This window comes from Aeromicrobium sp. Root472D3, from assembly GCF_001426485.1.
Lineage (GTDB): Bacteria > Actinomycetota > Actinomycetes > Propionibacteriales > Nocardioidaceae > Aeromicrobium.
In genome coordinates, this window is sequence record NZ_LMET01000001.1 from 79,517 (window position 1) to 133,793 (window position 54,277).

The 54,277-nt window shown below is 72.0% G+C and carries 60 protein-coding genes and 2 tRNA genes (1 of these 62 only partly in view); 28 read left to right on the plus strand and 34 right to left on the minus strand.

The annotated features are described in order from the left end of the window. Window positions 1-83: 83 nt before the first annotated feature. Genes ASD10_RS00400 through gluQRS form a run of 3 tightly spaced genes read left to right on the plus strand, consistent with a single transcriptional unit; the run spans window position 84 to window position 2,191 of the window. Window positions 84-779 (plus strand): SGNH/GDSL hydrolase family protein, encoded by a 696-nt coding sequence (locus tag ASD10_RS00400; protein WP_056603039.1) that lies wholly within the window; start codon window positions 84-86, stop codon window positions 777-779. 31 nt (window positions 780-810) lie between these two features. Next, window positions 811-1,311, plus strand: a complete 501-nt coding sequence (locus ASD10_RS00405; protein ID WP_056603041.1) for a GNAT family N-acetyltransferase — start codon at window positions 811-813, stop codon at window positions 1,309-1,311. 4 nt (window positions 1,312-1,315) lie between these two features. Further along, complete coding sequence (gene gluQRS, locus ASD10_RS00410; protein ID WP_056603045.1) at window positions 1,316-2,191, plus strand: tRNA glutamyl-Q(34) synthetase GluQRS; 876 nt, start codon at window positions 1,316-1,318, stop codon at window positions 2,189-2,191. Here the strand turns inward: gluQRS and ASD10_RS00415 are convergent. Then, the gene (locus tag ASD10_RS00415) at window positions 2,172-2,819 is read right to left on the minus strand and encodes a response regulator transcription factor (RefSeq protein ID WP_056603047.1); all 648 of its coding nucleotides are present in this window, start codon (window positions 2,817-2,819) and stop codon (window positions 2,172-2,174) included. The genes gluQRS and ASD10_RS00415 overlap by 20 nt on opposite strands. Then, entirely contained in the window at window positions 2,771-4,084 is a 1,314-nt protein-coding gene (locus ASD10_RS00420) for a histidine kinase (protein WP_082555930.1), read from the minus strand. Before ASD10_RS00420 ends, ASD10_RS00415 begins: the two co-directional genes overlap by 49 nt. A 160-nt stretch (window positions 4,085-4,244) precedes the next feature. Between ASD10_RS00420 and ASD10_RS00425 the strand changes: the two genes are divergently transcribed. Next, on the plus strand, window positions 4,245-6,374 hold the full coding sequence (locus ASD10_RS00425; RefSeq protein ID WP_056603050.1) for an MMPL family transporter: 2,130 nt from the start codon (window positions 4,245-4,247) through the stop codon (window positions 6,372-6,374). An 84-nt stretch (window positions 6,375-6,458) separates the two neighbouring features. Here the strand turns inward: ASD10_RS00425 and ASD10_RS00430 are convergent, their stop codons facing one another. The 6 genes from ASD10_RS00430 to ASD10_RS00455 all read right to left on the minus strand — a co-directional run bounded on the left by ASD10_RS00430 (window position 6,459) and on the right by ASD10_RS00455 (window position 10,692). Then, on the minus strand, window positions 6,459-7,391 hold the full coding sequence (locus ASD10_RS00430; RefSeq protein WP_056603053.1) for an ABC transporter substrate-binding protein: 933 nt from the start codon (window positions 7,389-7,391) through the stop codon (window positions 6,459-6,461). Window positions 7,392-7,458: 67 nt separating this feature from the next. Further along, window positions 7,459-8,136, minus strand: a complete 678-nt coding sequence (locus ASD10_RS00435; protein WP_056603055.1) for an ABC transporter permease — start codon at window positions 8,134-8,136, stop codon at window positions 7,459-7,461. Then, window positions 8,133-8,813, minus strand: coding sequence for an ABC transporter permease (locus ASD10_RS00440; protein ID WP_056603058.1), 681 nt, complete (start codon window positions 8,811-8,813; stop codon window positions 8,133-8,135). Before ASD10_RS00440 ends, ASD10_RS00435 begins: the two co-directional genes overlap by 4 nt. After that, window positions 8,810-9,625 (minus strand): ABC transporter ATP-binding protein, encoded by an 816-nt coding sequence (locus ASD10_RS00445; RefSeq protein WP_056609735.1) that lies wholly within the window; start codon window positions 9,623-9,625, stop codon window positions 8,810-8,812. Before ASD10_RS00445 ends, ASD10_RS00440 begins: the two co-directional genes overlap by 4 nt. 135 nt (window positions 9,626-9,760) lie before the next feature. Then, window positions 9,761-10,183 (minus strand): rhodanese-like domain-containing protein, encoded by a 423-nt coding sequence (locus tag ASD10_RS00450; RefSeq protein ID WP_056603061.1) that lies wholly within the window; start codon window positions 10,181-10,183, stop codon window positions 9,761-9,763. Continuing rightward, a complete protein-coding gene (locus ASD10_RS00455; RefSeq protein ID WP_056603064.1) occupies window positions 10,180-10,692 on the minus strand; it encodes a cysteine dioxygenase family protein in 513 nt (170 codons plus the stop codon). Before ASD10_RS00455 ends, ASD10_RS00450 begins: the two co-directional genes overlap by 4 nt. Window positions 10,693-10,824: 132 nt before the next feature. Between ASD10_RS00455 and ASD10_RS00460 the strand changes: the two genes are divergently transcribed. The 6 genes from ASD10_RS00460 to ASD10_RS00485 all read left to right on the plus strand — a co-directional run bounded on the left by ASD10_RS00460 (window position 10,825) and on the right by ASD10_RS00485 (window position 13,998). Then, entirely contained in the window at window positions 10,825-11,034 is a 210-nt protein-coding gene (locus tag ASD10_RS00460; protein ID WP_056603066.1) for a hypothetical protein, read from the plus strand. Between the two features lie 69 nt (window positions 11,035-11,103). Next, window positions 11,104-11,180, plus strand: a tRNA-Asp gene (locus ASD10_RS00465). Between the two features lie 71 nt (window positions 11,181-11,251). Next, entirely contained in the window at window positions 11,252-11,866 is a 615-nt protein-coding gene (locus tag ASD10_RS00470) for a malonic semialdehyde reductase (protein ID WP_056603068.1), read from the plus strand. A gap of 26 nt (window positions 11,867-11,892) precedes the next feature. After that, a complete protein-coding gene (locus ASD10_RS00475; protein WP_056603071.1) occupies window positions 11,893-13,230 on the plus strand; it encodes a dipeptidase in 1,338 nt (445 codons plus the stop codon). A 64-nt stretch (window positions 13,231-13,294) separates the two neighbouring features. After that, window positions 13,295-13,368, plus strand: a tRNA-Phe gene (locus tag ASD10_RS00480). A gap of 267 nt (window positions 13,369-13,635) precedes the next feature. Then, window positions 13,636-13,998 (plus strand): hypothetical protein, encoded by a 363-nt coding sequence (locus tag ASD10_RS00485; RefSeq protein WP_056603074.1) that lies wholly within the window; start codon window positions 13,636-13,638, stop codon window positions 13,996-13,998. 237 nt (window positions 13,999-14,235) lie between these two features. Here the strand turns inward: ASD10_RS00485 and ASD10_RS00490 are convergent, their stop codons facing one another. After that, the gene (locus ASD10_RS00490; protein ID WP_056603077.1) at window positions 14,236-14,571 is read right to left on the minus strand and encodes a YnfA family protein; all 336 of its coding nucleotides are present in this window, start codon (window positions 14,569-14,571) and stop codon (window positions 14,236-14,238) included. 123 nt (window positions 14,572-14,694) lie between these two features. On the opposite strand from ASD10_RS00490, the gene ASD10_RS00495 reads away from it, so the two are divergent. Then, entirely contained in the window at window positions 14,695-16,188 is a 1,494-nt protein-coding gene (locus tag ASD10_RS00495) for a serine/threonine-protein kinase (protein ID WP_056603078.1), read from the plus strand. 16 nt (window positions 16,189-16,204) lie between these two features. Here ASD10_RS00495 and ASD10_RS00500 read toward each other — a convergent pair whose 3' ends face one another. Next, window positions 16,205-16,408 (minus strand): DUF6458 family protein, encoded by a 204-nt coding sequence (locus ASD10_RS00500; RefSeq protein WP_056603081.1) that lies wholly within the window; start codon window positions 16,406-16,408, stop codon window positions 16,205-16,207. Window positions 16,409-16,504: 96 nt separating this feature from the next. Between ASD10_RS00500 and ASD10_RS00505 the strand changes: the two genes are divergently transcribed. After that, a complete protein-coding gene (locus ASD10_RS00505) occupies window positions 16,505-17,260 on the plus strand; it encodes an SDR family oxidoreductase (RefSeq protein ID WP_056603084.1) in 756 nt (251 codons plus the stop codon). Here the strand turns inward: ASD10_RS00505 and ASD10_RS00510 are convergent. Further along, complete coding sequence (locus ASD10_RS00510; RefSeq protein ID WP_056603087.1) at window positions 17,244-18,143, minus strand: sterol desaturase family protein; 900 nt, start codon at window positions 18,141-18,143, stop codon at window positions 17,244-17,246. The genes ASD10_RS00505 and ASD10_RS00510 overlap by 17 nt on opposite strands. An 80-nt stretch (window positions 18,144-18,223) precedes the next feature. Between ASD10_RS00510 and ASD10_RS19470 the strand changes: the two genes are divergently transcribed. From ASD10_RS19470 to ASD10_RS00525, 3 genes are read left to right on the plus strand one after another with little or no spacing between them, the layout of a single operon-like run. After that, complete coding sequence (locus ASD10_RS19470) at window positions 18,224-18,838, plus strand: TetR/AcrR family transcriptional regulator (protein ID WP_056603090.1); 615 nt, start codon at window positions 18,224-18,226, stop codon at window positions 18,836-18,838. Continuing rightward, a complete protein-coding gene (locus ASD10_RS00520) occupies window positions 18,835-19,656 on the plus strand; it encodes an SDR family NAD(P)-dependent oxidoreductase (RefSeq protein ID WP_056603093.1) in 822 nt (273 codons plus the stop codon). Before ASD10_RS19470 ends, ASD10_RS00520 begins: the two co-directional genes overlap by 4 nt. Then, on the plus strand, window positions 19,653-20,678 hold the full coding sequence (locus ASD10_RS00525) for a zinc-binding dehydrogenase (RefSeq protein ID WP_056603096.1): 1,026 nt from the start codon (window positions 19,653-19,655) through the stop codon (window positions 20,676-20,678). The genes ASD10_RS00520 and ASD10_RS00525 overlap by 4 nt, the downstream gene beginning before the upstream one ends. Here the strand turns inward: ASD10_RS00525 and ASD10_RS00530 are convergent. From ASD10_RS00530 to ASD10_RS00540, 3 genes are all read right to left on the minus strand, one after another. Then, window positions 20,666-21,625, minus strand: coding sequence for a phosphotriesterase (locus tag ASD10_RS00530; protein ID WP_056603097.1), 960 nt, complete (start codon window positions 21,623-21,625; stop codon window positions 20,666-20,668). The two genes, ASD10_RS00525 and ASD10_RS00530, sit on opposite strands and share 13 nt — an antisense overlap. A gap of 82 nt (window positions 21,626-21,707) precedes the next feature. Continuing rightward, a complete protein-coding gene (locus tag ASD10_RS00535; RefSeq protein ID WP_056603100.1) occupies window positions 21,708-22,499 on the minus strand; it encodes an alpha/beta fold hydrolase in 792 nt (263 codons plus the stop codon). Further along, window positions 22,496-23,311: an alpha/beta fold hydrolase gene (locus ASD10_RS00540; RefSeq protein WP_056603103.1), complete on the minus strand. Its 816-nt coding sequence runs from the start codon at window positions 23,309-23,311 to the stop codon at window positions 22,496-22,498. Before ASD10_RS00540 ends, ASD10_RS00535 begins: the two co-directional genes overlap by 4 nt. Before the next feature lie 102 nt (window positions 23,312-23,413). Between ASD10_RS00540 and ASD10_RS00545 the strand changes: the two genes are divergently transcribed. Next, a complete protein-coding gene (locus ASD10_RS00545) occupies window positions 23,414-23,902 on the plus strand; it encodes a MaoC family dehydratase (protein WP_056603106.1) in 489 nt (162 codons plus the stop codon). 5 nt (window positions 23,903-23,907) lie between these two features. Beyond that, on the plus strand, window positions 23,908-24,909 hold the full coding sequence (locus ASD10_RS00550; RefSeq protein ID WP_235501724.1) for an NADP-dependent oxidoreductase: 1,002 nt from the start codon (window positions 23,908-23,910) through the stop codon (window positions 24,907-24,909). Between the two features lie 13 nt (window positions 24,910-24,922). Here the strand turns inward: ASD10_RS00550 and ASD10_RS00555 are convergent, their stop codons facing one another. The 13 genes from ASD10_RS00555 to ASD10_RS00615 all read right to left on the minus strand — a co-directional run bounded on the left by ASD10_RS00555 (window position 24,923) and on the right by ASD10_RS00615 (window position 37,559). After that, entirely contained in the window at window positions 24,923-25,585 is a 663-nt protein-coding gene (locus ASD10_RS00555; protein WP_056603112.1) for a TetR/AcrR family transcriptional regulator, read from the minus strand. A gap of 24 nt (window positions 25,586-25,609) precedes the next feature. After that, the gene (locus ASD10_RS00560) at window positions 25,610-25,918 is read right to left on the minus strand and encodes a putative quinol monooxygenase (RefSeq protein WP_056603114.1); all 309 of its coding nucleotides are present in this window, start codon (window positions 25,916-25,918) and stop codon (window positions 25,610-25,612) included. Then, window positions 25,915-26,871 (minus strand): cyclase family protein, encoded by a 957-nt coding sequence (locus tag ASD10_RS00565; RefSeq protein WP_056603117.1) that lies wholly within the window; start codon window positions 26,869-26,871, stop codon window positions 25,915-25,917. The genes ASD10_RS00560 and ASD10_RS00565 overlap by 4 nt, the downstream gene beginning before the upstream one ends. Before the next feature lie 46 nt (window positions 26,872-26,917). Beyond that, entirely contained in the window at window positions 26,918-27,967 is a 1,050-nt protein-coding gene (locus tag ASD10_RS00570; protein WP_200938106.1) for a phosphotransferase family protein, read from the minus strand. 3 nt (window positions 27,968-27,970) lie between these two features. Next, window positions 27,971-28,762 carry an SDR family oxidoreductase gene (locus ASD10_RS00575; protein ID WP_056603119.1) on the minus strand — a complete coding sequence of 264 codons (792 nt, stop codon included), beginning with the start codon at window positions 28,760-28,762 and terminating at the stop codon, window positions 27,971-27,973. Then, window positions 28,759-29,994 carry an acyl-CoA dehydrogenase family protein gene (locus tag ASD10_RS00580; RefSeq protein WP_056603122.1) on the minus strand — a complete coding sequence of 412 codons (1,236 nt, stop codon included), beginning with the start codon at window positions 29,992-29,994 and terminating at the stop codon, window positions 28,759-28,761. The genes ASD10_RS00575 and ASD10_RS00580 overlap by 4 nt, the downstream gene beginning before the upstream one ends. Continuing rightward, window positions 29,994-30,809 (minus strand): enoyl-CoA hydratase-related protein, encoded by an 816-nt coding sequence (locus ASD10_RS00585; protein ID WP_056603125.1) that lies wholly within the window; start codon window positions 30,807-30,809, stop codon window positions 29,994-29,996. Before ASD10_RS00585 ends, ASD10_RS00580 begins: the two co-directional genes overlap by 1 nt. Window positions 30,810-30,852: 43 nt before the next feature. Then, on the minus strand, window positions 30,853-31,857 hold the full coding sequence (locus ASD10_RS00590) for an ABC transporter permease (RefSeq protein ID WP_056603128.1): 1,005 nt from the start codon (window positions 31,855-31,857) through the stop codon (window positions 30,853-30,855). Beyond that, window positions 31,854-33,464: a sugar ABC transporter ATP-binding protein gene (locus ASD10_RS00595; RefSeq protein ID WP_056603132.1), complete on the minus strand. Its 1,611-nt coding sequence runs from the start codon at window positions 33,462-33,464 to the stop codon at window positions 31,854-31,856. Before ASD10_RS00595 ends, ASD10_RS00590 begins: the two co-directional genes overlap by 4 nt. 58 nt (window positions 33,465-33,522) lie before the next feature. Then, on the minus strand, window positions 33,523-34,506 hold the full coding sequence (locus ASD10_RS00600) for a sugar ABC transporter substrate-binding protein (protein WP_082555932.1): 984 nt from the start codon (window positions 34,504-34,506) through the stop codon (window positions 33,523-33,525). Between the two features lie 103 nt (window positions 34,507-34,609). Beyond that, window positions 34,610-35,251, minus strand: a complete 642-nt coding sequence (locus ASD10_RS00605) for an HAD family phosphatase (protein WP_056603138.1) — start codon at window positions 35,249-35,251, stop codon at window positions 34,610-34,612. Further along, window positions 35,248-36,057 carry an SDR family oxidoreductase gene (locus ASD10_RS00610; protein WP_056603141.1) on the minus strand — a complete coding sequence of 270 codons (810 nt, stop codon included), beginning with the start codon at window positions 36,055-36,057 and terminating at the stop codon, window positions 35,248-35,250. The genes ASD10_RS00605 and ASD10_RS00610 overlap by 4 nt, the downstream gene beginning before the upstream one ends. Further along, window positions 36,054-37,559 carry an AMP-binding protein gene (locus ASD10_RS00615; protein ID WP_200938107.1) on the minus strand — a complete coding sequence of 502 codons (1,506 nt, stop codon included), beginning with the start codon at window positions 37,557-37,559 and terminating at the stop codon, window positions 36,054-36,056. Before ASD10_RS00615 ends, ASD10_RS00610 begins: the two co-directional genes overlap by 4 nt. Window positions 37,560-37,706: 147 nt before the next feature. Between ASD10_RS00615 and ASD10_RS00620 the strand changes: the two genes are divergently transcribed. The 5 genes from ASD10_RS00620 to ASD10_RS00640 all read left to right on the plus strand — a co-directional run bounded on the left by ASD10_RS00620 (window position 37,707) and on the right by ASD10_RS00640 (window position 41,223). Beyond that, on the plus strand, window positions 37,707-38,909 hold the full coding sequence (locus ASD10_RS00620) for an acetyl-CoA C-acyltransferase (RefSeq protein WP_056603148.1): 1,203 nt from the start codon (window positions 37,707-37,709) through the stop codon (window positions 38,907-38,909). Beyond that, window positions 38,906-39,895: an NADPH:quinone oxidoreductase family protein gene (locus tag ASD10_RS00625; RefSeq protein WP_056603151.1), complete on the plus strand. Its 990-nt coding sequence runs from the start codon at window positions 38,906-38,908 to the stop codon at window positions 39,893-39,895. The genes ASD10_RS00620 and ASD10_RS00625 overlap by 4 nt, the downstream gene beginning before the upstream one ends. Window positions 39,896-39,954: 59 nt before the next feature. After that, a complete protein-coding gene (locus tag ASD10_RS19575) occupies window positions 39,955-40,434 on the plus strand; it encodes a heme-degrading domain-containing protein (protein WP_056603154.1) in 480 nt (159 codons plus the stop codon). Between the two features lie 31 nt (window positions 40,435-40,465). Next, entirely contained in the window at window positions 40,466-40,927 is a 462-nt protein-coding gene (locus ASD10_RS00635; protein ID WP_056603158.1) for a MarR family winged helix-turn-helix transcriptional regulator, read from the plus strand. Next, window positions 40,924-41,223, plus strand: a complete 300-nt coding sequence (locus ASD10_RS00640; protein ID WP_056603161.1) for a hypothetical protein — start codon at window positions 40,924-40,926, stop codon at window positions 41,221-41,223. Before ASD10_RS00635 ends, ASD10_RS00640 begins: the two co-directional genes overlap by 4 nt. Here ASD10_RS00640 and ASD10_RS00645 read toward each other — a convergent pair. Further along, window positions 41,182-42,624: an NAD-dependent malic enzyme gene (locus tag ASD10_RS00645; protein WP_056603163.1), complete on the minus strand. Its 1,443-nt coding sequence runs from the start codon at window positions 42,622-42,624 to the stop codon at window positions 41,182-41,184. The two genes, ASD10_RS00640 and ASD10_RS00645, sit on opposite strands and share 42 nt — an antisense overlap. Before the next feature lie 158 nt (window positions 42,625-42,782). On the opposite strand from ASD10_RS00645, the gene ASD10_RS00650 reads away from it, so the two are divergent. Further along, complete coding sequence (locus tag ASD10_RS00650) at window positions 42,783-43,880, plus strand: Glu/Leu/Phe/Val dehydrogenase dimerization domain-containing protein (protein ID WP_056603167.1); 1,098 nt, start codon at window positions 42,783-42,785, stop codon at window positions 43,878-43,880. Window positions 43,881-44,016: 136 nt separating this feature from the next. Here ASD10_RS00650 and ASD10_RS00655 read toward each other — a convergent pair whose 3' ends face one another. The 4 genes from ASD10_RS00655 to purF form a co-directional block, all read right to left on the minus strand. Then, window positions 44,017-44,529 carry a hypothetical protein gene (locus ASD10_RS00655; RefSeq protein WP_200938108.1) on the minus strand — a complete coding sequence of 171 codons (513 nt, stop codon included), beginning with the start codon at window positions 44,527-44,529 and terminating at the stop codon, window positions 44,017-44,019. Between the two features lie 95 nt (window positions 44,530-44,624). Continuing rightward, entirely contained in the window at window positions 44,625-44,795 is a 171-nt protein-coding gene (locus ASD10_RS18175) for a DUF3073 domain-containing protein (RefSeq protein ID WP_082555933.1), read from the minus strand. A 125-nt stretch (window positions 44,796-44,920) separates the two neighbouring features. After that, a complete protein-coding gene (gene purM, locus ASD10_RS00660; RefSeq protein ID WP_056603173.1) occupies window positions 44,921-45,982 on the minus strand; it encodes a phosphoribosylformylglycinamidine cyclo-ligase in 1,062 nt (353 codons plus the stop codon). Next, entirely contained in the window at window positions 45,979-47,472 is a 1,494-nt protein-coding gene (gene purF, locus ASD10_RS00665) for an amidophosphoribosyltransferase (protein ID WP_056603176.1), read from the minus strand. Before purF ends, purM begins: the two co-directional genes overlap by 4 nt. A gap of 100 nt (window positions 47,473-47,572) precedes the next feature. Here purF and ASD10_RS00670 point away from each other — a divergent pair, with 100 nt between their 5' ends. From ASD10_RS00670 to ASD10_RS19100, 5 genes are all read left to right on the plus strand, one after another. Then, a complete protein-coding gene (locus ASD10_RS00670) occupies window positions 47,573-48,022 on the plus strand; it encodes an SRPBCC family protein (RefSeq protein ID WP_056603179.1) in 450 nt (149 codons plus the stop codon). A gap of 73 nt (window positions 48,023-48,095) precedes the next feature. Beyond that, entirely contained in the window at window positions 48,096-49,661 is a 1,566-nt protein-coding gene (locus tag ASD10_RS00675; protein WP_056603182.1) for an AMP-binding protein, read from the plus strand. Between the two features lie 143 nt (window positions 49,662-49,804). Next, on the plus strand, window positions 49,805-51,103 hold the full coding sequence (locus ASD10_RS00680) for a glycoside hydrolase domain-containing protein (RefSeq protein WP_056603185.1): 1,299 nt from the start codon (window positions 49,805-49,807) through the stop codon (window positions 51,101-51,103). A 64-nt stretch (window positions 51,104-51,167) separates the two neighbouring features. Next, window positions 51,168-52,487 (plus strand): glycoside hydrolase domain-containing protein, encoded by a 1,320-nt coding sequence (locus ASD10_RS00685; RefSeq protein ID WP_056603188.1) that lies wholly within the window; start codon window positions 51,168-51,170, stop codon window positions 52,485-52,487. A gap of 37 nt (window positions 52,488-52,524) precedes the next feature. Beyond that, a complete protein-coding gene (locus ASD10_RS19100; RefSeq protein WP_056603191.1) occupies window positions 52,525-53,196 on the plus strand; it encodes a glycerophosphodiester phosphodiesterase in 672 nt (223 codons plus the stop codon). Window positions 53,197-53,308: 112 nt separating this feature from the next. Here ASD10_RS19100 and ASD10_RS00695 read toward each other — a convergent pair whose 3' ends face one another. Together ASD10_RS00695 and purL are read right to left on the minus strand one after the other, a co-directional pair. Next, complete coding sequence (locus ASD10_RS00695; protein WP_162248806.1) at window positions 53,309-53,671, minus strand: sterol carrier family protein; 363 nt, start codon at window positions 53,669-53,671, stop codon at window positions 53,309-53,311. 1 nt (window position 53,672) lies between these two features. Continuing rightward, on the minus strand, window positions 53,673-54,277 hold the 3' portion of the coding sequence (gene purL / locus ASD10_RS00700) for a phosphoribosylformylglycinamidine synthase subunit PurL (RefSeq protein WP_056603194.1). It continues 1,681 nt past the right edge of the window; only the last 605 of its 2,286 coding nucleotides appear in the window; its start codon lies off the right edge, out of view; it ends in the stop codon at window positions 53,673-53,675.

Here is a 54,277-nt window from a genome sequence, read left to right on the forward strand (position 1 = left end):
GCGGCCTCTCTGGCGACCGTGAGGGCGGGGGCGCCCGGACGACGTACGATGTGCCGACCCTCCCTCCGAACCAGAGGCACCTCATGCTCCGCGCCCTCGCCCTGTCCGTCGCCGCCCTCCTGACGTCGACCCTCGCGCTCGCCGCGCCCGCCTCGGCGGACGACACCGTCCCGACCCCCGCCCCCGCCGCCGCGCCGACCATCACGGTGGTCGGCGACTCGATCACGTCGTGGTTCCGCGACGAGCCCGGCAGCGTCTCGCAGGGCTGGTGGTCGATGCTGGCCCGCGAGATGGGCGCGAGCGTCACGACCCTCGCCGAGGGCGGATCCGGCATGAACGTGCGCGGCAACAACTGCCACGGGACGACGTTCGGGCAACGGCTGGGCGCCCTGCAGAAGGTCGACTACCTGATCATCCAGGGCGGCCGCAACGACATGTACACGTGCACCAGCAAGGGCGTGAAGAAGTCGCTGCCGCAGCTGCAGCGCAAGAAGGGCATCGCGAGCTACCTGTCCCGCCTCGGCCGTCGCGTCGACGCGCTGGGCATCCCCCGCGAGCGGGTGCTGGTCATGTCGCCGTGGGGCAAGGCCGACCGCCGTCGCGGCTACCAGATCCAGTCGTACCTGCGCCTGTACTCCAACCGCAAGCACGAGGGCTTCACCTACGTCGAGACCAAGACGCTCCCGAACAGCCTGACGCTCGACGGCAAGCACCCCAACCGTGCCGGGAGCACCTACCTCTCGGACACGGTGCGTCGCGTCATCGCCTCGCTGCCCTGACGACCGTGGCAGTTCGTGGGAGGCTGGCGGGGTGACCGTCATCCGCGCAGAGCTCGCCGACGTCCTCGAGGCGGGTCAGCTGTTCGCCCTGTACCGGGAGTTCTACGGCGCCCCCTACGACGCGTCGGCCGCCGCGAGCTTCCTCGCCTCGCGCATCGTGCGCGACGAGTCGATCGTGCTGCTGGGCCTGGACGACGACGAGGTCGTGGGGTTCGCCCAGATCTACCCCTCGTTCTCGTCGACGCGCCTGTCGCGCATCTGGGTGCTCAACGACCTGTTCGTGGTCGAGCACGCCCGCGGCACGGGTGTCGTGGACGAGCTGCTCAACACCGTCGCGAGCATGGCCGCGGCCGCCGGTGCCGACGCGGTCGAGCTCAGCACCGCCCACACCAACACGCGGGCCCAGGCCGTCTACGAGCGCCACGGCTACCAGCTCGACGAGACCTACCGGTCGTACGAGAAGTCGACCCAGACCCTGCGGTTCGTGTGGGAGGGCCAGGTCGACGAGAGCTCCCGCCGAAGCCTCGGGTGACGCGGTGAGCGCGGGCCGGTTCGCGCCCTCGCCGTCCGGCGACCTGCACGTCGGCAACCTGCGGACGGCCCTGCTCGCGTGGCTGTGCGCCCGCTCGTCGGGGCGCGATCTGCTGATGAGGATCGACGACCTCGACCGCGTCCGGCCCGGCGCCGAGCAGCGCCAGCTCGACGACCTCGCCGCGCTGGGCCTCGACTGGGACGGTCCGGTCGTCCGCCAGTCGCAGCGCGCCCGCTACTACGATGCCGCGCTGGCCTCGCTGGGCGGCCGAGGGCTGCTGTACGAGTGCTTCTGCACCCGCCGCGAGATCCAGGAGGCCCCCTCGGCCCCGCACGCGCCGCCCGGGGCGTACCCCGGCACGTGCCGGGACCTCACGGCGGCCGAGCGCGACGAACGACGGCGCGAGCGTCCGGCCGCGCTGCGGCTGCGGGCCGACGTCGCCGAGTTCACGGTCGAGGACGTCCTCCACGGCACCGTGACGGGCGTCGTCGACGACGTCGTCCTGCGCCGCGGCGACGGTGTCGTCGCCTACAACCTGGCCACCGTCGTGGACGACGCGCAGCAGGGCGTCGACCAGGTCGTCCGCGGCGACGACCTGCTCAGCTCGGCCCCCCGCCAGGCCCACCTGGCCACGGTGCTGGGGGTTGCTCCCCCGACCTACGTGCACGTGCCGCTGGCCCTCAACCCCGACGGCGCCCGGCTCGCCAAGCGCGACGGACCCGTCACGCGTGCCGAGCTGGCCGAGCGGGGCGTCGACGTGCTGGCGATGATCGCCGACTCGCTGGGCCTGTCCGGCGCGACCCCGGCCGAGATGCTGCGCGGCTTCGACGTCACCCGCATCCCCCGCGAGCCGTGGGTCGTCAGGCCTGCAGGTACGTGATGACGGCCATGACGCGCCGGTTGCTGCCGTCGTCGTCGGGGTCGAGGTCGAGCTTCATGAAGATGTTGCTGGTGTGCTTGCTGATGGCCTTCTCGGTCACGAAGAGGGCCGCCGCGATCGCGGCGTTCGACCGGCCCTCCGCCATCAGGCCGAGCACCTCGCGCTCGCGGGGCGTCAGCCGGGCGACGGGCCCGTCGCCGGGCGCCCTGGCGATCAGCGCCGACACGACCTCGGGGTCGAGCACCGTCCCGCCGGCCGCGACCGACCGCACCGCCTCGACGAACGTCACGACGTCGGCGACCCGGTCCTTCAGCAGGTACCCGACCGCACCGTCGCCGCTGCCCAGCAGCTCGCGGGCGTAGAGCTGCTCGACGTACTGCGAGAGCACCAGCACCGGCAGGCCCGGCCGCTCCTCCCTCGCCGTGATCGCGGCCCGCAGCCCCTCGTCGGTGAACGTCGGCGGCATGCGGACGTCGACGACCGCGACGTCGGGCTCGTGCGCGCGAAGCGCCGAGGCGAGCGCGTCGGCGTCGGCGACCGCCGCGACGACGTCGAAGCCGTACGCCTCGAGCAGGCGGGTCAGTCCGTCGCGGAGGAGGGCGAGGTCCTCGGCGATGACAACGCGCACGGCACCTCCAGGCTGACGGTCGTCGGCCCCCCGGCGGGGCTGACGACGTCCATCGTGCCGTCGAAGGCGGCCAGCCGGCGCGCCACCCCCGTCAGGCCCGACCCGGCCCCCACGGCCGCACCACCCACGCCGTCGTCCGTGACGACGACGCGGAGCGCCCGGCCGTCGTGCCCGACGTCGATCGCGACCCGGCGGGCCGAGGCGTGCCTGACCGCGTTGGCCAGCAGCTCGCTGGTCGCGAAGTAGACCGCCGACTCGACCGGCGCAGGCGGACGGCCGGGCAGCACGATCGTGACCGAGACCGGCAGCGACATGTCGAGCGCGAGCGCCTGGATCGCACCGGCCAGGCCCCGGTCGGCCAGCACCGGCGGGTGGATGCCGCGCACGACCGACCTGAGGTCGCCCAGGGCGGACGTCGTGACGGTGCGCGCCTCGGCGAGCAGTCGGGCCGCGGCGTCGGGGTCGTTCTCGAGCAGCTCGGCCGCCAGGCCCAGGTTCATGCCCAGCGCCACCAACCGGGCCTGTGCCCCGTCGTGCAGGTCGCGCTCGATGCGCCGCAGCTCGGCGGCCGAGTGGTCGATCGACTCGGCACGCGACTGCGACACCTCGGCGACGCGACGCTCCAACGAGGCCCGCGACGGGGCGAGCACGGCCCGGTCGAGCTGCGCGATCCACCGGACGAGCAGGGGCTCGAGCCACCACCAGGCGGCGAGGGCGACGGGGACCAGGACCCACTGGAGGAACGACTCGGACTGCGTGTCGAGGGTGACGAACCCGTAGTCGTTGGCGAGCGTGCCGTCGGGCGTGAGCGCGAAGACGGCCGGGAAGGCCGCGTACCAGACGACCGCCAGGCCGAGCCCCAGCCCCAGCCACGCGAGCGTCCAGCCGAGCGTCACCGACACGTACGTCCAGGCCAGGTCGCGCCACCGGGCCGGGTCGGCCGCCCACCCGCGCAGCCGCGACCACCACGAGCCCCGGCGGTCCGGGGCGTACGGCGTCGGCACCGTGACGCCGAGCAGCCGGCCCGCGATCCGCCGGTGCAGACCGGCCAGCTGCGCCGTCAGCGGCACGAGCGCCAGCAGGAGCACGAGACCCACGCCGACGGGCACCAGGCTCACGGACGTCGTGACCAGGCACAGCACGACCAGCGCGAGGGGGGCCAGGAGCACGTACCCCAGCGAGACGCCGGTCAGCGCGACGCGACGACGGAGGCCGGCGGTCAGACGCTCCTTCCGCGGCACGGCGAGGGCGGGGGTGGCGGTCATGGGAGGAGCCTTCCAGACGGGGACGGTGACCTCGATCCTCGCCGCCCCACCGGGTCCGGCGCAGTGGGGCTGGACCCACCCCGTGGACGGGTCGTGGCCCCCTCGCCCCGGGGGTCGCCGATCACGAGGCTGGAGCCACCTCCTCCCGAAAGGCCACACCATGTCCCGCACCTCCCTCACCGTCGGGGTCGCCCGCTGGAGCGCGACCCACCCCTGGCGGGCGATCGGCCTGTGGGCCGCGCTCGTCACCACCGCGGTCGTCCTGATGGGCACCGTGCCGACGCAGCAGACCACCGACGCCGACTTCCGCGTCGGCGAGTCGGGCGCGGCCGCGGCGATGCTGGACGACGCGGGGCTCGCCCCGACGCCCGCCGAGTCGGTGCTGGTCACGGCACGCTCGGGAGCCCTCGACGTGCCCGCAGCGACCGCCGTCGCGACGCAGATCGGCGACCGCGCGGCCGACGTCGCGGGCGTCGCCGACGTCGGCGCGCCCGTCGTGTCGGGTTCGCGCGACGCCGTCCTCGTGCCGATCTCGATGACGGGCGGCCTCGACGACGCGCTCGCCCACGTCGCGGACCTCGAGGCCGTGACCGCTGCGGCGCAGGCCGACCACCCCGGGCTCCGCGTGCAGCAGGCCGGTGACGCGTCGCTGCAGTCGGCGCTCGACGAGAAGGTCGCGGGCGACCTCGCGGCGGCCGAGGCGCTGAGCCTGCCCATCACGTTCCTGATCCTGCTCGTCGCGTTCGGCGCCTTCGTCGCGGCCGGCATCCCGGTGCTGCTGGCCGTCACGTCGGTCGTCACGGCCCTGGGCCTGTACGCCCCGCTCTCGCACCTCGTGCCCGACTCCGGGTCGGTCGCCAACGTCGTGCTGCTGATCGGCATGGCCGTGGGCGTCGACTACTCGCTGTTCTACCTGCGCCGCGAGCGCGAGGAGCGAGCGCGCGGACGGTCGACGATCGACGCGATCGAGATCGCCGCCGCCACGGCCGGCCGGGCCGTCGTGGTGTCGGGGCTCGCCGTGACGGTCGCGATGTCGGGCCTGTTCCTGTCGGGCGAGCCGGTGTTCGACGCACTGGCCGTCGGCTCGATCCTCGTCGTGCTGGTCGCCGTGATCGGCTCGCTCACGGTGCTGCCCGCGATGCTCGCGACGCTCGGCCGCTGGGTCGACCGTCCCCGCATCCCCCTGCTGTGGCGGCTCAACCGCCGCATCGGGACCGGCGGCATCAGCGGACGTCTGGTGCGGCCGGTCGTCCGCCGCCCCGTCGTGTCGGCCCTCCTCGCCGGTGGCGCACTCGTCGCCCTGGCCGTCCCGGCACTGGGCATGTCGACGCACCAGTCGACGATCGCCTCGCTGCCGCAGGACATCCCCGCGGTGCAGACGTACCTGCGGGCGCAGGAGAGCTTCCCGTCGCAGCGACCGGTCGTCGGCGTCGTGCTCCACACCTCGGTCGACGGATCGGACGCAGCGCGGGCCGCCGCGACCGCGATCGGTCGCGACGCCGCTCGGGCCGGCCTCGTCGAGGCGGACGGGCAGGACGTCCGGGTGTCCCCGGACGGTCGCACGGTGGCCGTCTCGCTGGCCGCGCTGCACCCCGAGGGCGACAGCCGCAACGGCGCCGCGGTCGACGCGCTGCGCGACTCGATCGTGCCGTCCGCGACCCGTGACCTCGCGGGCACGACGTCCGCGGTCGGCGGCCCCGTCGCCGAGGCGCTCGACGTCGACCGGCAGACGTCCCGCCTGCCCCTCGTGATCGCGTTCGTCCTGCTGCTGACGATGCTGATGATCGTGTGGACGTTCCGCAGCTTGACGCTCGCGCTGCTGACGACGGTGCTCAACCTGCTGTCCGTCGGCGCGGCGTTCGGCGTGCTCACGATGGTCTTCCAGGGCGGCTCGGGCTTCGTCATCGACTGGATCCCGCTGTTCTGCTTCGTGGTGCTCGTCGGGCTGTCGATGGACTACCACGTGTTCGTGCTGAGCCGCGTGCGCGAGGGGCTCCGTCGCGGGCTGCCGTACCCCCTCGCGGTCGAGGCGGGCATCCGCGAGACGGCCGGTGTCGTCACGAGTGCCGCGGCCGTCATGGTGTCGGTGTTCGCGGTCTTCGGGACGCTCGACCTGATGGAGATGCGGCAGATGGGCGTGGGCCTGTCGGTCGCGATCCTGGTCGACGCGACGCTCGTGCGGCTCGTGCTGCTGCCCGCGCTGCTGCTGGTCCTCGAGCGCCCCCTGCGCCACCTGGGCCGCGTGCGCACCTCGGCGGAGGCTCCCGAGGCCGAGCTCGTCCCCGCCTAGGGCCTGGGTAGAGCAAGAATCGGGGTCTGTCCGCGCCGGCGCGGACAGACCCCGATTCTTTCGTTCACGGGAGGGGCGTGGAGCCTAGATCAGGCCCTTGTCCGTCAGCCACTGCTTGGCCAGGACGTCCGGGGCGGTCTTGTCGTCGCCCTGGTTCTTGCCGTTCAGGTCGAGCAGGTCCTGCGTCGTCAGCTGCGCCGAGATCGCGTCGAGCGCCTCCTCGACCGTGTCGGACGACTTCTTGTCGCTGATGAGCGGCAGGACGTTCTGCGCGGCGATCATGCTCTCGGGGTCCTCGAGCGTGACGAGGTCGTTCTCGACGATCGACGGCGTCGTCGAGTAGATGTCGGCGACGTCGACCTTGCCGTCGAGCAGCGCCTTCAGCGTCGCGGGTCCGCCGCCGTCGCTGAGCGACGTGAACTCGACGCCCGTGATGCCGTAGACCTTCTCGAGGCCCGGGATGCCGTACGAGCGGGTCTTGAACTCGGGGTTGGCGCCCAGCTTCAGGTTGTCGACGTTCTTCAGGTCGGCGATCGTCTTCAGGTTGTTGGCCTGCGCGAACTCGGACGTCACGTTGAGCGAGTCCTTGTCCTCGGCGGCGGACGCGTCGAGCACCTCGAGTCCCTCGGGCAGCGCCTCGTCGAGGGCGTCGTCGACGTCCTCGGACGACGTGGCGGTCGCCTCGGGGTCGAAGTACGTCAGCAGGTTGCCGGAGTACTCGGGGACGAGGTCGATCTCGCCGTTCTGCAGGGCCTTGATGTAGACCTCGCGGGCGCCGATGTTGAGCTTCTTCTCGACCTTGACGCCCTTGGCCTCGAGACCCTGGGCGTAGATCTCGGCGAGGATCTCGTTCTCGGGGAACGCCGCCGAGCCGATCGTGATGGTGTCGGACGCCGAGCTGCTGTCGGAGCCGCCCGACGACGACGAGGAGTCGGTGGGGTCGCCGCTGCCGCACGCGGCGAGCGAGAGCCCCAGGGTCGTGGCCGCGGCGAGGGCGGCGATCTTGCGGATGGTCATGATTCGTCCTTCGGTGGGTGGGGCTGTGTCGTGCGGGGTGGGAAGTCTGGGGGCGGGGCCGGGATGGTCAGGCGGTCGTGGGCTGCTTCTTCGGACGTCGTCCCGTCGCGGCGCCCTGCAGGCCGGCGAACAGGCCGTCGAGCACGAGCGCCAGCAGGATCACGAGCACCGACCCACCGGCCATCTGGGCGTAGTCGCTGATCGCCTGGCCGTCGATCAGGTAGCGGCCGAGGCCGCCGAGACCGACGTAGGCGGCGACCGTGGCGGTCGCCACCACCTGCAGGACGGCCGAGCGGAGGCCGCCGACGATGATCGGCAGCGCGAGGGGCACCTCGACCTTGCGCAGGATCTGCATCTCGGTCATGCCCATGGCGCGGGCGGCGTCGATCGTCTGGCGGTCGACCGACTCGAGGCCCGAGTAGGCCCCGGCCAGCAGCGGGGGGATCGCGAGCACGGTCAGGGCGATCAGGGTCGGGGTCAGGCCGATGCCGAGGAACAGGACGATCAGGATCAGCAGGCCGAGCGTCGGAAGGGCGCGGAACGCGCCCGTGATCGCGACGGCCGCGCTGCGGAACCGGCCGGTGTGGCCGATCCACAACCCGATCGGGATCGCGATGACGGCGGCGATCGCGATCGTCTCGGCGGTGTAGCCCAGGTGCTCGACCGTGCGGTTCACGAAGCCGTCGGGGCCCGTGCGGTTGATCGGGTCGGTCAGCCAGTCGATCGTGTCGGAGACGACGCTCATGCGCGGGACCCCCGAGCCAGGGAGATGCGGGCCCGCGGCGTCTGCTGGGCCGAGGCCCACGGCATGAGCAGGCGTCCGACCAGGTTGATCAGCAGGTCGAGGGCGACCGCGAGCACCACGATCGCGACGATGCCGACGACGATCTCGGTCAGGAAGTCGCGCCGGAAGCCGTCGGTGAACAGCGACCCGAGGTTGCTGACGCCGATCAGGCTGGCGACGCTCAGCATGCTGACGGTGCTGACCGACACGACCCGCAGGCCGGCGAGCAGCACGGGCCCCGCGAGCGGCAGCTCGACGCGGAAGACGCGCTGCGCCCTCGAGAACCCGGCGGCCGATGCTGCGTCGAGCACCGCCGGCGACACCGAGCCGAACGCGTCGGTCACCGAGCGCACCATGACCGCGGCGGCGTAGATCGCGAGGGCGACGACGACGTTCGAGACGCTCAGGATGGGCGTGCCCAGCAGGCCGGGCAGCAGGATGAACATCGCGATCGACGGGATCGTGTAGAGGATCGCGACGATGAACACCGAGGCGCCGCGCAGCCGCGGGTGCTCGTTGGCGAACCACCCGACGGGCAGCGCGAACGCGAAGCCGATCAGCGTCGAGAGCACGCTGATCCACGCGTGCCGCACGAACAGCTCGCGCACGTAGTCGAAGTTGTCGAGGAACCAGCTCATCGCGCCTCGAGCACCCCGGTGGCCTTGCCCGTGCCGTCGACGACGACGTCGACGCCGTCGCGCTGCTCGACGTGCAGCGTGCGGCTGCCCTTGTCGATGCCGACGAAGCTGCGGACGAAGTCGTCGGCGGGCGCGGCCAGGATGTCGGCGGGCGAGCCCACCTGCGCGACCTCGCCGCCCTTCTTGAGGATCACGACCTGGTCACCGAGGAGGAAGGCCTCGTCGATGTCGTGCGTCACGAAGACGATGGTCTTGTCGAGGTCGCGCTGCAGGCGCAGCAGCTCGGCCTGCAGCTCCTCGCGGACGATCGGGTCGACGGCACCGAACGGCTCGTCCATCAGCAGGATGTTGGGGTCGGAGACGAGCCCGCGCGCCACGCCGACGCGCTGCTGCTGGCCGCCCGACAGCTGGCTGGGGTACTTGGTCGCCAGCGAGCTGTCGAGGCCGACGGTCTCGAGGACGGCGTACGACCGGTCGCGCGCCTCCTTCTTGTCGACGCCGTTGAGGCGCAGCACGGTCGCGACGTTGTCGATGACCTTGCGGTGCGGCAGCAGGCCCGCGTGCTGCATGACGTAGCCGATGCTGCGCCGCAGCTCGACCTTGTTGCGCGTCGCGATGTCGACGTCGTCGACCAGCACCTGGCCCTTGGACGGGTCGACCATCCGGTTGACCATGCGCAGCAGCGTCGTCTTGCCGCAGCCGGAGGAGCCGACGAAGACCGTCGTGGTGCGGGACGGCAGGACGAGGCTGAAGTCACCCACGGCCTCCGTCCCGTCGGCGAAGGTCTTGCCGATGGAGCGGTACTCGATCATGCGGTCCTCCGCGCTCGACGCCATCGCGTCGGGACAGTAGGTAGGCAAGGAAGGGTCGTGCCGTGACGGCAGTCGGACCAGTCTTGCGTGCTCACCGGCTTGCGGCAATCGGAACGGTGCGGCCTGTCACGTGCGTCACGACGGCTCGGGCACCCGGTGCTCGACCGGCGTGGGGCCCGCGACGACCGGCAGGCCCTCGGCGCGCCACGCGTGGATGCCCCCGACGATGTCGCGCGCGGGCAGTCCCAGCGAGACCAGTGCGGCGGCGGCCAGCGACGAGGTGTAGCCCTCGGTGCAGACGACGATCCACTCCTGGCCCTCGGTCGCGACGGCGAGGTTCGCCCCCGAGCGCGGGTGCAGGCGCCACTCGAGGTGGTTGCGCTCGACGACGACCGAGCCGGGGATCTCGCCGTCCAGCTCGCGCTGCCAGGCCGGCCGGATGTCGACGATGATCGCGCCGGCCGCGACGCGCGCGTGGGCGTCGCGTGGCGAGATGCGGTCGAGGCCACCGCGCGCCGACCGCAGCAGCTCGTCGACCGAGGCGTAGGTGACGGTCATGACACGGCCTCCAGGTCGGGTGCGGGCGCCTCGGGGTCGTCGGTCCACACCGACGCGAGGCGGGTCAGCTGGTGGCCGTCGACGTCGTAGTAGTTCATCTGCGACAGCGGGGGCGAGTAGGCGTGGACGCTGACGGCCGTCCGGGGGTGCACGTTGCGGACGTCGTGCACGTAGTGCTCGCCGAACAGCACCGAGTCGCCCTCGACCCGCTCGGTCTCGGTCAGCACCTCGGCGCCCGGCGTCCACACGGCCTCGCTCAGCGCGCCGCTGACGACCGTGAAGGCGCCCGACGAGCCGCCGTGGTCGTGCAGCTGCGTGCCCTGCTCCTGCGTCCAGCTGATGAGCCAGACGTCGACCTCGTCGTCACACCGCAGTCGCACGTGCCAGCGGCTCTCCGAGTCGGCGTGAACCTCGTGGAGGCCCGCGCGGACGTCGTCGGCGACCGAGCTCGTCAGGGATGCGAGCTCGGCCAGCGACAGGGGCGCGACGGTGGTGGGACGTGCGGTCATGACTCCATGCAAGCCGAGATCGCAGCACTTCCTCGCGGTGCTCACCAGTCGGACACCGCCCACCAGCGTGTCGGGATGCGGTAGGGGGCGGTCGAACTATCGTGACGAGGACACTCCCGGAAGGTCTGTCGCATGAAGTGGATCCTGCTCGTCGTCGTCATCGTCGTGATCGTCGCCGTCGTCCTCGCCCGTTCGTCCCGCACCGGGTCCGGTGCCGCGGCGGCGGGTCGGTCGCACCGGCTCGACGACTCCTCGTCGCCGTCCGCACGGCCTGCCGAGAACCGGTCCGAGCCCCGTGATCCCGGGGACGACGACCCCCTCACGCCCGGCGGGACGACGTAGGGCCCCACCCGTTTTGGAGACCACGCGGACCATGCGATAGAGTCACGTTCGCGGTTCGCCGCACAGCATGGCCCCGTGGCGCAGTTGGTTAGCGCGCCGCCCTGTCACGGCGGAGGTCGCCGGTTCGAGTCCGGTCGGGGTCGCCATGTGAGAGAGCCCACGTCCCTCCTCGGAGGGACGTGGGATTTTTCTTGTCCGCCAAGTGGTTGAATGTTCTATGACTTCTTCGACGGAAACCAGCCCCTTCGTCCTCGGCGACGACACCCTCGACGTCCTGTTCCGCGAGGCCCGCTCGGTCAACGCGTTCAGCGACGAGCCGGTCTCGGCCGAGCAGGTCCGCGAGGTGTTCGAGCTTGTCAAGCTCGGGCCCACGATGATGAACATCCAGCCGATGCGCCTGCTGCTGGTCGAGCAGGGCGAGGGCCGCGACCGCCTCGTGCCGCACATGGCCGAGGGCAACCGCACCAAGGCGCAGACGGCGCCGCTCGTCGCGGTCGTCGCCGCCGACACCGACTTCCACACCTCGATGGACGTGCACTTCCCGCACAAGCCCGGCATCGGCGACATGTTCGCGGGCGACGACGCCAACCGCTACGAGGTCGCCCGGTACAACACGGCCCTGCAGACGGGCTACTTCATCATCGGCATCCGGGCGGCCGGCCTGCACGCGGGTCCCGTCGGCGGCTTCGACGCCGCGGGCATCGACGGCGAGTTCTTCGGCGGCACGACGTGGCGCACGCAGCTCGTGATCAACATCGGCCACCCCGGTGAGAACCCGTGGTTCGACCGTCTGCCCCGCATCTCGGCGGACGACGCGGTGCGCACGGTCTGACGGACGGGGTCTGACAGGCTGAGGTCATGGCCGACCTCACCGCGCGCGTCCACGACGTGCTCCCCTCCGTCCTGGACGATCTCGAGACGCTCGTCCGCATCCCGTCGATCTGGGCCCAGCCCGAGCACCACGACGACGTCCACCGCAGCGCGGCCGAGGTGCGACGGCTGCTGACCGAGGCGGGCTTCGCGGATGCGCGCGTCGTCGAGGCCGGAGGGGCGCCGGCGGTCATCGCGCACCACCCCGCCCCGCCGGGCGCCCCCACCGTCCTGCTGTACGCCCACCACGACGTGCAGCCGACCGGCGACCCCGACCGGTGGACGTCGCCGCCGTTCGAGCCCACGCGCCGCGGCGACCGCCTCTACGCCCGCGGCGCGGCCGACGACAAGGCCGGGCTCGCGGCGCACCTCGCGGCCTTCCGCGCGCACGGCGGCAACCCGCCGGTCGGCGTGACGGTGTTCGTGGAGGGCGAGGAGGAGTCGGGGTCGCCGAGCCTCGTCGCCCTGCTCGAGCAGCACCGCGACGAGCTGACCGCCGATGCCATCGTGATCGCCGACTCGGCCAACTGGGCCATCGGCGCGCCGGCCCTGACCGTCTCGCTGCGCGGGATGGTCGACTGCGTCGTGACGGTCGAGACCCTCGGCCACGCGGTGCACTCCGGCATCTGGGGCGGTGTCGTGCCCGATGCGCTGACGACGCTCAGCCGGCTGCTCGCGACGCTGCACGACGACGAGGGCGCCGTCGCGATCGAGGGGCTGCACCACGGGGTCGCCGCCGAGCTGGAGTACCCCGAGGACCGTTTCCGCGAGGAGTCGTCGGTGCTGCCGGGCGTCGGGCAGATCGGTCGCGGGTCGATCGTGCAGCGGCTGTGGGCCGAGCCCGCCGTCAGCGTCCTCGGCATCGACGCGACACCCGTCGCGACGGCGTCGAACACGCTCTCGCCGAGCGCCCGCGCCAAGATCGGCATGCGCGTCGCTCCCGGCGGCGACGCCGCGGCACATCTCGACGCCTTGGTCACCCACCTCGAGCAGCACGCGCCGTTCGGGGCCAAGGTCACGGTCGAGCGCGGCGACCTCGGCGAGCCGTTCACGGTCGATGCGAACGGTCCCGCGTACGACGCCGCGCGATCGGCGTTCCGCGACGCGTGGGACGGCACCGAGCCCGTCGACATGGGCATGGGCGGGTCGATCCCGTTCATCGCCGAGTTCGCGCGGCTCTTCCCCGACGCCGCCGTGCTGGTCACGGGCGTCGAGGACCCCGACACGCGGGCCCACGGCATCGACGAGGGCCTGCACCTGGGCGAGTTCGCCCGCGTGTGCGTCGCCGAGGCGTTGCTCCTGCAGCGGTTGGCCGACCCCACCTGAGTGAGTGCGTTCGCGGACGTCCGACGCCGTGCGATATGGTGATCGTCGCTCGTTCGCGAGCGGTGGCCAGGTAGCTCAGTTGGTACGAGCATCCGCCTGAAAAGCGGAGGGTCGCCGGTTCGACCCCGGCCCTGGCCACAGACGACGATGGAGCCCCGCACGGTTTTCGCGGGGCTCCATCGTCGTTTCCGGCCAGGGTCAGCGGTCGGACCCAGGCCGCCTGGGGGTCCCCCTGCACGGAGCTCTGCGGAGTGCTCGGGGGATTCGACCCCGGCCCTGGCCACAGACGACGATGGAGCCCCGCACGGTTGTCGCGGGGCTCCATCGTCGTTTCCGGCCAGCCGCGACGCGGGTTCGTGCGACGTGGCGAGGTCGCGTGGGCCGACGTCGCTGTAGGTTCTGCCCATGGACCTGATGGACGTGAGCGACACCGCGTTCGTCGTCGGCGTGCTCGTCGCTCCGCTGGTGGCCGTGCTGATGTTCGCGGCGGTCGTCGCGACGCGACGGTCCGCTCGCGTCGTCGCCCTGACCTCGGTCCTGTCGGCCGCCGTCGTCGGTTCCCTCTTCGTGTACTGGTGGCTGTGGGGCGCGGCGTTCGACGCGGTCGACGCGGGGCGCGAGGTCTCGTCGACGGTCGACCGGACCATGGGCGTCGCCGTCGGGGTCAGCGCGGTGTCGGCCGTCCTGCTGGCCACGCTGGGCGTCGCCGTGGTGGCGACGTCGCGCAGACGTCGCCGGCCGACCCCGTCGTGGGGGTCAGCGGCCTGAACCGGGCCCGTCGCCGCGGAGCGACCGTTCGCTCGCTCGGGCCGCGACGAGGTCGGCGATGCGCCGCCGCACGACGAGCCGACGCCGGTTCGCCGCCCTGCGCCGCGCCGCGCTCCTCTGGACGAACTGCAAGGGACTCACGCTCCTCGTGATCTCGCGGGCACCCCTGGCACGACGCGCCCCTACCCGTTCATCGCACGAGGAGCCCCGATGTCACCGGTCGGAGCGGGGAATCTCCTACGCGGGTCGCGGGGCGTACATGATGAGGGCCACGCCGACCAGGCAGACCAGCGCACCGCTGACGTCCCAGCGGTCGGGCTCGAACCCGTCGACGACCATGCCCCACAGCAGCGACCCCGCCACGAAGACGCCGCCGTAGGCGGCCAGGATGCGGCCGAAGCTCGCATCGGGCTGCAGCGTGGCGACGAAGCCGTAGGCGCCGAGCGCGACCACTCCGCCACCGATCCACAGCAGGCCCCGGTGCTCGCGCACGCCCTGCCAGATCAGCCAGGCGCCGCCGATCTCGGCGAACGCCGCGGCGACGAACAGGGCGATCGAGCGCAGCGTGTCCATGGCCGCATCCTCTCAGGCCCGGTGCCGCTCAGGTCTCTGCGAGGTCGCGGACCGCGTGCTCGACGCCGGTGGACGACCGAGCACGCTCGGCACCGTTCATCGCGTCCGCCTAGCATGGCTCGGATGGGGACACTGCTGAACGGACGCTACGAGCTCGGCGACACCATCGGTTCCGGGGGCATGGGCCGCGTGCACCGCGCCACCGACACCCGCCTGGGCCGGTCCGTCGCGGTCAAGATCCTGCGCGTGGGCGGCGGCGAGGACGACGCCACCGCGCGCGCCCGGTTCAAGGCCGAGGCGACCCTGGCCGGCTCGCTGCACCACCCGGGCATCGCCCAGGTCTACGACGTCGGCGAGGACGAGTCGTCGCCCGAGCGCGAGCCCTTCATCGTCATGCAGCTCATCGAGGGCACCCCGCTGAGCACCCTGCTCGCCGAGCGCGGTGCGATCCGCCCCGACGGTGTCGCCAAGATCGTCGCGCAGGTCGCCGACGCCCTCGACACGGCGCACGGCGCCGGCATCGTGCACCGCGACCTCAAGCCGTCCAACATCGTCGTGACGCCGCAGGGCCGGGCCGTGCTGGTCGACTTCGGCATCGCCTGGTCGGCCGGCAGCGAGCCGCTGACCCAGACCGGCTCGATCATCGGCACCGCCGAGTACTTCAGCCCCGAGCAGGCCGCCGGACGACCCGCGACGGCGCGCTCCGACCTGTACTCGCTGGGCATCGTGGCCTACCACTGCGTGACCGGGACGTCGCCGTTCCGGCGCGAGACCCCCGTCGCAACCGCGATGGCGCAGCTGACGGGCGACCTGCCGCCGATGGACGACTCCGTGCCGCCGGCGCTGCGCACGCTCATCACGTCGCTGACGCAGAAGGACCCCGAGGACCGTCCGTCCAGTGCCGCCGCCGTCGCCGCGCTCGCGAACAGCGAGACGTCGCCGGCCACCGAGATCATCGCCCCGGCAACCTCGGCGATGCCGGCCACGGCACCCGTCCCGCAGCCCACCTCGGTGCAGCCGGCCGCCGCCGCGGCACCGCCCCCGCCGCCGGTGCTGCCGCCGCCGACGTTGCCGCCGCCGTCACGGTCGGACGAGGGCGAGCGTCGCTCGTCACGCTGGCTGGTCGTCGCGGTCGTCGCGATCCTCCTGCTGCTGGCCGGCGTGCTGGGCGTGCAGGCCCTCGGCGGCGGCGACGACGGCTCCCCCGCCGCCGACGCGACGACGCAGACCAGCGACGCACCGACCGAGGAGGAGCCGACCTCGGAGACCCCGTCGGAGCCCACCGAGACGGAGCCCGAGTCCAACGACGTCACGGTCGACCGCGACGCCCTGATCGGGCTGGACTACGACGACGCGGCCGACGAGCTCGACGACCTCGGCCTCTCGGCACGCCGCGTCGACGAGACGTCGTCGGCTCCCGAGGGGACCGTCACGGGCGTCTCGCCGTCGGGCACCGTGGGCCGCGGCAGCACGATCACGCTGACCGTCGCGAAGGCGGCGCCGGAGCAGACCGAGCCGACCGCCGAGACCCCGTCCGCGCCGACCGGCCCGGCGGGCGACGCCACCGACAAGGGCCCCGCCGGTGGCGGGGGCCCCGGCGGCGGCAAGAAGCCCTAGCCGGCGGACGTGGCGGTCAGCGCGGCGGCAGGTCGTTCTGCCGCTTGATCGCGGCGTTGCGCTGGCCCTGCGCGACGAACGACAGCACGATGCCGACGAGGCCGGCCGCCATCAGGATGTAGCCGACCGTCACGAGGTCGACCTCGTTGATGTTGTCACGGACGGCGAACGACAGGATCGCGCCGATCGCGATGAGGGCGATGGATCCACCGAAGTACATGACAGAACCCCTTTCGAAGGTGTGCCCCGAAGGTAGTGGGCCGAGGGGTCGACCGCACGTCCGCCGCGCCCGGTGGCCTGCACCTAGGCTGGAGGCATGGACCTCGGCCTGACAGACCGCACCTACCTCCTCACCGGCGCCTCGGGCGGGCTCGGCCTCGCGACGGCGCAGCAGCTCGTCGCCGACGGCGCCAACGTCGTGATCTCCTCGCGCAGCCAGGAGTCGGTCGACCGGGCCGTCGCCGGGCTCGGCCCCCGCGCGATCGGCGTCGCGGTCGACAACGCCGACGCCACGGCACCGGCGCAGCTCGTCGCGGCCGCGCAGGAGGCGTTCGGCCGCGTCGACGGCGTCCTGATCAGCGTCGGCGGCCCTCCCGCGGGCTCGATCCTCGACCGCACCGAGGACGAGTGGCGGACGTCGTTCGAGTCGGTGTTCCTCGGTGCGCTGCGGCTCGCGACCGAGGTCGCCGAGGTGCTCGGCGACGGCGGCTCGATCGCATTCGTCCTCTCGACGTCGGTCAAGGCGCCGATCCCGGGCCTCGGCATCTCCAACGCCCTGCGTCCCGGTCTCGCGATGGCCGCCAAGAACCTCGCCGACGAGCTCGGTCCCCGCGGCATCCGGGTCAACGCGCTGATGCCGGGTCGCATCTCGACCGACCGCGTCCACTCCCTCGACGCCGCGACGGGCGACGCCGACGCGGCCCGGGCGGCCAACGAGCGCGCGATCCCGCTCGGGCGCTACGGCGACCCCGCGGAGTTCGGACGCGCGGCGGCCTTCCTGCTGTCGCCCGCCGCGAGCTTCCTGACGGGCGTCATGCTGCCCGTCGACGGCGGGCTCACCCGCGCGCTGTGACCTCGCGCGGCTGCTCGGCGTCCGCGCGCGACTCCCCGGGGTGCCAGCCGGGCGGCATCACGACGTAGCCGATCTTGTCGCGCCACCGCTCGGCCGCGCGCACGTCACGGGCCAGCGCCACGAACGGCCCGTACTGCAGCGTCAGGACGTTGTACGTGCCGACCGGGACCGTCAGCCCGTACGTGGGCCGGTGCAGCTCCTCCTGGAACGTGCCGAACATCCGGTCCCAGACGATGAAGATGCCGGCGTAGTTCTTGTCGAGGTACTCCGGGTCGCTGCCGTGGTGCACCCGGTGGTGCGACGGCGTGTTGAACACCAGCTCGATCGGCCTCCACATCGTCCCGACGCGCTCGGTGTGCTGGAAGAACTGGAACACGAGGTTGAACCCGAAGGCCACGTAGAGCATCCACGGCTCGAAGCCCAGCAGCGGGAACGGCGCCCAGAAGATCGCCTCGGCCCACGGGTTCCACTTCTGCCGCAGGGCCGTCGAGAAGTTGAAGTACTCGCTCGAGTGGTGGGCCTGGTGGGCCGCCCAGCCGATGCGGACGCGGTGGACGAAGCGGTGCTGCAGGTAGAACGCGAGGTCGAGCCCGACGATCAGCAGGGCCCACGACCACCACGTGTCGTCCGGCAGGTGCCACGGCGCGAGGTAGACGCTCATCGCGACGAACACCACGAGCGTCCCGGCCTTGAACACCGCGCTCGACACGATCGAGCCGACGCCCATGACCAGGCTGGTGCGCGCGTCCTTCTTCTCGTACCCGCGCATCTCGTGCGTGTCGCTCTCGAGCCACTTGAACGCCGCGATCTCGAGGAGCAGCGTCAGCACGAAGAACGGTGCCGCCGCCAGCGTGGGGTTCTTCAGCGGGTCGAGCAGCTCCATGGCGCCTCCTGCGGCGGGTCCAGTGATATGACTTTCGGGTAAGTTACCACTGGATCACATGCCCTGACTAGACTTGCGGCATGGCTCGACCCAACGCCGGCACCAAGGGCGTCCCCCGCCTCGACCGCGAGACGCAGATCCTCGACGTCGCGTCCGAGCACTTCGGCACCGGCGGGTTCGCGACCACCTCCGTCGCGACGATCGCCGCACGCGCCGGCATCTCCAAGCCCTTGATCTACAGCTACTTCGGCTCCAAGGAGGGCCTCTACGAGGCGTGCCTCGACCGGGGCGGCGCCCTGCTCGCCGACGAGATGGAGCGCATCGCGCAAGGCGACGCGGTCGGCATCGAGCGCGGCATGCAGACGCTGGCCGGCCTCTTCACCCTGCTGGAGGACCGCCGCCACCTGTGGCGGTTGTTCTTCGACACGACGGCCCCCACCAGCGGCCCCATCCGCGACGCGATCACGGGCTACGCCGAGCGCATCGGCAGGCTGGCCGACGAGGGCGTCACCGAGCTGATGGCCCTGTCGGGCAACGACGACGCCCTCGACGTCTCGGCGATGACCTCGGTGTGGCTCGGCATCGTCGACTCGCTCATGAACTGGTGGGTCGAGCACCCCGACCAGACCGCCGACCAGATGATGCAGCGCTGCTTGCGTCTGCTCGCCGCCCTGTTCGGGCAGGACGACGCGTGAGCCGGCGGCTCGACGGCCACACCGTCGTGGTGACGGGTGCCTCCGGCGGCATCGGCGCCGCGGCGGCCCGCCGACTGGCCGGACTCGGCGCCACCGTCTGCCTGCTGGCACGACGCGACGACGAGCTCGAGTCGGTCGCCGACGCCATCCGTCGCGCGGGGGGCGTCGCGCACACGTACGTCGTCGACCTCAGCGACCCGGACGACACCGACGCCGTCGCGGCACGCCTGCTGGCCGACCACCCGCGCATCGACACCCTGGTCAACAACGCGGCGCGATCGATCCGGCGCCCCATCACCGCCTCGCTCGAGCGGATGCACGACTACGAGCGCACGATGGCGATCAACTACTTCGGCGCGGTGCGCCTGACCCTCGCGCTCGTGCCGCGCTTCCTCGAGCAGGGCCGTGGTCACGTCGTGATCTCGTCGAGCATGTCGACGCAGCTGCCGATCCCCCTGTTCTCGGCCTACCTCGCGAGCAAGAGCGCCCTCGAGTCGTTCACGCGATCGCTCGTCGCCGAGCTCGGCTCGGACGGCGTCTCGGCCACGACGGTCTACTTCCCCATGGTGCGCACCGAGATGTCGGGCCGCACCGACATCTACCAGGCGATGCCGATGCTGAGCGCCGAGAAGGCGGCCGGCTGGCTCGTGCGGGCCGTGGTCGCCCGACCCACGCGGGTCACGAGCCTGCAGGGTGCCGCCGCCGAGATCGGCATGGCGACGCTTCCCGGCACGGTCACGGCGGGGCTGCGACCGGTCTTCCGCCACATGGACCAGGTGCTGGCGCGTCGCTCGGGCGTCCGGCCGGACGCCCCGTGAGGGCCTTCGTGCTGACCGGGCCCGGCCGGTGGACCGTCGACGACGTCGAGCCACCGCGCGCCGCCCCCGGGCACGTCGTGGTCGACATCGCGCGGGTCGGCGTGTGCGGCACCGACACCGAGCTGTTCTCAGGCGAGATGGAGTACCTGCGCGACGGGCTGGCCGCGTACCCGCTGCGTCCCGGGCACGAGTGGTGCGGCACGGTCAGCGCCGTCGGTGAGGGCGTCGACCCGGCCTGGCTGGGTCGCCGCACGACGGGCGACACCCAGATCGGCTGCGGCGCCTGCCACCGCTGCCTGGCCGGGCGGCAGCACGTGTGCGAGCACCGGCACGAGATCGGCCTGCGGCGCGGCTTCGACGGCGCCCTGGCCGAGCAGATGGCGGTGCCCGTCTCGGCGCTGCTGCCCCTGCCCGACTCCGTCGACGACACCGCCGGCGCGATGGTCGAGCCGGGTGGCAACGCCCTGCGCGCCGTCCTCGCGGCCGACCTGGCCCCCCGCGAGCGGCTGCTCGTCATCGGCCCCGGCACGATCGGCCTGCTGGCGGCGATGTTCGCGCTCGCCCGCGGGTGCGAGGTGCACGTGCTGGGGGCGACCCGGGCGTCGCTCGAGGTCGCCCGCACCCACGGCGCGCACGGGGCGTGGACGTCGGACGACCTGCCCGACCTGCGGTGGGACGCCGTCATCGACGCGTCGAACGGCCCCGGCTCCCCCGCCCTCGCCGCCGGGCTGGTCGACGCCGGCCGCCGCATCGTCCTGATCGGGCTGTCCGACGCAGCGAGCCTGCTCGACACCCGCGTGCTCGTCATGAAGGACGCGCACGCCGTCGGCATCCTCAGCGCGTCACCCGGTCTGGCTGGCGCGATCGAGCTGTACGCCTCGGGCGCCGTCGACCCCCGCGGGCTCGTGGCCGCGACCCTGACGCTCGACGACGTCGGCGGGGTGCTGGGCGGCGTCCGCCCGGTCGACGCGGGCCCCGGGCCCAAGATCCACGTCGACCCGGCGGCGGCTCACTCGAAGTGACGGCGCGGGTTACCCACCAGGATCGTGTCGATGTCACTCTCCGACAGGCCGCCCTTCAGCAACGCCGGGATGACGTCCTCGCTGATATGGCGGAAGTGCCAGTTCGGCGCGGCCTGGTGCTTGGCCTCGGGGCTGAAGTAGTCGATGTAGCAGTTGGCGTCGTGGGCCAGCGTGATGCTCTCGACGTATCCGCGGCGCACGAGCTCGATGATCGTGCCGATGCGCTCCTCGAGCGGGTTGAACAGGTCGAGCCCGAAGCGGTCCATGCCGAGCATCGAGCCCGCGTCGGCGACCTTGCACAGGTAGTCGATGTCGTTGGTGTCGCCGGAGTGGCCGATGATCACCTTCGACAGGTCGACGCCCTCCTCCTTCAGCACCTTCTGCGCGACGAGTCCCGACCCGGTCGCGGGGTTGGTGTGCACCGTGATGGGAGTCCCGGTCTGCACGTGGGCCTGCCCGACGGCCCGCATGACCCGCTCGACACCGGGCGTCAGCCCCTGGTGCTCGATCGCGCACTTGAGCAGACCGGCCTTGACGCCGGTGTCGGCGATGCCCTCGGTGATGTCCTTGACGAACATCGCGGTGAGCGGCTCGGGGATGTCGACCAGCAGGCCGGGGCCCTGGTGCTCGAACTGGTGGGGCACCTCGTCGTACGTGTAGAGCCCCGTGCCGACGACGATGTTGACGTCGACGCGGGCCGCGATCTTCTGGATGCGCGGGATGTAGCGGCCGAGCCCGAGCACCGTCGGGTCCATGATCGAGTCGATGCCGACCTCCTTGAGGTCGGTCAGCTTCTGCACGGCGTCGTCGATGCGCTCCTGCTCGTCCCACTCCGTCAGGTAGTTCTCCTTGTACTCGGTGTTGAGCACGAACACGTGCTCGTGCACCAGGGTGCGGCCGAGCTCGCTGGAGTCGATCGCGCCGGTGACGGTCTGGACGGAGGCCATCAGGACCACCCTTCTCTCACGGTGATGAATGTTGAGGTCGGATTCAGGTTCGGGTTCAGTGTGTCCGAGGTCACAGGGGCGGTCAAGAGTCTTCCCGCCCCTCGGACAAGAAGGCGACGACGCGGTCGACGACCTCGTCGGGACGCTCGAGGATCACGCTGTGCCCCGTCGTCGGCAGGCTCCACAGCTCGGCACCGGGGATGCCCCGCACGAGTTCGTCCGACCACTCCGGCGGACGGGCGTGGTCCTCGCCGCCGCTGACCACGAGGGTCGTCGCGGTGATGCGCGGCAGCAGCGGCACGGCGCTCGGCCTCTCGACGACGCCGCGGACCGCGTGCGAGAGCCCCGGCGACAGCGCCGCGATGTGGTCTCGCCACCGCGCCAGCAGCGCGGCGCGAGACGGGTCGGACCGGACGGTCTCGCCGAACATGATCTGCATCGTCGTCTCGAGCAGCTCGCCCGCGAAGCCGTGGCGGGCCACCTCGTCGACGATCGGCCGGAACGCCTCCAGGTGCTCGGCGGGCTCCTCGCGCGCGGACGACCCCAGCAGCACCATGCGGTCGACGGCCTCGGGCCGTCGCGCGGCGACACGCACCGCGACGTCGCCGCCCATCGACTGGGCCACGACGTGCACCCGGTCGAGTCCCAGGCGGTCGAGCAGCGCCAGCACGTCGTCGGCGCAGTCGTCCATCGTCACGGTGGCCGACGCGTCGCCGCTCGCGCCCTGCCCCCTGAAGTCGGGGCGGACGACGCGGAACCGGCCGGCGACCGCGCCGACCAGGCCGTCGAACATCGTGTGGTCGAGGAACAGCGAGTGCAGGCACAGCACCGCCGGCAGGTCCGCCTCGCCGGTGTCGGCGACGAACAGGCTCATGCCGGGACCCCGAGGTCGAGACCGGCGAGGTGTCGCTCGAGCACGTCGACGACGGCGTCGGGGTTCTCCATGGCGTGCACGTGGCCGGTCCGCTCCATGACCTCGAGCACCGCGCCCGGCGTCGCGTCGACGATCTGCTGCGACTTCGGCGGCGGATAGGTGTGGTCCTCGGTGCCGGCCACCACGAGCACCGGCACCGAGATCGCGGCCAGCTCGTCGAGCACCGGCGAGCGGTGCGCGATGTTCCAGGCGGCGTCGGCGTACTCCGGCGTGCGGCTGCGCAGCAGGGCCGTGACCTCGGCCAGCACCTCGGCGCGCGACGGGTCCGTCAGCGTCGTGTCGCCCATCATGAAGTGCAGCACCCCGTCGAGCACCGGCTCGATGCCCTGCTCGGCCAGCACCTCGACGAGCCCGTCCATCGCCTCGGCCTGCTCCTCGACGTCGGCCGACGTCCCCATCAGCACCGCCGACGCCAATAGGTCGGGCCGCCTGGCTGCGAGGCGCAGACCGACGAAGCCGCCCATCGAGTTGCCGACGAACGTGCACGGTGCGAGGTCGAGCGCCTCGATGAGCGCCGCGGCATCCTCGGCCAGGGTGTCCATGTCGAGCCGCTCACGGACGTCACGGGCGCTCTCGCCCTGCCCCCGGTGGTCGTAGCGGACGACGCGGAACCGGTCGGACAGCGCGGCTGCCTGCGCCTCGAACATGCGGACGTCGAAGAACATCGACGGGCTCATGACGACGGCGTGGCCGTCGCGCGGCCCCTCGTCCTCGTACCTCAGGGTCGTGCCGTTGACGTCGATGACTGCCATGCGGGGGCCTCCTAGGGCGGACACGTGTGAGGCAGGTCACGCTACTTGAACTCGGGTTCAGGTTCAAGTAGCGTCCGATCACGCTCTCGAACCGGAGGAACCATGCCCGACACCCACGCCCCGATCCGCCCGACCTCGATCCAGGACCTCAAGGACCTCGTCGGGACGACGCTGGGACCGACCGAGTGGCACGACATCACGCAGGAGCGCATCGACGCCTTCGCCGACCTGACGGGCGACCACCAGTGGATCCACGTCGACCCCGAGCGCGCCGCCGCCAGCGACTTCGGCTCGACGATCGCCCACGGCCTCTACAGCCTCTCGATCGGGCCGCGCTTCATGGAGGACCTCATGGCCTTCGACGGCTTCGCCCACAGCCTCAACTACGGCTACGAGAAGGTGCGGTTCCCGTCGCCCAACCCCGTCGGCTCGCGCATCCGCATGCACGCCGAGATCGTCTCGGTCGACGACGTCGGGGGCGGCGCGGCCCGCATCGTCACGAAGCAGGTCTTCGAGCGCGAGGGCGCGGACAAGCCCATCTGCGTCGCGCAGTCGGTCGGCCAGTTCACCGAGTACCCCGCGCAGGCCTGACGGTGGTGACGACCGCCCGCCGCGTGCACCTGGCCGCACGCCCCGTCGGCCTGCCGGACGCCTCGACGTGGGACGTCCGCGAGACCGAGCTGCCGGAGCCCGCCGAGGGCGAGGTGCTCGTCCGCACGACGCACCTGTCGCTCGACCCGGCCATGCGGGGCTGGCTGAACGACGTCCGCTCGTACGTGCCGCCCGTGCAGATCGGCGAGGTGATGCGGGCGTTCGGCGTCGCCACGGTGCTCTCGTCGCGCCACCCCGACCTCGCCGAGGGCGACACCGTCACCGGCACGATCGGCGCGGCGACGCACGCCGTCGTCGACGGCTCGGGGCTGACCCGCGTCGACCTGTCGGTCGCCCCGGCCACGACGTGGCTCGGCGCACTCGGCATGCCGGGCATGACGGCCTGGTTCGGCCTGTTCGACGTGGCCCGCGCGCGTCCCGGCGACACCGTCGTGGTCTCCGGTGCCGCCGGCGCGGTCGGCAGCGTCGTCGGCCAGCTCGCCAAGGCCCACGGGTGCCGGGTCGTCGGCATCGCCGGCGGCGCCGAGAAGTGCGCCTGGCTGACCGACGAGCTCGGGTTCGACGCCGCGATCGACCACCGCGAGGGGCCCGTCCACCGCGCCCTGCGCGGCGTGGCCCCCGACGGCGTCGACGTCTACTTCGACAACGTCGGCGGCGAGGTGCTCGACTCCGTGCTGCGGACGCTGCGCCTCGGCGCCCGCGTCGCGATCTGCGGCGCGATCTCGACGTACAACGCGACCGAGCCGCCCCCCGGCCCGGCGCACTACATGTCGCTGCTGGTCAACCGGGCGTCGATGGCCGGCTTCCTGGTGTTCGACTACGAGGACCGCTACCCCGAGGCCGTCGCCGACATCTCGGCACGCATCGCGGACGGGTCGTTGATCGCGCGGGAGCACGAGGTCGCCGGTGGCATCGACGCCTTCCCCGACGCGCTGCTGATGCTGTTCTCCGGTGCCAACACCGGCAAGCTCGTGCTGACCCTCTAGCGCCGACGGCGTGTCAGGCGACGCGGTTGCCGAGCCCGAGGGCGTTGGCCCACAGCAGGGTCGTCGTCTCGACGAGGTCGTCGACGGGCCAGTTCTCGCCCAGCGCGAAGCTCGAGTACGCCAGTCGCGAGACCATGCCCGAGAGGGCGCGCGACGTCATGATCGGGTCGAGGTCGGCGTCGACCAGGCCGGCGTCCTGCATCTTCTGGATGCTCTTGGCGTTGCGGTGGGCGAACGCCTCGCCGCGCTGCAGCCGCTGGGCGCGGAAGTCGGCGTCGATCGTGGCGACCTGCTCCTGCAGCATCATGAGGCGACCGTTGCGCTTGTAGGTCTCGAAGTAGGCGCGGTTGCTGGCCTCGATGACGGCCATGGGGTCCTCGGCCTCGGCGACGTGCGGCATGCCGGGGTGCATCATCTCGTCCTTGGCGGCCTCCATGACCGCCATGAAGATCTCTTCCTTGCTCACGAAGTACGTGTAGAACGTGCCGGTCGAGCACTGCGCCTCGGCCGTGATGTCGGTCAGCCGCGAGGCGAGGAACCCGTCACGCTCGAAGACCGTGCGGGCGGCCGAGACCAGCGCCGCACGGGTGCGCACACCGCGCGCGGTCGTCGGCGGGCCCTTGGGCAGGGGGACGTCGCTCAGTGCCACATCGGCCTCCTCGCGCCCACCGGTCATCCGTTCTTTCTACTGAACTCGGTTTCAGGTTGCAAACCGAGAGGCCGGCTCGAGCACCCGCACCACCGGCGCGGCGGCCAGCTCGTGGGCGAGCTCGGCCGACATCTCCCGGAAGTGCGGTGCCTCGCCGTGGGCCCTCAGCGCGTCCTTCGACGCCCACTGCTCGACCATCACCAGGGTGTCGTCGTCGCGCCGGACGCGGTACAGGTCGTAGCGCAGGCACCCGTCCTCGGCCCGGATCGTGTCGAGGTGCGCGGTCACGATCTCGACGACGGCATCGGCCCGCCCGGGTCGCACCGCGATCGTCGCGACGACGTCCAGCGGCGCGCTCATCGCACGACCACCGGGTTGACGGGCGCACCCGTCCCGCCGACGACCTTGAGCGGCGCGGCGGTGTAGAGGAACGTCCACCGCCGGTCGGCGGCGCAGGCCTCCGCGAGCTCCTCGAGCCAGGCGATCTCGGTGAACGTCACCCCCAGGTTGCGCATCAGGGCGCTGTGCAGCGGGAGCGTCACGCCGGTGCCGGGCTCGAACGTCACCTCGTTGGCGATCGTGTCGGTCACGAGGTTCGGGATCTCCATGTCCTGGAACCAGCGCACGAGCTCGGGGCTGTACGTCAGGCCGGGCTCGAGGAAGCCGTCGTAGAACTCCTCCGGGGTGGTGTCGTAGTACGAGCCGATGAAGCCCGTGCGGACGACCAGCACGTCGTGCTTCTCGATCGTCACGCCCTGCGCCTCGGCGACCTCGAGCAGGTCCTCGTGGGTGAACGTCTCGCCCTTGTCGAGCACCTTCTTGCCGCGGTGCCGGGCGACGTCGAGCAGGACGCCCCGGCCCACGACGCCGCGCTCGGCGATCGGCAGCACCGACGCCCTCGCCATGCCACCGGCGGTCGTCGACGCGTCGTAGCCGTTCCAGATCTGCCCGTCGAACCAGACGTGGCCCAGCGAGTCGTACTGCGTCGAGGCCTGGAGGAACAGGGTCGCGACGTCGTCGGAGTAGTGCGCGCCGCCCGGCGTCTCGTCCCCCTCGCCCCGCTCGAAGAACGACTCGTCCATGACGTTGCGGCGCTGGATGCTCTCCCGGCCCGGCCAGACCGGGTCGCCGCCCGGGTTGCCCATCGGCACCTGCAGCGTGAAGACCTCTCCCGACCTGACGCTCGCGACGCCGCGCAGCACCTCGGCGGACGTCAGGTAGTTGAGCGAGCCGACCTCGTCGTCCGGGCCCCACTTGCCCCAGTTCTTCGGCGAGTCCTTCAGGAAGTCGCCCACGTAGGGGGTGTCGGTCATGGTGTTCTCCTCGGTCGGGATCGGTCGGACGGGTCGGTGGGGCGGGTCAGGTGTCGAGGCCGGCGGCGCGCGCCGTGGCCCAGGCGCGGTCGACGAGGCTGTCGACGAAGCCCGGCTCGGGCGGGCCGCCGTCGGCCGCGTTGCGCGGGTCGTCGAGGGCGCGGCGCAGGACGCCCTCGGAGATCACGGCGATCTTCCACAGGCCCAGCACGTGCCAGTAGTCGAGGTCCGCGGCGTCGCGCCCGGACGCCGCGAGGTACGTGTCGGCCATCGTGCGGCGGTCCGCGAACCCCGGCAGGGTCGACGCGGCGAACAGGCCCGTGGGCGGGTCGCCGGCCTCCGGCCAGTACGCCAGCAGGCTGCCGATGTCGGCGAGCGGGTCGCCCAGGGTGCTGAGCTCCCAGTCGAGGACGGCCCGCAGGTCGCCCGTCCCGGGGTCGGCGATCACGTTGCGGATGTGGAAGTCGCCGTGCACGAGGGTCAGCTCGTGCTGCTCGGGCATGGTGCGGCGCAGCAGGTCGGTCAGCCGTTCCAGCGCCGGCAGCTCGCGCGTGCGGCTCGCGTCCCACTGCCGCGACCAGCGCTTCAGCTGGCGGGCGGCGTACGGCGCATGGCTGGCGAGGTCGGCCAGGCCGACGGCCTCGACGTCGACCTCGTGCACCGCCGCCAGCGTGCGGGCCAGCGACGGGCCCAGGGCCGCGCGCAGGGCCGTGTCGGTGGCCGCCGCCACCTCGGGCCGGTCGACGACCAGGCCGTCGACGTGCTCCATCACGACGACGGGCGTCTCGGCGAGGTCGTCGTCGACGTACCGTCCGACGACGGCCGGCACCGGCACCCCGGTGCCCTGGAGCGCCGAGAGGATGCGGTGCTCGCGCAGCACGTCGTGCGCCGAGTCGAGCAGGTGCCCGCGCGGCGGACGACGGACGATCCAGCGCGACCCCGCGGCGTCCTCGACGAGGTACGTCAGGTTCGACTGCCCCCGTCCGACGCGGACGGCGGAGAACGGCGCGACCGCCCCGACGCCGTCGGCGCGCAGCAGCGCACCGAGGACGTCGAGGTCGACCGCCACGTCGGCAGCGGTTCCGGCGACGGCCACGGGTCAGCCGACCCCGACGGCGATCGTCGCGGCATCGGCCGCGGCGGTCGCGCCGATCATCTGCCCACCGTCGATCACGATGGTCTCCCCCGTGATCCACGACGAGTCGTCCGAGGCCAGGAAGGCGATCGCCGAGCCGACGTCGGCCGGCTCGCCGATGCGTCCGAGCGGCGTCCGCCGCGCGACGGCGTCCTCGTGCTCCTTCCACAGCGCCTCGGCCAACCGGGTGCGGACGACGCCCGGGGCGACGGCGTTGACGCGGATGCCCGGCCCCACCTCGACCGCGAGCTGCTTGGTCAGGTGGATCAGCGCCGCCTTCGAGACGTGGTAGATCCCGAGGTCGGGCGCCACGACGATGCCGCCCAGCGACGCCGTGTTGACGATCGAGCCCCCGTGCTCGCCCATCCACGCGTCGTGCACGAGCTGCGACCACAGGATCGGCGCCCACAGGTTGACGTCCATCGTCTTGGCGAACCGCCCGTGGTCCTGCGACAGCAGCGGCCCGTACGCCGGGTTGGTGCCGGCGTTGTTGACCAGGACGTCGATGCTGCCGAAGACCTCCATCGTGCGCTCGACGCAGGCACGGGCCGCGACCTCGTCGGTCGCGTGCGCCTGCACCCCGAGGGCGCGGTCGCCCACCGAGGCGGCGGCCTCCACCGCCGCCTCCTCGGTGCGGGACGTCAGCACGACGTTGGCGCCGGCCTCGTGCAGCGCCACCGCGGCCGCGAGCCCGATGCCGCGGGACGCGCCCGTGACGATCGCGGTGCGGCCCGCGAGCCGTCCCTCGCGGCTCACTTCTTCTTGTTCCACTCGGGCGAGATGCGCCGCAGCTCGACCTGGGCGATCGTGCGCTTGTGCACCTCGTCGGGGCCGTCGGCCAGCCGCAGGGTGCGCTGGTGGGCGTAGAAGCTCGCGAGCGGGAAGTCGTCCGTGATGCCACCGCCGCCGTGCACCTGGATCGCCCGGTCGATGATCTTCAGGGCGACGGCGGGGGCCGCGACCTTGATCGCGGCGATCTCGATGCGGGCCTTCTGGTTGCCGACGGTGTCCATCAGCCAGGCGGTCTTGAACGTCAGCAGACGGATCATCTCGATCTCGATGCGCGCCTCGGCGATCCAGTCCTGGATGTTCGAGCGGTTGGCGACGGGCTCGCCGAACGTCACGCGGTTCTGCGCGCGGCCGATCATGAGGTCGAGCGCGCGCTCGGCCATGCCGATCGAGCGCATGCAGTGGTGGATGCGACCGGGGCCCAGACGGGCCTGGCTGATCATGAAGCCGTCGCCCTCCTCGGCGAGCAGCGCCGTCTTGGGCACGCGGACGTCCTCGAACAGGATCTCGGCGTGACCCTCGCGGTCCATGTAGCCGAAGACCGGCAGGCCGCGGACGATCGTGACGCCCGGGGTGTCGATCGGCACGACCATCATCGACTGCTGGCGGTGCTTCGCGGCGTCGACGTTGGTCTTGCCCATCACGATGAGCACCTTGCAGTTGGCGTGCAGCGCGTTCGAGGCGAACCACTTGCGGCCGTTCAGCACGTACTCGTCGCCGTCGGCGTCCATGCGGAGCTGGACGTTGGTCGCGTCGGAGCTGGCGACCTCGGGCTCGGTCATGCAGAACGCCGAGTTGATCTCGCCGGCGAGCAGCGGCTTGAGCCACTTCTCCTTGTGCTCGTCGGTGCCGAACAGCTGCAGCACCTCCATGTTGCCGGTGTCGGGGGCGTTGCAGTTCATGGCCTCGGGGGCGATGTAGGGGCTGCGGCCCATGATCTCGGCGAGCGGGGCGTAGTCGAGGTTGCTCAGGCCCGGCGACCCCCAGGCCTCGTCCTCGTGCGGGTGGAAGAGGTTCCAGAGGCCGCGCTTCCTGGCCTCGGTCTTGAGCTCCTCGAGGATCGGCGGGTGGAAGTTCGCGTCGCCGGACTCGGCCATCTGGGCGGCGTAGATCGGCTCGGCGGGGTAGATGTAGCTGTCCATGAAGTCCAGGAGCTTCTCCTGGTACTCGAGGGCGCGGGGGCTGGGTGCGAACTCCATCAGATCTCCTTGTGGGACGTGCTTGACGTGGTCAGAGGGGCAAAAACGGGAGGGCGTCGCTCGGTGAAGCTCGCGACGCCCTCCGCGATGTCGGCCCCGCGGAACGAGGCGCGCATGAGGGTGTCGGCGTCCTCGACGGACGCCTCGAAGCCGCGGTCGCCGTCGAGGTCGACCTGGCGCTTGATCGTGGCGATCGACCACGGCGAGCAGGCCGTGGCGAGGTCGGCGGCGTACGCCACGGCGGCGTCGACGAGCTCGTCGGCCGGGACGAGGTGGTCGACCAGACCGATCCGGTACGCCTCCTCGCCGCCGACCCGACGTCCCGACAGCAGCAGGTCGAGGGCGCGGCTCCGTCCGACGATCCGCGGCAGGAGCCACGAGACGCCGTACTCGGCGGCCAGCCCGCGACGCACGAAGGCCGTCAGGAACACCGCGTCGGGCGAGGCGAACCGGACGTCGCAGTACAGCGCCTCGACGAGTCCGAGGCCGGCCGCGGCGCCGTTGACCGCCGCGACGAGCGGGGTGCGGAGCGTCATCGGCAGGTGCCGGGGACGCGGACGGTCGATGTCGGCGTCCGACGCGCTGGACGCACCGGCGAGGTCGTCCATGTCGGCACCGGCGCAGAAGCCGCGGCCGGCGCCGGTCACGACGATCGCGCGCACGTCCGGGTCGGCGTCGGCATCCTCGAGCACGTCGAAGTACCGGTCCTCCAGGGCGTCGGTCCAGGCGTTGAGCCGCTCGGGGCGGTAGAGCGTCACGAGCAGCACGGCGCCGCGACGCTCGGTGCGCACGAGCTGCTGGGTCAGGTTCGACATGATGTCTCGACCCTACATGAATCTGAGTTCAGTTTCATGTCAATCACGCAGCCGCTGCCCGGCGGCGTGCCAGCGAGCCGACACCGACGCCGAGGATCAGCAGGAGCCCCTGGAACAGGTACTGCCAGTACGTCTCGAGCCCGATCAGCGCGATCGCGTTGAACCCCACCGAGACCGTGATGACGCCGACCAGGGTGCCGATGACGTGGAACTCGCCGTCGCGCAGCACGGCCGATCCGAAGAAGGCGGCCGCGAAGGCCGCGAGCAGGTACGAGTCGCCGCCGGACACGGCGGCGCTGCCGGTCCGCGACGCGAGCAGGATGCCCGTGATGCCCGCGCACACGCCGCAGATCACGAAGGCGAACACCCGCACCCGCTCGACGCGGATGCCCGACAGCTGCGCGGCGACGGGGTTGCCGCCGACGGCCTGCATCGACTGACCGAGGACCGTGCGGTTCAGCACGAACCACAGGACCGCGGCCAGGCCCAGCATCATGTAGACGGGGTACGGGATGCCGAGGAAGCGCCCGAGCGTCAGCTGGATGAAGCTGCCGGGATCGGGCAGGCCCACGGGCGTGCCTCCTGCCACGGCGTAGTTGACGCCGACCGCGACGGTGCCGATGCCGAGCGTCGCGACGAGGGCGTTGACGTTCATGAGCGTCACGACCAGGCCGTTGAGCAGCCCCACCACCGCGCCGATCACGACGGCCAGCACGAGCGCCGCCACGATGCTGATGTCCTGGTCGACCATCGCGCTCAGGCACACGACCCCCGAGAGGCTCGCGACGTTGCCGATGCTGAGGTCGAACTCGCCCGTCACCAGCGCGAACGTCAGGCCCATCGCGATGATCGCCGACAGCGCGCTCTGGTTGAGGATGTTGATGAAGTTGTCGTACGTCGCGAACGTCGTCGGCTCGAGGATGCTCGTGCCCACGACGAGGATCGCCAGCACCAGCAGGGCCCCGTACCGTCCGAACCACCTCCAGACCCGGGCGCTCGCAGGACGGGCCGCCACGACGGCGGTCGGATCGATGGTGGCTGTGGTCATGACGGGTCCCGTTCTGCGGTGAGGGTGGCGGTGTCGAGGGCTGAGGGGTCGGACGGTGCGGTGTCGGCGGTGCCGAAGCACAGCGACGTGAGGTGGTCCTTGGTGGCGCGGGCGGCCGGGACGGAGGCGGTGATGGTCCCCTCGCGCATCACGACGACGCGGTCGCAGATCGCGAGCTCCTCGAAGTCGCTGGAGATCATGAGGATCGAGGTCCCCTGCGCCGCCAGGTCGCGGATGATGTCGTAGATCTCGCTGCGCGCGCCGACGTCGACGCCCACGGTCGGCTCGTCGAGGATCAACAGCTGCGGCCCGGCGAGCACGTACTTGCCGACGACGATCTTCTGCTGGTTGCCGCCGCTGAGCTCGCCGACGGTCTCGTGCACCGAGGTGGCCTTGATGCCGAACCGCGCGACCGCCTCACGGGCGATCGCGGCGGCCCGCCGCGGGCTGTAGGTGCGGGACCGGCGCGACGGGTCCTTCAGCGAGGCCATCCCGAGGTTCGAGCTGACCGAGTTGCGCAGGATCAGGCCCTGCGAGCGACGCTCCTCGGGGACGAGCGCGACACCGGCCCTGATCGCGTCGAACGGAGACCGGGGACGGTACGGCGCGCCGTCGAGCGTCATGGTGCCCGAGCCGACCGGGTCGGCACCGATCAGCAGGCGGGCCAGCTCGGTGCGTCCCGCGCCCACCAGCCCGGCCATGCCGAGGATCTCGCCGCGGTGCAGCGTCAGGTTCGCGTCGCGCACCCGCGGCTCGCGGGTCAGGCCCGCGACCTCGAGCAGCACCGGCGCGGTCGTCGGGTCGACGTCGGTGGCGCGGTGGGCGACCCCGGCGACGTCGCGCCCCACGATGTGCCGGGTCAGGGACCCCAGGTCGAGGTCCGCGGCGGCGAAGCTGCCGACCAGGCGTCCGTTGCGCAGCACCGTGACGTCGTCGGCGACCTGCAGCACCTCCTCGAGACGGTGCGAGATGTAGATGATGCCGACGCCGTCGGCCGTCAGCTCGTCGATGATCGCGTAGAGACGCTCGGCCTCCTCCTTGGTGAACGACGCCGTGGGCTCGTCCATCGCGACGATCGTCGCGTCGCGCATCAGCGAGCGCCCGAGCGACACCATCCAGCGGTCGGAGACCGTGAGGTCCTCGACGCGGGCGTCGAGCGGCACGCGGTAGCCGATGCGGTCCTGCACCTGCAGCGCCTTGCGCCGCAGGCCCCGCAGGTCGAGCACGCCCGACCGGCGGGTGCGGTCGGCCCCCATCGCCATGTTCTGCAGGGCCGTGAACTTGGGCACCAGGTTGAGCTCCTGGTGGATGAAGCTCAGGCCGAGCCTCGTGGCGTCCTGCGGTGCACCGATCGAGACCTCCGACCCGTGCACCCGGATCGTGCCGGCATCGGCCGACTCGGCCCCGGCCAGGATGCGGACCAGGGTCGACTTGCCGGCCCCGTTGGCGCCGCACAGGGCGAGCACCCGTCCTGGGCTGAGCGAGATGGACACGTCCTCCAGGGCCTGGTGCCCACCGAACTGCTTGGAGACGCCGGTCATCTCCAGGCAGGTCGGCGCGGGCACGGAGGCGACCGTCGGGTCGTCGAGGGCTGTTGCTTCGGTCATGACACTCCTCCTCGGTCTCCGGGGCCGGTCGGCCCCGGAGGACGTGCTCGGGACGGGACTACTTCGTCGAGTTCGGGTACTTCGCGAGGAAGTCGTCGATCGTGTCGGTCGTGACCAGCACGTTCGTCAGGGCGACCTCCTGGGGCTCCGCGTCGACGCCGCCCTCGACGAACTCGGGCACGAGCTTGGCGAAGTTCTCGCCCGCCTCGGTCGCCAGCAGGTACACCGTGGCGCGCATGTCGCCGTCCTTGATCGCGCTGATCGCGCCGGGCTGGCCGTTGATGCCGTAGACCTTGACGTCGTCGCGACCGGCCGACTTGAGCGCGGCGATCGCACCGAGCGCGGGATCGTCGAAGCAGCCCCAGACCGCGAGCGGCTCGCTGCCCGCGGGGTGCTTGGCCAGCCAGGCCTGCGCGAACTGCGTGCTGGCCTCGACCTGGCCGGGGATCGGGACCTCGTTGCGGGTCGTCGTGATGTCGGTGCTCTTCAGCGCGTCGTCCAGCGCCTGCTCGCGACCGATGCACGGCAGACCGCTCTTGTAGCCCAGGACGAGCACCTCGCCCTTGCCGCCGAGGTCCTCCACGAGCTGCTTCGCGACGGGCTCGCCGTTGGACACACCGGCGTCCAGGTTGGCGGTGATGCCGTCGGTCGTGCCGCCCGAGATCGAGACGACGGGGATCCCGGCGGCCTTGGCCGCCTGGGCGCCGGCCGTCAGGGTGGTGCTGTCGAACACCGCCGTCACGATGAGGTCGACGCCCTTCTGCACGTAGTCCTGCATCGAGCCGTTGGCCTTGTCGACGGCTCCCTGCGGGTCGACCGCGCTGGTCTCCCAGCCCTGCTTCTCGGCGTAGTCGCGGAAGCCCTTGATCGCCTGCTCGGACGTCTGGTCGCTCGAGGCGAACTTGACGATGCCGATCGTGTACTTGCCGTCGCCGCCACCGTCCCCGCCGCCGGATCCGGCCGAGTCGCTGCTGCCGCACGCGGCGGTGACCGTCAGGGCCAGCGCAGCTGCGAGCACGCCGCCGATTCGTCGAACATTCATGAGTCCTCCTGAGACTGTCGTCGTCCCGCGATGGGGCGACGGGTGGTGCGGCGCGGCCGGGTGGCGTTGCCGTGGGTGGTGCTCATCTCCCCCGATGCCTCACTCACCGCAGCGCGGCATCCCGGACCGACGACCGGCCGAGGAGCCGGTCGAGCTCCTCCGCGGTGTCGGATGCCCTGCGGTGCACGACGCCACCCATCCCGAGACGTTCGGCAGCGACGATGTTCTGGGCGAGGTCGTCGACCATGACGACCTCGGAGGGGGCGGCGCCGAGGCGCTCGCACCCGATCTCGTAGAGGCGGCGCGACGGCTTGCGCACACCCTCCTGGCCGGAGATCGTGACGGCGTCGAACATGGCCGGCAGGTCGAAGCCGGCGTAGCAGTCGCGTCCCAGCGAGTTCGACAGGAGCCCGACCGGGACGCCGTCCGCCCGCAGCGACGCCACGAGCGCGACGGTCCGGTCGTCGCGCACGAGCCGCGACTGCATCCGCGCGATCAGGCCGTCGGCCGACACGTCGGCGCCGTGCGCGCGCAGCCGCTGCGCGAACCCCGCCTCGAACCCGTCGTCGTCGAGCCGGCCCTCCTCGTGCTCGGTCAGCAGGCGCTTCGACGCGGGGTCCGACCCCAGCAGACGCAGCGGGAGTCCCGCATCGCCGCAGTCGGCGGCACCGAAGCCGGCGAAGGCGTCGAGCACGCTGGACGTCAGGACGCCGCCGAAGTCGAACAGCACGGCCCGGTGCGTCATGACAGCGAGTCCTGGTAGCGGCGCATGCCGGCGAGCCAGCGGTCGTAGTCGGACGCCTTGCGCCGGTAGAACTCGAGCACCTCGGCGTGCGGCAGGATCAGGAACTGCTCGGTGCCGATGGCCTCGATCACGACGTCGGCCACCTCGAGCGGCTCCATGACCCCGCCCGCGTCCGTGACGGCCCTGGCGCCCATGCGGGCGGTCTCGTCGTCGGACTCGGCGCCGCCGTTGAGCATCGCCGTGTTGACGCCCATGGGGCACAGGCAGCTCACGGCCACGCCCCGCGACCCGTAGGTGACCGACATCCACTCGGCGAACGCGACCGCCGCGTGCTTGGTCACGGAGTACGTCGGCGAGCCGATCTGCGTCAGCAGCCCGGCCGCGGAGGCCGTGCTCAGGAAGTAGCCGCGGCCGCGCTCGAGCCAGCCCGGTGTCAGCAGCCGGGCGGCCCGCACGTGCGCCAGGACGTTGACGTCGATCGACGTCTCCCAGTCACCTTCCGACGACTCGAGCCCCTGTCCCAGCCCGACGCCGGCGTTGGCGGCGTAGAGGTCGACGGGCCCGAACCGCTCCTCGGCGAGGTCGATGAGCCCCTTGACGTCCTGCTCGACCGAGCAGTCCGCCGCGAGGCCCACGACGCGCCCCCGTCCCACGAGCTCGAGCTCGGCGGTCGTGCGGGCCACGCGGTCGGCGTCGAGGTCGGTCACGACGACGCGGGCCCCGTGCTCGAGGAGGCGCTGCGCGAGGGCCGAGCCGATCCCGCCCGACGCGCCGGTGACGATGGCGACGGTTCCGTCGATGATCATGCGCCGGCCCCCGCCCCCGCCGCCGCGGCGCGGATGGCGTCACGGTCGATCTCACGCTTCAGGATCTTGCCGGTCGCGCCCTTCGGGAGCACCTCGACGAACTGGTAGAGCCTCGGCACCTTGTACGCCGAGAGCTGCACCTTGGCCCACGTCCGCAGCTCGGCTCCCGTCAGCGTCGAGCCCTCGCGCAGCGCGACGACCGCCGCGACCTCCTCGCCGAAGTGCTCGTCGGGGACGCCGACGACCGCGACCTCGACGATGTCGGGGTGCTCGTACAGCACCTCCTCGACCTCGCGCGGGTAGACGTTGTAGCCGCCGCGGATGATGAGGTCCTTCGCCCGGTCGACGATGCTCAGGTAGCCGTCCTCGTCGAGCAGACCCAGGTCGCCGGTCTTGAGCCAGCCGTCCTGCAGGTCCTGCGCCGTGACGTCGGGCCGGTTGCGGTAGCCCTTCATGATCGTGGGGCCCTTGATGAAGACCTCCCCGACGACGCCCGCCTCGACGGGCGCACCCGTGACGTCGCGGACCTCGATCACGCTGCCGGGCAGGGCGGGACCGACCGTGCCGGCCTTCTGCTCGCGGTTGATGTCGTTGAACGTGGCCGCGCCGGTCGACTCGGTCAGGCCGTAGCCCTCGAGGATCGCGCAGTCGAACCGATCGTTGAAGGCGCGCATGACCTCGACCGGCAGCGAGGCGCCACCCGACGTGGCGAGCCGCAGGTGCTCGAAGTCGCTGGGACCGTAGTCGGCCGCGGCGTGGAGCAGCGCGTTCCACATCGTCGGCACGCCCGCCATCGCCGTGAGGCGGTCGCGGCGCAGCATCTCGAGCATCGCGGTCGGCTCGAACGGCGACAGCACCGACAGCGACGCGCCGGTGACGAGGACCGTGTTCATGACGACGGCCTGACCGTAGACGTGGAACAGCGGGAGCGCCGTGCCGAAGCGGTCGTCGGGGGTCAGCGCCAGCACCGGCAGGAACGACGCCGTCGTGTCGAGCAGGTTGGCGGCGGTCAGCTCGACGCCCTTCGGCCGGCCCGTCGTGCCCGACGTGTACAGGATGATCGCGGTGTCGTCGGGTGCGTGCTCGTGGGCCTCGTCGACCGGCTCGGCGTCGAAGGCGGCGCCGTCGTCGACGACCCACACGTCCAGGCCGCGCTCCCCCGCCGCGGCGCGGGCGGCGTCGGCGCACTCGTGCCAGACGACGACCAGCGACGCCTCGGAGTCGTCGAGCACGTAGCCGATCTCGGGGGAGGTCGCCATGGTGTTCATCGTGATGACGCTGGCGCCCACCGCGTGCAGCCCCAGGTAGACGACGGGGAACTCGACGACGCTCGGCGCGATGAAGACGACCCGGTCCAGCGGACGCACGCCGGCGGCCCGGACGGCTCCGGCCACGCGGCTGCTGAGCTCGCGGAGCTGCCCGTACGTCAGGTCGCCCCGCGGTGACCGCAGCGCGATCCTCTCCGGATCGTCCTGCGCGTTGGACCACACGTTCGCCGCCACGTTCACCATCTGGAGTCGCTCTCGTCGTCGGGATGCTGTGACCTGTCTCACGTGACCGGCCTCACGTTGAGGACCGTAGTTGAATCCGGGTTCAGGTTCAAGTAGGTTTCCCGAAAATCTTCCAGCCCCACTCCTGAGGAGCCCTCCGTGCCCAGAGCAGCGATCGTCGCCACCGCCCGCACCCCCATCGGCAAGGCGTACCGAGGCGCCTTCAACGCCACGACGAGCCCCGAGCTGGCCGGTCACGCCATCGCCTCGGCGCTCGCCAAGGTCGGCCTCGACGGTGCCTCCGTCGAGGACGTCGTGCTGGGCGCGGCCGCACCGCAGGGGACGTCGGGCTTCAACGTCGCGCGCCAGGCCGCGCTGCGCGCCGGGCTCCCCGTCACCGTCCCGGGCCAGACGGTCGACCGGCAGTGCTCGTCGGGACTCATGGCGGTGTCGATCGCGGCCAAGCAGATCCTCCACGACGGCATGAAGATCGCGATCGGGGGCGGCGTCGAGTCGATCTCGCTGGTGCAGAACGAGCACATGAACACCCACCGCGCCACCGATCCCTGGCTCGAGCAGCACCACCCGGGCCTCTACGCGCCGATGCTGCACACCGCCGAGAACGTCGCGGCGCGGTACGGCATCAGCCGCGAGCGCCAGGACGAGATGGGCCTGCAGTCGGTGCAGCGTGCCGCGGCCGCGCAGGCCGCGGGGATCTTCGACGACGAGATCGTCCCGATCACCGTCACGACGCTGGTGCACGACAAGGCGACGGGCGAGACCTCCGAGGTCGAGCAGACCGTCTCGGCCGACGAGGGCGTCCGCGCCGGCACGACCGCCGAGGGACTCGCGGCACTGCGCACCGTCCTGCAGCCCGGCGAGGTCACCGACCGCCCGACCGTGACGGCCGGCAACGCCTCGCAGCTCAGCGACGGCGCGTCCGCCAACGTCCTGATGGACTCCGACCACGCCGCCTCGCTCGGCATCGAGCCGCTCGGGTACTACGTCGGCATGACCGTCACGGGCTGCGAGCCCGACGAGATGGGCATCGGGCCCGTCGCGGCGATCCCGCGGCTCCTGGCCCTGCACGGGCTGACCGTCGACGACATCGGGGTGTGGGAGCTCAACGAGGCCTTCGCGGCCCAGGCCGTCCACTGCCGCGACGTCCTCGGCATCGATCCCGAGCGGATGAACGTCAACGGCGGCGCCATCGCGATCGGCCACCCCTACGGCATGACCGGCTCCCGGGCCGTCGGCCACGCCCTGCTCGAGGCACGCCGTCGCGGAGCCCAGTTCGCCGTCGTGTCGATGTGCGTCGGCGGCGGCATGGGAGCGGCCGGCCTGCTCGAGGTCGCCCGATGAGGGCCTGGCAGGTCGAGCGGCTCGGCGAGCCCGCCGACGTCCTGACGCTCGCCGAGGTGCCCGACCCGCGGCCGGGGCCCGGCCAGGTCAGCGTCCGCGTGCTCGCCGCCGCGGCCAACTTCCCCGACGTGCTGATGTGCCGCGGGCTCTACCAGGTCCGGCCAGACCTGCCCTTCACCCCCGGCGTCGAGCTGTGCGGCGAGGTGCTCGAGCTCGGCCCCGACGTGACGGGCGTCGCCGTCGGTGACCGCGTGCTCGGCGCGCCGGCCGGCCCCGGCGGCGCCTTCGCCGAGATCGCGCTGATGGACGTCGCGACGACCTTCCCGGCGCCCGGGTCGCTCGACGACGCGCAGGCGGCGTCGCTGTTCGTGGGGTACCAGACGAGCTGGTTCGCCCTGCACCGCCGCACGCGGATCACCGCCGGCGACGTCCTGCTCGTCCACGCCGCAGCAGGGGGTGTCGGCAGCTCGGCGGTCCAGCTCGGCAAGGCCGCCGGTGCGACCGTCATCGGGGTCGTCGGCAACGCAGGGAAGGCCGAGGTCGCCCGCGCCCTGGGGGCCGACGTCGTCGTCGACCGTCACGAGCAGGACTTCGTCCAGGTCGTCAAGGACGTGACGGACGGTCGCGGCGCCGACATCGTCTACGACCCGGTCGGGGGCGAGACCTACCAGCGCTCGACCAAGTGCATCGCGTTCGAGGGACGCATCCTGGTGATCGGCTTCGCGGGCGGCGAGATCCAGTCGGCACCGCTGAACCACGCCCTGATCAAGAACTACTCCGTCGTCGGGCTCCACTGGGGCCTGTACAACCAGCGCGACCCCGCGCTCGTGCGGCACTGCCACGACGAGCTGACGGCCCTCGCGGCCACGGGCGCCGTCTCGCCGATCGTGAGCGAGCGCATCGGGCTCGCCGACGTGCCGGCCGGGCTCCAGCGCCTGGCCGACGGCGTCACGACCGGACGGGTCGTGATGGTCTCCCCGGGGTGACAGCATGAGGGCGAGCGGCCACGACCCGCCGCCGCCCACCCCCCCCCCCCCCCNACGCCATGAGCGACCGGACCCTGCTGGACGAGCTGGAGGAGCAGGAGCGCACCCTCGTGCTCGACTCGTTCGACGAGACCGACGCGTGGGAGCTCGGCTCGGCGCTGCGCCAGGCCGCGGTCGCCCAGGGGCTGCCGGTCGCGATCTCGGTGCGCCGCAACGGCCAGCGGCTGTTCCACACCGCCCTGCCGGGCGCCTCGGCCGACAACGACGACTGGCTCGAGCGCAAGTGCGCCGTCGTCGACCGCTACGGACGGTCGTCGCTGCGCGTGGGCGAGCAGTTCCGCGTGGCCGGCCGGAGCTTCGACGCGGACTCCCGGCTCGACACGTCACGGTTCGCGGCGCACGGCGGGGCGTTCCCGATCATCGTGCGCGGCACGGGCTGCGTCGGCACCGTCGCGGTCTCGGGGCTGCCACAGCGGGACGACCACCGGCTCGTCGTCGAGACGTTGCGTGCGTTCGTCGTCACACGCCGAGCGAGATGATTGGTGCACCAATGATTGGTACACTCGATGCATGACCGACCGTGATCCCCTCGCCCTCGAGGAGCAGGTGTGCTTCGCGCTCGCCGTGGCCTCCCGCGAGGTCGTGGCGTCCTACCGCTCCGTCCTCGAGCCGCTCGGGCTGACGCACCCGCAGTACCTCGTGATGCTGGCGCTCTGGCAGCACGACGCGACCGCGTCGGCCGGCCTCTCGGTGTCCGAGCTCAGCGCCCTCCTGCACCTCGACCCGGGCACGTCGTCCCCCCTGGTCAAGCGGCTCGAGGCGGCCGGGCTCGTGTCGCGTCGCCGCTCGCCCCGCGACGAGCGCGTCCTGGTCGTCGAGGTGACGCCCGAGGGGCGGGCCCTGCGCCGCCGCGCCCTCGCCGTGCCGACGACGATGCTGGCCCGCCTCGGCATGTCCGAGGACGACCTCGCCGCGACGAACGACGTCCTGCACCGCATCATCGACGCCGCCCACGAGAGCGTGACCGCATGAACGCGCCGGCCCACTCCGCCGAGCTCGCGGCCCTGCGCCGCGTCCAGCGCCGCGTCGGCGCGATCGCCTTCTTCGCCGTCGCGATCCACGGCGTGCTCGGACTCATCGTCGTGGCGCACGTCGTCAAGGGCGAGGGCCGTGACGCCGACGCCGTCCTGCTGCTCGTCATGTCGGCGGTGTTCGCCGTCGTCACCTACGTCGTCGTGCGACTGATCCTCGCCGCCCGGCTGTGGGCGCCCGGCTGGATCGCCCTGTCAGTCGTCCCGACCGTGATCGGCTTCGTCTGGGTGCTGTGACCCCTTGTCGGCCAGCACGGCGGCGTCGCGCACGGCGCTCGCCACCTTCTGGTGCACGTCGTGGTGGAAGACGCTGGGGATGATGTAGTTCGCGTTGAGCTCGTCGGACGACACCGAGCCCGCGACGGCGTCGGCGGCCGCCAGCAGCACCTCCATGCCGATGCCGTGGCTCTGCGCGTCGAGCAGACCGCGGAAGATGCCGGGGAACGCCAGGACGTTGTTGATCTGGTTGGGGTAGTCCGAGCGGCCCGTCGCGACGACCGCGGCGTGCTGGCGGGCGATCGCCGGCTCGATCTCGGGGTCGGGGTTGGCCAGCGCGAACACGATCGAGCCCGGCGCCATCTTCTCGACGTCCTCGGCGGTGATCAGGTTGGGGGCGCTGACGCCGATGAACACGTCGGCGCCCGGCAGCGCGTCGCGCAGCGTGCCGGTGTGCCCGGCGGGATTGGTGTGCTCGGCCGTCCAGACCAGCGACGGGTCGAGGCCCTCGCGCCCGGAGTGGACCACGCCCTGCACGTCGCACACCGTGACGTCGACGGCGCCCGCGTGCAGCAGCACCTTGAGCACCGCGGTGCCGGCGGCCCCCGCGCCGACCAGCACGATGCGCGCGGCCGGCAGGTCCTTGCCGACGACCTTGAGCGCGTTGCGCAGTGCCGCGAGCACGACGACAGCGGTGCCGTGCTGGTCGTCGTGGAACACGGGGATGTCGAGCCGCTCGCGCAGCCGGGCCTCGACCTCGAAGCAGCGGGGTGCCGAGATGTCCTCGAGGTTGATGCCCGCGAAGCCGGGCGAGATCGCCGCGACGGTCTCGACGATCTGGTCGACGTCCTGCGTGTCGAGCACGATCGGCCAGGCGTCGATGTCGGCGAAGCTCTTGAACAGGGCCGCCTTGCCCTCCATGACCGGCAGCGCCGCGTGCGGCCCGATGTTGCCGAGGCCCAGCACGGCGGAGCCGTCGCTGACGACCGCGACGCTGTTGCGCTTGACCGTCAGACGGCGCGCGTCCTCCTTGTCGGCCACGATCGCCTGGCAGATGCGCGCGACGCCGGGCGTGTAGATCATCGAGAGGTCGTCGCGGTTGCGCAGGGGGTGCTTCGTGGCGGTCTCGATGACGCCGCCGAGGTGCATCAGGAAGGTGCGGTCGGAGACCTTGAGGACGTCGACGTCGCCGACGGCCTTGAGCGCGTCGACGATGATCGCGGCGTGGTCGGTGTCGGACGCCGCACACGTGAGGTCGATGCGCAGGTGGTCGGCGCCGGACGCCGCGACGTCGAGTGCCGTGACGATGCCGCCGGCCCTCTCGACCGTCGTGGTCAGGTCGCTGACGGCCGAGCCGCCGGACGGCACCTCGAGCCGGATCGTGATGGAGTACGAGATGCTGGGCGCGGTCGAAGGTTTCACCTCACCATCTTAAAGACGAGGCTTCCCTCATGTTTGTTCGGGACCCCCTGCCCGACCGTTCTCGCGAGTAGAGTCGGCCGCGAGCCGCCACACCCCGCGGCCCACCCGTTGGAGGAGCCCACCACCGCCCCTCCGCCACATCGAGAGAGAGCACCACCGTGACCGATCCCAGCACCCCGCCCAGCACTCCCGCGCCGTCCGCGTTCGGCAGCCACCACGAGCAGGTCGTCTTCTGCCACGACGAGGCCACGGGCCTCAAGGCGATCATCGCCATCTACTCCACGGCGCTCGGCCCGGCGCTCGGCGGCACGCGCTTCTACCCGTACGCGTCGGAGGCCGACGCCCTGACCGACGTGCTCAACCTGTCGCAGGGCATGGCCTACAAGAACGCGCTGGCCGGTCTCGACCTCGGCGGCGGCAAGGCCGTCATCATCGGCGACCCGCACACGCTGAAGACCGAGGCCCTGCTGCGGGCCTACGGACGCTTCGTCCAGACGCTGAACGGTCGCTACTTCACGGCGTGCGACGTCGGCACCTTCTCGGCCGACATGGACCTGATCGCCCGCGAGAGCAGGTTCGTCACGGGTCGGACGGTCGAGCACGGCGGAGCCGGCGACTCGTCCGTGCTGACGGCGTTCGGCGTCTACCAGGGCATGCGCGCGTCGGCACAGCACCTGTGGGGTGACACGTCGCTGGCCGGCAAGCGGGTCGGCGTCGCCGGCGTCGGCAAGGTCGGCCGCCACCTCGTGGGGCACCTCGTCGCCGAGGGCGCCGACGTCGTCGTCACCGACCCCTACGCCCCGGCCGTCTCGGCCCTGCTCGAGACGCACCCGGGCGTCCGCAGCGTCGACGACACCGACACCCTGATCCGCGAGCCCCTCGACGTCTACGCCCCGTGCGCGCTCGGCGGCGCCCTCGACGACGCCTCGATCGAGGTGCTGACGGCGCAGGTCGTGTGCGGTGCGGCGAACAACCAGCTGGCGCACCCCGGCATCGAGAAGCGCCTGCAGGAGCGCGGCATCACGTACGCGCCCGACTACTGCGTCAACGCCGGTGGCGTCATCCAGGTCGCCGACGAGCTCGAGGGCTTCGACTTCGACCGCGCCAAGCTGCGCGCCACCTCGATCTACGACACGACGCTGGGCGTGCTCGAGCACGCGAGGGACGAGGGCATCTCGCCGTCGCTGGCCGCCGACCGCATGGCCGAGCAGCGCATGCGCGACGTCGGACGTCTGCGCTCGGTCTACCTGCCGTAGCCCCCGCCGTCCCGACCAGGCCCGCTCGGGGCGGTGGCTCGGCGACGTGTCAGCACCCCGGACACGTCGCCCGCACACCGCCCCGGCGGGCCGGGGGGCACGGGGGTCGCCCGCGCGAGGAGACGGGCGAGCCCGGTCACCGCGTCTCGTCCCGCAGCGTCACCGTCGTCGGCGAGTCGACGGTCGCCAGCAGCCGCCGCCGCAGCAGGTCGACGTCGACCGCGTCGCCACCGAACACGTCCGGGTCCGGCAGGAAGCGCACCGTCGTGCCACCGGGTCCCCGTGCCGCCGCGGCCTCGGGACGCCCGTCGGGCAGGCCCCGCACGTAGCGCGCCGACCACGACCCGTCGGAGCGGACGTTGGTGTGCTCGAGCCACGCGCTCAGCGCCGCCACGACCGACATGCCGCACCGCGGGAGCCCGTCGGGCAGGAGCGGCGCCTCGGGCACGCCGAAGAACCGCAGGTCGCGCGTCGCCATGACGGGCTTGACGACCCACGTCCCGTCGGCGTCCTGACGCGTGTCGGTGCCCCGTCCGTCGTCGACGACCGACACCGACCGGTCGGCGTGCAGCACGACGTCGATCGTGCGCGTCGTCCCGTCGACGGCCTCGTCGAGCGCATAGGCCAGCACCTCGAGCACCAGGTGCACGGGACCGCCACGGGCGTGTGCCGCGGCATCGGCCCGGACCCGGGCGAGATGGTCGGCGTCGACCGGCTCACGCCAGTCGTGCGACGTGACCAGCCTCAGGACGCGGCTGGGTCTTCTCGCGCGAGGTCGCGGTACTGCTCCGGAATCGGTTCGCCCGATTCGCCGTGGAGCTCTCGCTGCAGGGTGTTGAAGTCTGTGTCCGGAGTCCGGTACTTCAAGTCGCGCGCAACTTTGGTCTGTTTGGCTTTCGCACGGCCGCGGCCCATAAGGCTCGACCCCCTCGCAGAGAAATAGTCAGTTTGTCGTGCTGGCCAGCCTACCGGGAGTACGCAACAGATGTGTCACCGACCCCCGCGCGACACGAGAAATAAACCAGCGCGATGCGCAGCGGTCAGGCGTGGGCGCCCGTCAGCGTGACGGTGCCGCCGTCGCCGTGCACGCCGGCGCCCTGCACGTCGCCCGCGATCCACGCGTCGACGCCGTGCTCGGCCAGGAGGCGCAGGGCCGCGTCGGCGGCATCGGCGGCCACGAGGGCGACCATGCCGACGCCCATGTTGAGCGCGAGGTCGAGGTCGGCCTGCGCGACCGAGCCGAGCTCGCCGACCAGGCCGAAGACCGGCTGGGGCGACCACGTGGACCGGTCGACCCGCACCGAGACGTCCGGGGGCACGACGCGCTCGAGGTTGGCGGCGAGCCCACCACCCGTGATGTGCGACATCGCGTGCACCTCGACCTGCTTGACCAGGGCGAGGCACGGGAGCGTGTAGAGCTGGGTCGGCGTGAGCAGCTGCTCGCCCAGCGTCGTGCCGAACTCGGGCACGTCGCGGTCGAGCTCCCACCCCGCCTGGGTGAAGAAGACGTGGCGCACCAGCGAGAAGCCGTTGGAGTGCAGGCCGCTCGAGCGCATCGCGATCACGACGTCGCCCGGCCGCACCAGCTCGGCACCGATCAGCTCGTCGGCCTCGACGACGCCCGTCGTGGAGCCGGCGATGTCGTACTCGTCGACGCCCAGCAGCCCGGGGTGCTCGGCGGTCTCGCCGCCCAGCAGCGCCGTGCCCGACTCGGCGCACGCCTGGGCGATGCCCTTGACGATGTCGGCGATCCGCTCGGGCACGACCTTGCCGCACGCGATGTAGTCGGTCATGAACAGCGGCTCGGCGCCGCACACGACCAAATCGTCGACCAGCATGCCGACGAGGTCGAACCCGATCGTGTCGTGACGGTCCATGCGCTGCGCGATCTGCACCTTGGTGCCGACGCCGTCGGCCGACGTGGCCAGGTAGGGCTTGCGGTACGTCTTCAGCGCCGAGGCGTCGAACAGGCCCGCGAAGCCGCCGATGCCGCCGACGACCTCGGGGCGGCGGGCCTTGTCGACCCACTCCTTCATGAGCTCGACGGCGCGGTCGCCCTCCTCGATCGAGACGCCCGCGGAGGCGTAGGACGTGCCGCTCACTGGATGACCTCGAGCGGGAGCTGGTCCTGGACCTCGAGGAGGTGCTTGCCGATCACGTCGTCCTCCGGGAGCGCCACGGGGTAGATGCCGTCGAAGCACGCCCGGCACAGGTTGTCCTTGGGGATGTTGGTCGCCTCGACGAGCTGGTCGAGCGTCACGTACGCCAGCGAGTCGGCGCCGATCGAGCGGCAGATCTCGTCGACCGAGATGCCGTTGGCGATCAGCTCGGCCCGCGAGGCGAAGTCGATGCCGTAGAAGCACGGCCACTTGACCGGCGGCGACGAGATGCGCACGTGCACCTCGGCCGCGCCGAACTCGCGCAGCATCCGCACGAGGGCGCGCTGCGTGTTGCCGCGCACGATCGAGTCGTCGACGACCACCAGACGCTTGCCCGCGATGACGTCGCGCAGGGGGTTGAGCTTGAGCCGGATGCCGAGCTGGCGCAGGGTCTGCGACGGCTGGATGAACGTGCGTCCGACGTACGAGTTCTTGACCAGGCCGTGGCCGAACGGGATGCCCGACTCCTCGGCGTAGCCGATCGCGGCCGGCGTGCCCGACTCGGGGACGGGGATCACGAGGTCGGCCTCGACGGGGAACTCGCGGGCCAGGCGGCGTCCGATCTCGGAGCGCACCGAGAAGACGCGCTGGTCGGCGATCGTCGTGTCGGGACGGGCGAGGTAGACGTACTCGAAGACGCAGCCCTTGGGCTCGGGCTTGGCGAAGTGCTCGGTGCGCAGGCCGTCCTCGTCGATCGCGATGAACTCGCCGGGCTGGATCTCGCGGATGAACGAGGCGCCGACGATGTCGAGCGCCGCGGTCTCGCTCGCGACGACCCACCCGCGCTCGAGACGTCCGAGCACCAGGGGGCGGATGCCCTGCGGGTCGCGGGCGGCGTAGAGCGTGCCCTCGTCCATGAAGACCAGCGAGAACGCGCCGCGCAGCTGCGGCAGCACCTCGAGCGCGGCCTCCTCGACCGAGCGGTCGGGGTACGACGCGAGCAGCGACGCCATGACCGCGGTGTCGGACGTCGCGGTCTCGCCCCGGCCGGACCCCTGCCCCGCCTCGGCCTCGCGGGCCGCGAGCAGATCGGTCAGCTCGGCGGTGTTGGTGAGGTTGCCGTTGTGCCCGAGGGCGACCGAGCCGGCCGCCGTGGGGCGGAACGTCGGCTGGGCGTTGTGCCACACGCTCGACCCGGTCGTGGAGTAGCGCGCGTGGCCGATCGCGATCTCGCCCTTGAGCGACTCGAGCGTGGCCTCGTCGAACACCTGCGACACCAGGCCCATGTCCTTGTAGACGAGGATCTGGCGGCCGTTGCTGACCGCGATGCCGGCCGACTCCTGGCCGCGGTGCTGCAGCGCGTAGAGACCGAAGTAGGTCAGCTTGGCGACCTCCTCACCGGGGGCCCAGACACCGAAGACACCGCAGGCGTCCTGGGGTCCGGCGTCCTGGGGATCGAGGTCGTGGGTGAGGCGTCCATCTCCGCGGGGCACGGCACCAGTGTAGGGGCGGCGACCGTGGCGGCCCAATCTTTCGGCTGTGACCCGATCGGCCGGACGCGCCCGCACCCCCGAACGAACCTAGGGTGGCGGCATGGACTCAGACATCATGACCGTGGAGCGCACGATCTCCGCACCGCCCGAGCAGATCTTCGCCCTCCTGTCCGACGCCGGCAGGCACCAGGGCTTCGACGGCTCCGGGACGGTGCGCGGCACGCGCGCGGAGTCGCGTCCGCTGACGCTCGGCACGACGTTCGGCATGGCGATGCACATGGGCGTCGGCTACCGCACGTCCAACACCGTGGTCGAGTTCGAGCAGGATCGGCGCATCGCCTGGAAGACCACGGGCCTCAAGGGCCTCGTCGGCGGACGCATCTGGCGCTACGAGCTCGAGCCGGTCGAGGGCGGCACGCTCGTCAAGGAGTCGTGGGACGTCTCGCAGGACAAGCAGAAGTTCTTCCTCAAGCGCTCGAAGATGCCGGCCGCGACCAAGAACGGCATGCGCAGGACCCTCGAGCGGATCGCCGAGGCCGTCGAGCGCTGACGTCGACGGCTCCCGGGGCCGGGGCCGGTGCGGCTAGGGTGACGTGACCCACGCCACACCCGAGGAGTGCCGCATGACCACCGCGATCCCCGACGCCACGTACCTGCCCGACTTCCTCGCGGCCCGCGCCACCGAGCGCCCCGGTGCCACGTGCTGGGTGTTCGGCGACCGCACCTGGACGTGGTCGCAGGCCGACGAGTCGGTCCGTCGCGCCGGCGGTGCGCTGCAAGCGGAGGGCGTCGCCCGCGGCGACCGCGTCGCGGTGCTCGACAGGAACCATCCCGCGGTGCTGCAGGTGCTGCTCGGCGGGTGCCTCGTCGGCGCCGCGACGACGGTCGTCAACTGGCGGCTCGCCGGCGACGAGCTCGACTACGTCATCAACGACTGCCGCGCCAAGGTGCTGTTCGTCGGCCACCGGCTCGTCGAGCAGCTGGCGTCGGTGCGCGACCGGCTCGAGCACGTCGAGAAGATCGTCGTGGTCGGTGGCGACGCCGACGAGCTCGAGGCGTGGCTGGCGGCCGCGGCGCCGATCGACCGCCAGGACGACGTGACGCCCGACGACGTCTGCGTCGTGATGTACAGCTCGGGCACCACCGGACGCCCCAAGGGCGTGCAGCTGACCCAGGCCGCCATGGTTGAGCACAGCCTCAACGGCGGCGGCAGCACGGCGTACGCCGACGGCGACATGATGCTCGTCGCGATGCCGATGTTCCACGTCGGTGGCACGTCGTACGCGCTGCTCGGGCCCGTCAACGGCGTCCCCGGGTACATCATCAGCGAGGTCGACGCGACGCTGATGGCCGGCGGGATCCTGGCCGGCTGCACGCACGCGTTCCTCGTCCCCGCGGTCGTGGCGGCGCTCGTCGCGGCCGGGCCCGACGCGATGGCGCTGTTCGGCCGCCTCAAGGCCGTCGGCTACGGCGCCGCCCCGATGCCCCTGCCGGTGCTGCGCGCCGCGATGGCGGCCTGGCCCGACACCTCGTTCCAGCAGGTGTACGGCATGACGGAGTTCGGCGGCGTCATCACGATCCTCGAGGACGACGCCCACCGCGACGCCGACCACCCCGAGCGCCTGGTGTCGGCGGGCCGCCCCGTCGCGCACGCCGAGATGCGCATCGTCGACCCCGCCACGCTCCGCGACGTCCCCGCCGGCGCCTCGGGCGAGATCTGGTTCCGCACCCCGCAGGCCACGATCGGCTACATCGGGCGCCCCGACGACACCGCGGCACTCATCACGGACGACGGCTGGGTGCGCACGGGCGACCTCGGCCGCGTCGACGACGGCGGCTTCCTGTTCATCGAGGACCGTCTCAAGGACATGATCATCACTGGTGGCGAGAACGTGTACTCCCCCGAGGTCGAGCGGGTGCTGGCCGAGCACCCGGCCGTCGCCGAGATCGCGATCATCGGCGTCCCGGACGACCGGTGGGGCGAGACGGTGAAGGCGGTCGTGGCCTTCCGCCCCGGCCAGTCCGCGACCCCCGACGAGCTCATCGCGTTCGCGCGGGAACGGCTGGCGGGCTACAAGGCCCCGTCGTCGATCGACGTCGTCGACGCGCTGCCCCGCAACCCGTCGGGCAAGATCCTGAAGCGCGACCTGCGCAAGCCCTACTGGGGCGACGGCAGCCGCCAGGTCTGACCCGGACATGACGCGGCCCCGGTCATCCAGGGGAGGGGACCGGGGCCGCGCTGGCACCAGCCTAACCTCTCGAGCCCCATGGGTCCCACACGTCACACGCGTTCCGCGGACACCGGGCCGTCCCACGACATACCCTCGGTCCCATGCGTCTCGCCGTCACCGGTCTCGTCACCGGCCTCGTCGCCTCCCTGTTCCTCGCGTCCCCCGCCCGGGCCGACGGGCCGGAGGCGCCCGGCGACTTCACGGGCCACGGCTTCGACACGTGCATCGCGCCCAGCCAGTCGGTCATGGACACGTGGAACCTGACCTCACCGTTCAGCGCCGTCGGCATCTACGTCTCCGGCAACTCCCGCTACTGCGGTGACCGGTACCAGAAGAACCTGACGGCGTCGTGGGTCACCCGCAACGCCGCGAACGGCTGGAAGTTCATCCCGATCCACGTCGGCCGCCAGGTGCCGTGCTTCAAGAACAACCCGAAGAGCCGCGTGCAGAAGAAGAAGATGTCGACGAACGTCGCGACGGCCCGGTCGCAGGCCGTCGCCGAGGCCAACGAGACCGTCGCCGCCCTGATCAAGTACGGCTTCGGCCCCGGCAGCGTCTCGTACCTCGACATCGAGTGGTACGCCCGCACGGCCGCCTGCGACAACGTCCTGCTCGAGTTCGCCGACGCCTGGACCGAGCAGCTGCACGCCCAGGGCTACCAGTCGGGGCTGTACTCGAGCGGCTCGGCCGGCATCAAGGTGATCGACGAGGCGCGGCTCGCGGGTCGTCCGGGCCTCACGCTGCCCGACCACCTGTGGAACGCCTGGGTCAACAAGAAGGCCGACACCAAGGGCGGCCCGTACCTGTCCGACAGCGGCTGGACGAACCACCAGCGCATCCACCAGTACCACAACGGCGTCGACGTCACGTACGGCGGCAGGACGCTCAACATCGACAAGAACTTCCTCGACGTCGGACGGGGCTCGGTCCCGTCCCGCCGGGTCGACCCGTGCGGGGTCAACGTCACGCTGAAGGCCTATCCGACCCTCCGGGCCGGGGCCAACCGCGCCGAGGTCGCCGCCCTGGAGTGCCTGCTGAAGAAGCAGAAGCTCATCTCGACGGTCGACACGACGTACGGCGCGGCCACCGTCAAGGCCGTCAACCGGTTCCGCGCGAAGCAGGGCTGGTCCAGGACCGGCGTCGCGACGCGCTCGACGTGGACGGCGCTCCTCGCGGCCGGTTCACGCCCCCGCGTGCTCAAGCAGGGATCGGTCGGCGAGCCCGTCTGGCGCCTGCAGCGGTCGCTGACCGCCGCGGGCCTCACGCCCGGGCTCACGGGGGTCTACGACGCCAGGACGGTCCGCGCGGTACAGGCCTACCGCAAGGCCCGCAGGCTGCCCGGCTACACGACGACCGAGTCGAAGGTCTGGTCGCAGCTGCGCAGCGGCAGGACCGCCTGACGGCACGTGCCGTCCTGACGGGCGCAGGGTGACAGACAGGCTGGCACGACGTAGCCTCGAGCCCATGCGTCTGACGACTCCCGCCCTGCTCCGGCACGCGATCCTCGGTCTGGCGGCCGCCGTCACGGCGTCCCTCGTGGTGGCCGCGCCCGCCGGTGCGGCGACCCCGCCGGCCCCCGGCGGCTTCACGGGGCACGGCTTCGACACGTGCGTCGCCCCCGACCAGGCCACGATGGACACCTGGAACCTGACCTCGCCGTTCACGGCCGTCGGCATCTACGTCTCCGGCTCGTCGCGCTACTGCGGCGACGACAAGCAGCCCAACCTGTCGCCGCAGTGGGTCGCGCAGAACGCCCGCAACGGCTGGCGCTTCCTGCCGATCCACGTCGGCCGTCAGGCGCCGTGCTTCGCCAACAACCCGAAGAGCGCGGTCCAGAAGCAGCTGATGTCGCGCAGCGCGGCGACGGCCCGCAAGCAGGCGCGCAGCGAGGCCAAGGAGACCGTCGCGGCCCTCAAGCGGTACGGGTTCGGCAAGCACAGCACCTCGTACCTCGACATCGAGTACTACACCCGCACCGCCTCGTGCGACCGGGTCGTGCTCGAGTTCGTCGACGCCTGGACCGAGTACCTGCACGCCAAGGGGTACAAGTCCGGCGTCTACGGGAGCGGCTCGGCCGCGATCTCGGCGATCGACGAGGCCCGGCGGTCGAAGCGTCGCGGCTTCACCGAGCCCGACCAGCTGTGGGTCGCGTGGGGCAACGGCCGGGCCAACACCGACGGCGGGCCGTACCTGGCCGACTCGGGCTGGAAGCGCCAGCGCCTGCACCAGTACCAGCTCGACGTCCGGGCGACGTACGGCGGCACGTCGATCGTGATCGACAGGAACTTCCTCGACGTCGGCAAGGGCTCGCGCGCGGGCAAGCAGTCGAAGCCCTGCGGCGTCACGCAGTCGTTCACGCGCTACTCCACGCTCAAGGTCGGCTCGAAGGGCACGCAGGTCAAGGCCCTCGAGTGCCTGCTGAAGAAGCAGGGCTTCCTGCGCTCGGCCGACACCCGCTACGGCATCGGCACGGCCCGGGCGGTCGAGGCCTTCCAGACCTCGAAGGGCTGGACCGCGACCGGCACCGCGTCGCGCACGACCTGGACGGCGCTGCTGTCGGCCGGCCGCAGCCCGCGGGTGCTGAAGCAGGGCTCGGTCGGCCCCTCGGTCTACCGCCTGCAGCGCTCGCTCGTCGCCGCCGGCGCGCGCCTGACCATCTCGGGCGTCTACGACTCGCGCACCGTCGCGGCGGTCAAGGCCTACCGGAAGGCCCGCGGCCTGCCGGGGTACGTCACGGCCGAGGCGTCGGTCTGGGCCGAGCTGCAGCGCGGCCAGCTCGTCTAGACCGGCCACGGCTTCCCCCTCCCCCACCCACGTCACGATGGTCCTCGTCTCGGCGCACCGCGGTGGTGCGGGCGACGTCCACGGCGCCGAGAACACCCTCGAGGCGTTCGAGGCGGCGATCGCGCTGGGGTGCGACTACGTCGAGTTCGACGTGCGGTTCACCGCCGACGGCGCCGCGGTCGTCTCGCACGCCGCGGTGCCGGCCGATGCGGACGTGCTGGCGCTCGACGACGTGCTCACGCTCATCCGCGGTCGCGTCGGGGCGCACGTCGATCTCAAGGTGAGGGGACGCGAGGCCGAGACCGTCCACCGCATCGTCGACGCCCTCGGCGCCGGCTCGGTCGTCGTCACGACCGCCGAGGACGCCTCGGTGCGACGCCTGGTCGACTGGGCCGCCGAGCACGCCCCCGGACTGCTGGTGGGGCTGTCGTCCAGCCCGCGGTCGGCCGACGGACGCTGGCAGCGCCTGCTGGCGCGGGTGGAGTCGGCGTTCGCGCGCACCCGCATCCGCCGGAGCCGCGCCACCGTCGTTGTGGCCCACCGCACGCTCGCCCGCTGGACCCTGCGCGGCTACGCGAGGCGGCGCGGGCTGCCGCTGCTGGTGTGGACCGTCGACCGTCCCGACGAGCTCGAGCACTGGATGAACGACCCCGCGACGTGGATGGTGACGACCAACCATCCCGCCCGGGCCATCGCTGCCAGGCGCTGACCCACACCGTCCGCCCGGCCGTCCCCTGAGCGGTGACGGAGCCACGTGTCAGCGTGCTGATGCGTGGCTCAGCCACCGACCCGGGGGTCGGCGCGAAGGCCGCAGGTCCGGGTCAGACCTCGTCGAGCGGCAGGAGCGGCGACAGGTCGGAGCGCTCGCCGGACGCCCGCACGGTCGCGTCGGCCCACGCCAGACGACCACGCCCCAGGGCGATCCAGGTCGCGGGGTCCATCTCGACGACCGCCGGCGGCGTGCCCCGCGTGTGCCGGGACCCCTCGACGACCTGCACTGCCGCGAACGGCGGGATCCGCACCTCGACGCTCGATCCCGGGGCCTTGGCCACCAGCAGGGCGGCCAGGTGCTTGGTCGCGGCCTTCAGGTCGGCCCGTGACGGCTCCCCGGCGTCGAGCCGCTCGCAGATCTGCGCGAACTCGTCGTGGGTCAGGGCGGCGTAGCGCGCCATCGTGCCGGCCATGTCAGACGAGGTGCGCGCCGAGCACCGCCGGCAGCGTCGCCTGCCACGCGGCCCGCAGCTCGGCGACGGGGACGCTGAACCGGTCGACGACCTCGATCGCGTCGCCCCCGGTGCGGCCGACCGACGCCAGCTCGACGCCGTGCTTCTCGGCGAGGTCGACGAACGCGTCGTGCCGGTCCTCGGCGACGACGACCATCGCGCGGGCGGACGACTCGCTGAACAGCTCGACGAACGGGTCGTCGAGGTCGACCGTCACGCCGACCCCGTGGCGGAACGCGGCCTCGGCCAGCGCCATCGCGAGGCCACCGTCGGACAGGTCGTGCGCCGACTCGACGACACCGGCCCTCGCGGCCTCGACCATCAGGTCGGCCAGGGCACGCTCGGCGGCCAGGTCGACGACGGGCGGCTGCCCGCCGAGGTGACCGTGGACGACGTCGGCCCACGTCGAGCCCGACAGCTCGTCGCGGGTCTCGCCGAGCACCAGCACGTGGCCGCCCTCGCCCGTGAACCCCTGCGTGATGCGCTGGCGGACGTCGTCGATGACACCGAGGACGCCGACGACGGGCGTCGGCAGGATCGGCGTCTCGCCGGTCTGGTTGTAGAACG

What these genes read in the sequence shown, in the direction of transcription:
- ASD10_RS00475 (WP_056603071.1), top strand. Translation starts at nt 11,893, where the DNA reads ATGGCCGACCTCACCGCGCGCGTCCACGACGTGCTCCCCTCCGTCCTG.
- ASD10_RS00635 (WP_056603158.1), top strand. Translation starts at nt 40,466, where the DNA reads ATGACCGACCGTGATCCCCTCGCCCTCGAGGAGCAGGTGTGCTTCGCG.
- ASD10_RS19100 (WP_056603191.1), top strand. Translation starts at nt 52,525, where the DNA reads ATGGTCCTCGTCTCGGCGCACCGCGGTGGTGCGGGCGACGTCCACGGC.
- ASD10_RS00455 (WP_056603064.1), bottom strand. Translation starts at nt 10,692, where the DNA reads ATGACCGCACGTCCCACCACCGTCGCGCCCCTGTCGCTGGCCGAGCTC.
- ASD10_RS00640 (WP_056603161.1), top strand. Translation starts at nt 40,924, where the DNA reads ATGAACGCGCCGGCCCACTCCGCCGAGCTCGCGGCCCTGCGCCGCGTC.
- ASD10_RS00470 (WP_056603068.1), top strand. Translation starts at nt 11,252, where the DNA reads ATGACTTCTTCGACGGAAACCAGCCCCTTCGTCCTCGGCGACGACACC.
- ASD10_RS00545 (WP_056603106.1), top strand. Translation starts at nt 23,414, where the DNA reads ATGCCCGACACCCACGCCCCGATCCGCCCGACCTCGATCCAGGACCTC.
- ASD10_RS19470 (WP_056603090.1), top strand. Translation starts at nt 18,224, where the DNA reads ATGGCTCGACCCAACGCCGGCACCAAGGGCGTCCCCCGCCTCGACCGC.
- ASD10_RS00500 (WP_056603081.1), bottom strand. Translation starts at nt 16,408, where the DNA reads ATGTACTTCGGTGGATCCATCGCCCTCATCGCGATCGGCGCGATCCTG.
- ASD10_RS00490 (WP_056603077.1), bottom strand. Translation starts at nt 14,571, where the DNA reads ATGGACACGCTGCGCTCGATCGCCCTGTTCGTCGCCGCGGCGTTCGCC.
- ASD10_RS00580 (WP_056603122.1), bottom strand. Translation starts at nt 29,994, where the DNA reads ATGGAGTTCGCACCCAGCCCCCGCGCCCTCGAGTACCAGGAGAAGCTC.
- ASD10_RS18175 (WP_082555933.1), bottom strand. Translation starts at nt 44,795, where the DNA reads ATGGGCCGCGGCCGTGCGAAAGCCAAACAGACCAAAGTTGCGCGCGAC.
- ASD10_RS00430 (WP_056603053.1), bottom strand. Translation starts at nt 7,391, where the DNA reads ATGACCATCCGCAAGATCGCCGCCCTCGCCGCGGCCACGACCCTGGGG.
- ASD10_RS00400 (WP_056603039.1), top strand. Translation starts at nt 84, where the DNA reads ATGCTCCGCGCCCTCGCCCTGTCCGTCGCCGCCCTCCTGACGTCGACC.
- ASD10_RS00535 (WP_056603100.1), bottom strand. Translation starts at nt 22,499, where the DNA reads ATGAGCCTGTTCGTCGCCGACACCGGCGAGGCGGACCTGCCGGCGGTG.
- ASD10_RS00605 (WP_056603138.1), bottom strand. Translation starts at nt 35,251, where the DNA reads ATGACGCACCGGGCCGTGCTGTTCGACTTCGGCGGCGTCCTGACGTCC.
- ASD10_RS00450 (WP_056603061.1), bottom strand. Translation starts at nt 10,183, where the DNA reads ATGACCGTCACCTACGCCTCGGTCGACGAGCTGCTGCGGTCGGCGCGC.
- ASD10_RS00530 (WP_056603097.1), bottom strand. Translation starts at nt 21,625, where the DNA reads ATGGCCTCCGTCCAGACCGTCACCGGCGCGATCGACTCCAGCGAGCTC.
- ASD10_RS19575 (WP_056603154.1), top strand. Translation starts at nt 39,955, where the DNA reads ATGAGCGACCGGACCCTGCTGGACGAGCTGGAGGAGCAGGAGCGCACC.
- ASD10_RS00435 (WP_056603055.1), bottom strand. Translation starts at nt 8,136, where the DNA reads ATGAGCGTCGTCTCCGACACGATCGACTGGCTGACCGACCCGATCAAC.
- ASD10_RS00680 (WP_056603185.1), top strand. Translation starts at nt 49,805, where the DNA reads ATGCGTCTCGCCGTCACCGGTCTCGTCACCGGCCTCGTCGCCTCCCTG.
- ASD10_RS00420 (WP_082555930.1), bottom strand. Translation starts at nt 4,084, where the DNA reads ATGACCGCCACCCCCGCCCTCGCCGTGCCGCGGAAGGAGCGTCTGACC.
- ASD10_RS00675 (WP_056603182.1), top strand. Translation starts at nt 48,096, where the DNA reads ATGACCACCGCGATCCCCGACGCCACGTACCTGCCCGACTTCCTCGCG.
- ASD10_RS00685 (WP_056603188.1), top strand. Translation starts at nt 51,168, where the DNA reads ATGCGTCTGACGACTCCCGCCCTGCTCCGGCACGCGATCCTCGGTCTG.
- ASD10_RS00565 (WP_056603117.1), bottom strand. Translation starts at nt 26,871, where the DNA reads ATGACCGACACCCCCTACGTGGGCGACTTCCTGAAGGACTCGCCGAAG.
- ASD10_RS00695 (WP_162248806.1), bottom strand. Translation starts at nt 53,671, where the DNA reads ATGGCCGGCACGATGGCGCGCTACGCCGCCCTGACCCACGACGAGTTC.
- ASD10_RS00600 (WP_082555932.1), bottom strand. Translation starts at nt 34,506, where the DNA reads ATGAATGTTCGACGAATCGGCGGCGTGCTCGCAGCTGCGCTGGCCCTG.
- ASD10_RS00670 (WP_056603179.1), top strand. Translation starts at nt 47,573, where the DNA reads ATGGACTCAGACATCATGACCGTGGAGCGCACGATCTCCGCACCGCCC.
- ASD10_RS00625 (WP_056603151.1), top strand. Translation starts at nt 38,906, where the DNA reads ATGAGGGCCTGGCAGGTCGAGCGGCTCGGCGAGCCCGCCGACGTCCTG.
- ASD10_RS00445 (WP_056609735.1), bottom strand. Translation starts at nt 9,625, where the DNA reads ATGATCGAGTACCGCTCCATCGGCAAGACCTTCGCCGACGGGACGGAG.
- ASD10_RS00440 (WP_056603058.1), bottom strand. Translation starts at nt 8,813, where the DNA reads ATGAGCTGGTTCCTCGACAACTTCGACTACGTGCGCGAGCTGTTCGTG.
- ASD10_RS00610 (WP_056603141.1), bottom strand. Translation starts at nt 36,057, where the DNA reads ATGATCATCGACGGAACCGTCGCCATCGTCACCGGCGCGTCGGGCGGG.
- ASD10_RS00585 (WP_056603125.1), bottom strand. Translation starts at nt 30,809, where the DNA reads ATGTCGAACCTGACCCAGCAGCTCGTGCGCACCGAGCGTCGCGGCGCC.
- ASD10_RS00590 (WP_056603128.1), bottom strand. Translation starts at nt 31,857, where the DNA reads ATGACCACAGCCACCATCGATCCGACCGCCGTCGTGGCGGCCCGTCCT.
- ASD10_RS00495 (WP_056603078.1), top strand. Translation starts at nt 14,695, where the DNA reads ATGGGGACACTGCTGAACGGACGCTACGAGCTCGGCGACACCATCGGT.
- ASD10_RS00460 (WP_056603066.1), top strand. Translation starts at nt 10,825, where the DNA reads ATGAAGTGGATCCTGCTCGTCGTCGTCATCGTCGTGATCGTCGCCGTC.
- ASD10_RS00510 (WP_056603087.1), bottom strand. Translation starts at nt 18,143, where the DNA reads ATGGAGCTGCTCGACCCGCTGAAGAACCCCACGCTGGCGGCGGCACCG.
- ASD10_RS00560 (WP_056603114.1), bottom strand. Translation starts at nt 25,918, where the DNA reads ATGAGCGCGCCGCTGGACGTCGTCGCGACGATCGCGGTGCGACCCGGG.
- ASD10_RS00425 (WP_056603050.1), top strand. Translation starts at nt 4,245, where the DNA reads ATGTCCCGCACCTCCCTCACCGTCGGGGTCGCCCGCTGGAGCGCGACC.
- ASD10_RS00485 (WP_056603074.1), top strand. Translation starts at nt 13,636, where the DNA reads ATGGACCTGATGGACGTGAGCGACACCGCGTTCGTCGTCGGCGTGCTC.
- ASD10_RS00595 (WP_056603132.1), bottom strand. Translation starts at nt 33,464, where the DNA reads ATGACCGAAGCAACAGCCCTCGACGACCCGACGGTCGCCTCCGTGCCC.
- ASD10_RS00540 (WP_056603103.1), bottom strand. Translation starts at nt 23,311, where the DNA reads ATGGCAGTCATCGACGTCAACGGCACGACCCTGAGGTACGAGGACGAG.
- ASD10_RS00555 (WP_056603112.1), bottom strand. Translation starts at nt 25,585, where the DNA reads ATGACCGGTGGGCGCGAGGAGGCCGATGTGGCACTGAGCGACGTCCCC.
- ASD10_RS00505 (WP_056603084.1), top strand. Translation starts at nt 16,505, where the DNA reads ATGGACCTCGGCCTGACAGACCGCACCTACCTCCTCACCGGCGCCTCG.